The sequence below is a fragment of the Duodenibacillus massiliensis genome (genome assembly GCF_900128485.1).
In the GTDB taxonomy this organism is placed as follows: Bacteria; Pseudomonadota; Gammaproteobacteria; order Burkholderiales; family Burkholderiaceae_F; genus Duodenibacillus; species Duodenibacillus massiliensis.
In genome coordinates, this window is sequence record NZ_LT635861.1 from 402,932 (window position 1) to 459,420 (window position 56,489).

At 57.6% G+C, this 56,489-nt stretch carries 52 protein-coding genes and 6 pseudogenes (2 of these 58 running past the window's edge); 17 read left to right on the forward strand and 41 right to left on the reverse strand.

From position 1 onward, the window contains the following. The 4 genes and pseudogenes from secA to BQ7486_RS12530 form a co-directional block, all read left to right on the forward strand. On the forward strand, nt 1-559 hold the end of the coding sequence (gene secA, locus BQ7486_RS09300; protein WP_074010119.1) for a preprotein translocase subunit SecA. The gene continues 2,120 nt to the left of window position 1, outside the view; 559 of the gene's 2,679 nt are visible here — the last part of the coding sequence; its start codon lies beyond the left edge, outside the window; the stop codon is at nt 557-559. A gap of 130 nt (nt 560-689) precedes the next feature. Further along, entirely contained in the window at nt 690-1,919 is a 1,230-nt protein-coding gene (gene argJ, locus BQ7486_RS09305) for a bifunctional glutamate N-acetyltransferase/amino-acid acetyltransferase ArgJ (protein ID WP_074009810.1), read from the forward strand. 2 nt (nt 1,920-1,921) lie between these two features. Further along, a complete protein-coding gene (locus BQ7486_RS09310; protein WP_022373835.1) occupies nt 1,922-2,812 on the forward strand; it encodes an ATP-binding protein in 891 nt (296 codons plus the stop codon). Continuing rightward, nucleotides 2,809-3,216: pseudogene (locus BQ7486_RS12530) on the forward strand (NUDIX domain-containing protein); the annotation flags it as partial. The gene BQ7486_RS09310 and the pseudogene BQ7486_RS12530, both read left to right, overlap by 4 nt. Before the next feature lie 350 nt (nt 3,217-3,566). On the opposite strand, the gene BQ7486_RS09320 reads toward BQ7486_RS12530, so the two are convergent. The 22 genes and pseudogenes from BQ7486_RS09320 to BQ7486_RS12545 all read right to left on the reverse strand — a co-directional run. Beyond that, nucleotides 3,567-3,782, reverse strand: a complete 216-nt coding sequence (locus BQ7486_RS09320; protein WP_074009812.1) for a DNA gyrase inhibitor YacG — start codon at nt 3,780-3,782, stop codon at nt 3,567-3,569. A 77-nt stretch (nt 3,783-3,859) separates the two neighbouring features. Continuing rightward, complete coding sequence (gene coaE / locus BQ7486_RS09325) at nt 3,860-4,471, reverse strand: dephospho-CoA kinase (protein ID WP_074009813.1); 612 nt, start codon at nt 4,469-4,471, stop codon at nt 3,860-3,862. Nucleotides 4,472-4,600: 129 nt separating this feature from the next. Beyond that, a complete protein-coding gene (locus BQ7486_RS09330; protein ID WP_235836781.1) occupies nt 4,601-5,602 on the reverse strand; it encodes a tRNA dihydrouridine synthase in 1,002 nt (333 codons plus the stop codon). A gap of 13 nt (nt 5,603-5,615) precedes the next feature. Next, nucleotides 5,616-6,758 carry an MBL fold metallo-hydrolase gene (locus BQ7486_RS09335; protein ID WP_074009814.1) on the reverse strand — a complete coding sequence of 381 codons (1,143 nt, stop codon included), beginning with the start codon at nt 6,756-6,758 and terminating at the stop codon, nt 5,616-5,618. A 243-nt stretch (nt 6,759-7,001) separates the two neighbouring features. Beyond that, complete coding sequence (locus tag BQ7486_RS09340) at nt 7,002-7,376, reverse strand: H-NS histone family protein (protein WP_022373829.1); 375 nt, start codon at nt 7,374-7,376, stop codon at nt 7,002-7,004. A 104-nt stretch (nt 7,377-7,480) separates the two neighbouring features. Next, nucleotides 7,481-8,116 (reverse strand): endonuclease III, encoded by a 636-nt coding sequence (gene nth / locus BQ7486_RS09345; protein WP_074009815.1) that lies wholly within the window; start codon nt 8,114-8,116, stop codon nt 7,481-7,483. 5 nt (nt 8,117-8,121) lie between these two features. Continuing rightward, nucleotides 8,122-8,712 carry an RnfABCDGE type electron transport complex subunit B gene (locus BQ7486_RS09350; RefSeq protein WP_022373036.1) on the reverse strand — a complete coding sequence of 197 codons (591 nt, stop codon included), beginning with the start codon at nt 8,710-8,712 and terminating at the stop codon, nt 8,122-8,124. Continuing rightward, the gene (locus tag BQ7486_RS09355; protein ID WP_204207014.1) at nt 8,703-9,428 is read right to left on the reverse strand and encodes a ferredoxin--NADP reductase; all 726 of its coding nucleotides are present in this window, start codon (nt 9,426-9,428) and stop codon (nt 8,703-8,705) included. The genes BQ7486_RS09350 and BQ7486_RS09355 overlap by 10 nt, the downstream gene beginning before the upstream one ends. Nucleotides 9,429-9,493: 65 nt before the next feature. Further along, on the reverse strand, nt 9,494-9,817 hold the full coding sequence (gene fdxA / locus BQ7486_RS09360; RefSeq protein ID WP_074009817.1) for a ferredoxin FdxA: 324 nt from the start codon (nt 9,815-9,817) through the stop codon (nt 9,494-9,496). Nucleotides 9,818-10,058: 241 nt separating this feature from the next. Further along, complete coding sequence (locus tag BQ7486_RS09365; RefSeq protein ID WP_074009818.1) at nt 10,059-11,354, reverse strand: hypothetical protein; 1,296 nt, start codon at nt 11,352-11,354, stop codon at nt 10,059-10,061. Between the two features lie 80 nt (nt 11,355-11,434). Beyond that, nucleotides 11,435-12,808 (reverse strand): PFL family protein, encoded by a 1,374-nt coding sequence (locus BQ7486_RS09370; RefSeq protein WP_022373033.1) that lies wholly within the window; start codon nt 12,806-12,808, stop codon nt 11,435-11,437. Nucleotides 12,809-12,844: 36 nt separating this feature from the next. Continuing rightward, nucleotides 12,845-13,405 (reverse strand): glycine cleavage system transcriptional repressor, encoded by a 561-nt coding sequence (locus BQ7486_RS09375; protein WP_022373032.1) that lies wholly within the window; start codon nt 13,403-13,405, stop codon nt 12,845-12,847. Between the two features lie 131 nt (nt 13,406-13,536). After that, entirely contained in the window at nt 13,537-14,337 is an 801-nt protein-coding gene (locus BQ7486_RS09380; RefSeq protein ID WP_074009819.1) for a TatD family hydrolase, read from the reverse strand. 6 nt (nt 14,338-14,343) lie between these two features. Continuing rightward, the gene (locus tag BQ7486_RS09385; RefSeq protein WP_074009820.1) at nt 14,344-15,024 is read right to left on the reverse strand and encodes an ABC transporter ATP-binding protein; all 681 of its coding nucleotides are present in this window, start codon (nt 15,022-15,024) and stop codon (nt 14,344-14,346) included. Continuing rightward, the gene (locus BQ7486_RS09390; protein WP_074009821.1) at nt 15,017-16,273 is read right to left on the reverse strand and encodes a lipoprotein-releasing ABC transporter permease subunit; all 1,257 of its coding nucleotides are present in this window, start codon (nt 16,271-16,273) and stop codon (nt 15,017-15,019) included. The genes BQ7486_RS09385 and BQ7486_RS09390 overlap by 8 nt, the downstream gene beginning before the upstream one ends. Nucleotides 16,274-16,300: 27 nt before the next feature. Beyond that, on the reverse strand, nt 16,301-17,578 hold the full coding sequence (gene iscB, locus BQ7486_RS09395) for an RNA-guided endonuclease IscB (RefSeq protein ID WP_204207015.1): 1,278 nt from the start codon (nt 17,576-17,578) through the stop codon (nt 16,301-16,303). 282 nt (nt 17,579-17,860) lie between these two features. Continuing rightward, complete coding sequence (locus BQ7486_RS09400) at nt 17,861-18,361, reverse strand: aminoacyl-tRNA deacylase (RefSeq protein ID WP_022372422.1); 501 nt, start codon at nt 18,359-18,361, stop codon at nt 17,861-17,863. A 55-nt stretch (nt 18,362-18,416) separates the two neighbouring features. After that, a complete protein-coding gene (locus BQ7486_RS09405) occupies nt 18,417-18,983 on the reverse strand; it encodes a methylated-DNA--[protein]-cysteine S-methyltransferase (protein ID WP_074009823.1) in 567 nt (188 codons plus the stop codon). Nucleotides 18,984-20,302: 1,319 nt separating this feature from the next. Continuing rightward, a pseudogene (locus BQ7486_RS12535) lies at nt 20,303-20,728 on the reverse strand (IS256 family transposase); the annotation flags it as partial. 39 nt (nt 20,729-20,767) lie between these two features. Next, nucleotides 20,768-20,890 (reverse strand): annotated as a pseudogene (locus tag BQ7486_RS12540) (transposase family protein); the annotation flags it as partial. Nucleotides 20,891-20,898: 8 nt separating this feature from the next. Beyond that, complete coding sequence (locus BQ7486_RS09425; protein ID WP_143183133.1) at nt 20,899-21,186, reverse strand: transposase family protein; 288 nt, start codon at nt 21,184-21,186, stop codon at nt 20,899-20,901. A 283-nt stretch (nt 21,187-21,469) separates the two neighbouring features. Beyond that, nucleotides 21,470-21,847, reverse strand: a pseudogene (locus BQ7486_RS12545) (transposase); the annotation flags it as partial. A gap of 500 nt (nt 21,848-22,347) precedes the next feature. On the opposite strand from BQ7486_RS12545, the gene BQ7486_RS09440 reads away from it, so the two are divergent. Next, on the forward strand, nt 22,348-23,178 hold the full coding sequence (locus tag BQ7486_RS09440) for an alpha/beta hydrolase (RefSeq protein WP_143183134.1): 831 nt from the start codon (nt 22,348-22,350) through the stop codon (nt 23,176-23,178). 692 nt (nt 23,179-23,870) lie between these two features. Here BQ7486_RS09440 and ispH read toward each other — a convergent pair. Beyond that, nucleotides 23,871-24,836 (reverse strand): 4-hydroxy-3-methylbut-2-enyl diphosphate reductase, encoded by a 966-nt coding sequence (gene ispH / locus BQ7486_RS09445; protein ID WP_022372830.1) that lies wholly within the window; start codon nt 24,834-24,836, stop codon nt 23,871-23,873. 284 nt (nt 24,837-25,120) lie between these two features. On the opposite strand from ispH, the gene rpmB reads away from it, so the two are divergent. Both rpmB and rpmG read left to right on the forward strand, forming a co-directional pair. Next, nucleotides 25,121-25,354, forward strand: a complete 234-nt coding sequence (rpmB, locus tag BQ7486_RS09450) for a 50S ribosomal protein L28 (protein WP_022372829.1) — start codon at nt 25,121-25,123, stop codon at nt 25,352-25,354. 19 nt (nt 25,355-25,373) lie between these two features. Beyond that, nucleotides 25,374-25,541: a 50S ribosomal protein L33 gene (gene rpmG / locus BQ7486_RS09455; protein ID WP_022372828.1), complete on the forward strand. Its 168-nt coding sequence runs from the start codon at nt 25,374-25,376 to the stop codon at nt 25,539-25,541. Between the two features lie 126 nt (nt 25,542-25,667). On the opposite strand, the gene BQ7486_RS09460 is transcribed toward rpmG, so the two are convergent. The 11 genes from BQ7486_RS09460 to trpD form a co-directional block, all read right to left on the reverse strand. Continuing rightward, nucleotides 25,668-26,336 (reverse strand): protein kinase family protein, encoded by a 669-nt coding sequence (locus tag BQ7486_RS09460; protein WP_084765878.1) that lies wholly within the window; start codon nt 26,334-26,336, stop codon nt 25,668-25,670. Nucleotides 26,337-26,362: 26 nt separating this feature from the next. Continuing rightward, nucleotides 26,363-26,752: a hypothetical protein gene (locus tag BQ7486_RS09465; protein ID WP_022372826.1), complete on the reverse strand. Its 390-nt coding sequence runs from the start codon at nt 26,750-26,752 to the stop codon at nt 26,363-26,365. Nucleotides 26,753-26,866: 114 nt separating this feature from the next. Beyond that, entirely contained in the window at nt 26,867-27,301 is a 435-nt protein-coding gene (locus BQ7486_RS09470; protein WP_022372825.1) for a universal stress protein, read from the reverse strand. 173 nt (nt 27,302-27,474) lie between these two features. After that, nucleotides 27,475-30,618 (reverse strand): efflux RND transporter permease subunit, encoded by a 3,144-nt coding sequence (locus tag BQ7486_RS09475; RefSeq protein ID WP_074009830.1) that lies wholly within the window; start codon nt 30,616-30,618, stop codon nt 27,475-27,477. Nucleotides 30,619-30,633: 15 nt separating this feature from the next. Further along, entirely contained in the window at nt 30,634-31,821 is a 1,188-nt protein-coding gene (locus BQ7486_RS09480; RefSeq protein WP_074009831.1) for an efflux RND transporter periplasmic adaptor subunit, read from the reverse strand. A gap of 221 nt (nt 31,822-32,042) precedes the next feature. Further along, the gene (locus BQ7486_RS09485; protein ID WP_074009832.1) at nt 32,043-33,839 is read right to left on the reverse strand and encodes an aminopeptidase P family protein; all 1,797 of its coding nucleotides are present in this window, start codon (nt 33,837-33,839) and stop codon (nt 32,043-32,045) included. 50 nt (nt 33,840-33,889) lie between these two features. Further along, nucleotides 33,890-34,270, reverse strand: a complete 381-nt coding sequence (locus BQ7486_RS09490; RefSeq protein ID WP_143183135.1) for a hypothetical protein — start codon at nt 34,268-34,270, stop codon at nt 33,890-33,892. Between the two features lie 83 nt (nt 34,271-34,353). After that, nucleotides 34,354-36,153: a DEAD/DEAH box helicase gene (locus BQ7486_RS09495; protein ID WP_084765959.1), complete on the reverse strand. Its 1,800-nt coding sequence runs from the start codon at nt 36,151-36,153 to the stop codon at nt 34,354-34,356. Nucleotides 36,154-36,654: 501 nt separating this feature from the next. Continuing rightward, nucleotides 36,655-37,482 (reverse strand): tryptophan synthase subunit alpha, encoded by an 828-nt coding sequence (gene trpA / locus BQ7486_RS09500; protein WP_074009835.1) that lies wholly within the window; start codon nt 37,480-37,482, stop codon nt 36,655-36,657. 31 nt (nt 37,483-37,513) lie between these two features. Continuing rightward, nucleotides 37,514-38,764: a tryptophan synthase subunit beta gene (gene trpB, locus BQ7486_RS09505; RefSeq protein ID WP_022373246.1), complete on the reverse strand. Its 1,251-nt coding sequence runs from the start codon at nt 38,762-38,764 to the stop codon at nt 37,514-37,516. Next, nucleotides 38,754-39,827, reverse strand: a complete 1,074-nt coding sequence (gene trpD / locus BQ7486_RS09510; protein WP_074009836.1) for an anthranilate phosphoribosyltransferase — start codon at nt 39,825-39,827, stop codon at nt 38,754-38,756. The genes trpB and trpD overlap by 11 nt, the downstream gene beginning before the upstream one ends. Nucleotides 39,828-40,333: 506 nt before the next feature. On the opposite strand from trpD, the pseudogene BQ7486_RS12295 reads away from it, so the two are divergent. Both BQ7486_RS12295 and BQ7486_RS12300 read left to right on the forward strand, forming a co-directional pair. Continuing rightward, a pseudogene (locus tag BQ7486_RS12295) lies at nt 40,334-40,651 on the forward strand (FKBP-type peptidyl-prolyl cis-trans isomerase); the annotation flags it as partial. 75 nt (nt 40,652-40,726) lie between these two features. Then, nucleotides 40,727-40,993 (forward strand): annotated as a pseudogene (locus BQ7486_RS12300) (FKBP-type peptidyl-prolyl cis-trans isomerase); the annotation flags it as partial. Nucleotides 40,994-41,072: 79 nt separating this feature from the next. On the opposite strand, the gene BQ7486_RS09520 reads toward BQ7486_RS12300, so the two are convergent. The 6 genes from BQ7486_RS09520 to BQ7486_RS09545 all read right to left on the reverse strand — a co-directional run bounded on the left by BQ7486_RS09520 (nt 41,073) and on the right by BQ7486_RS09545 (nt 45,393). Continuing rightward, nucleotides 41,073-41,690 (reverse strand): Maf family protein, encoded by a 618-nt coding sequence (locus BQ7486_RS09520; protein WP_074009838.1) that lies wholly within the window; start codon nt 41,688-41,690, stop codon nt 41,073-41,075. A gap of 2 nt (nt 41,691-41,692) precedes the next feature. Continuing rightward, entirely contained in the window at nt 41,693-42,160 is a 468-nt protein-coding gene (rlmH, locus tag BQ7486_RS09525) for a 23S rRNA (pseudouridine(1915)-N(3))-methyltransferase RlmH (RefSeq protein ID WP_074009839.1), read from the reverse strand. Between the two features lie 6 nt (nt 42,161-42,166). Continuing rightward, a complete protein-coding gene (rsfS, locus tag BQ7486_RS09530) occupies nt 42,167-42,553 on the reverse strand; it encodes a ribosome silencing factor (RefSeq protein WP_074009840.1) in 387 nt (128 codons plus the stop codon). Next, nucleotides 42,553-43,212, reverse strand: coding sequence for a nicotinate (nicotinamide) nucleotide adenylyltransferase (gene nadD / locus BQ7486_RS09535; protein WP_074009841.1), 660 nt, complete (start codon nt 43,210-43,212; stop codon nt 42,553-42,555). Before nadD ends, rsfS begins: the two co-directional genes overlap by 1 nt. 53 nt (nt 43,213-43,265) lie before the next feature. Continuing rightward, on the reverse strand, nt 43,266-44,549 hold the full coding sequence (gene purD, locus BQ7486_RS09540; RefSeq protein WP_074009842.1) for a phosphoribosylamine--glycine ligase: 1,284 nt from the start codon (nt 44,547-44,549) through the stop codon (nt 43,266-43,268). 103 nt (nt 44,550-44,652) lie between these two features. After that, nucleotides 44,653-45,393, reverse strand: a complete 741-nt coding sequence (locus tag BQ7486_RS09545) for a YebC/PmpR family DNA-binding transcriptional regulator (protein ID WP_074009843.1) — start codon at nt 45,391-45,393, stop codon at nt 44,653-44,655. A gap of 630 nt (nt 45,394-46,023) precedes the next feature. Here BQ7486_RS09545 and lgt point away from each other — a divergent pair. After that, a complete protein-coding gene (gene lgt, locus BQ7486_RS09555; RefSeq protein WP_022373255.1) occupies nt 46,024-46,827 on the forward strand; it encodes a prolipoprotein diacylglyceryl transferase in 804 nt (267 codons plus the stop codon). Further along, nucleotides 46,827-47,639: a transglycosylase SLT domain-containing protein gene (locus tag BQ7486_RS09560; RefSeq protein WP_074009845.1), complete on the forward strand. Its 813-nt coding sequence runs from the start codon at nt 46,827-46,829 to the stop codon at nt 47,637-47,639. The genes lgt and BQ7486_RS09560 overlap by 1 nt, the downstream gene beginning before the upstream one ends. Here BQ7486_RS09560 and BQ7486_RS09565 read toward each other — a convergent pair. Continuing rightward, entirely contained in the window at nt 47,626-48,372 is a 747-nt protein-coding gene (locus BQ7486_RS09565) for a 16S rRNA (uracil(1498)-N(3))-methyltransferase (protein ID WP_074009846.1), read from the reverse strand. The genes BQ7486_RS09560 and BQ7486_RS09565 overlap by 14 nt on opposite strands. 203 nt (nt 48,373-48,575) lie before the next feature. Between BQ7486_RS09565 and tkt the strand changes: the two genes are divergently transcribed. From tkt to BQ7486_RS09595, 6 genes are all read left to right on the forward strand, one after another. After that, a complete protein-coding gene (gene tkt, locus BQ7486_RS09570; RefSeq protein WP_420865557.1) occupies nt 48,576-50,600 on the forward strand; it encodes a transketolase in 2,025 nt (674 codons plus the stop codon). A 34-nt stretch (nt 50,601-50,634) separates the two neighbouring features. Continuing rightward, nucleotides 50,635-51,651: a type I glyceraldehyde-3-phosphate dehydrogenase gene (gene gap / locus BQ7486_RS09575; protein WP_074009847.1), complete on the forward strand. Its 1,017-nt coding sequence runs from the start codon at nt 50,635-50,637 to the stop codon at nt 51,649-51,651. Nucleotides 51,652-51,765: 114 nt separating this feature from the next. After that, nucleotides 51,766-52,962 (forward strand): phosphoglycerate kinase, encoded by a 1,197-nt coding sequence (locus BQ7486_RS09580; protein WP_074009848.1) that lies wholly within the window; start codon nt 51,766-51,768, stop codon nt 52,960-52,962. A 520-nt stretch (nt 52,963-53,482) separates the two neighbouring features. Then, nucleotides 53,483-55,543 (forward strand): cytochrome c3 family protein, encoded by a 2,061-nt coding sequence (locus BQ7486_RS09585; RefSeq protein ID WP_074009849.1) that lies wholly within the window; start codon nt 53,483-53,485, stop codon nt 55,541-55,543. Nucleotides 55,544-55,626: 83 nt separating this feature from the next. Further along, on the forward strand, nt 55,627-56,049 hold the full coding sequence (locus tag BQ7486_RS09590; protein WP_074009850.1) for a rhodanese-like domain-containing protein: 423 nt from the start codon (nt 55,627-55,629) through the stop codon (nt 56,047-56,049). A gap of 96 nt (nt 56,050-56,145) precedes the next feature. Beyond that, nucleotides 56,146-56,489, forward strand: partial view of an FKBP-type peptidyl-prolyl cis-trans isomerase gene (locus BQ7486_RS09595; RefSeq protein ID WP_074009851.1) — the beginning only. The gene runs 412 nt beyond the window's last position; only the first 344 of its 756 coding nucleotides appear in the window; its start codon is at nt 56,146-56,148; its stop codon lies beyond the right edge, outside the window.

The window sequence follows — 56,489 nt, forward strand, 5'->3', positions numbered from 1 at the left end:
ACTCACCTCTCAGCTTAAAACCAACTGGGGCATTGACATCCCGATGCAGGAGATGCTGGAAAAAGACAACAGCGTCACCGATGAAGACCTTCTGAAGAAACTCCTTGAGACGGCCGATGCCATTGAAAAGGGTAAGGAAGAGCTGGTCGGCCACGAAGCCTGGGCCGGTTTTGCCCGCAACGTGCTTCTGCAGGTTCTGGACGCCACCTGGCGTCAGCACATCACGGCGCTCGATGCCCTGCGACAGGGGATTTACCTGCGCGGTTACGCCCAGAAGCAGCCCAAGCAGGAATACAAGCGCGAAGCCTTCTCGATGTTTGAGTCGCTTCTGGATAACGTGCGCGAGCAGCTCTGCCGCGTGCTCATGAACGTGCAGATTCAGATGCCTGAGGAAGCACAGGCTGCGACCGAACGCAGTGAAGAGATGGGTGCGCAGCGCGCGCAAGCCGCCACGGCCAAACACGAAGAAGCGATCGACTTCTCGCACGTGGGCCGCAACGATCCGTGCCCCTGCGGCTCGGGCAAGAAGTACAAGGACTGCCACGGGCGGCTTAAGTAATCCAAAAACTTCGGCTGCGGTAGTCTGCGGCGCCGAAAAACACCGTGCATCGGGTTATGATGACCCTTTGCGCAACGGTGTTTTCGGCGCCGTTATTTTTGCCAGTTAAAAAAGAATCGGAGAGACAGTCATGGCAGTTAATTTAAAGAGCCCGGACCCCCGGATGATTTTCCCTGTGGAAGGGGTGGAACTCGGTACCGCCCGCGCCGGCATCCGTAAGCCCGGCCGCCGGGATCTGCTGCTTGTGCGTCTTGCTGAAGGTTCGACCGTCGCAGGAGTCTTTACCCGGAACCGTTTTGCGGCAGCCCCGGTGCAGGTTTGCCGCGCGCATCTGGCGAAAACCAATGCCGTGCGCGCCATTGTCGTCAATACCGGCATCGCCAACGCCGGTACCGGTGAGACGGGCCTTATGAACGCTGAAAAGACCTGTGAGAAGGCCGCGGAACTTGTGGGCTGCGGCACAGACGCAGTGCTTCCCTTCAGCACGGGCGTCATCATGGAGCAGCTTCCCGTGGAGCGCCTCATCAAGGGGTTACCCGAGGCGTATGCGGATCTTGCACCGGACAACTGGCTTGAGGCCGCGGAAGCCATCATGACCACGGATACCGTCTGCAAGGCTTTTTCCACCAAAGCGTTCCTCGAATTTGCCCGCATCACGGTAACCGGCATCAGTAAAGGCGCAGGCATGATTGAGCCGCGTATGGCCACAATGCTCGGCTTCATTGCCACCGACGCCGCAATCAGCGCGGAGGTTCTTCCCCTGATCGTCAAGCGCGTCGCCGACAAGAGCTACAACCGCATCACGGTGGACGGCGACACTTCCACCAACGACAGCTTTGTGGTGATTGCCACCGGCAAAGCCAAGATGGAACCGATCACGAGTGCCGATGATCCCCGGATTGACGCCGTTACCGAAGCGCTCTGCGTGGTGGCGCGGCATCTTGCTCAGTCCATGATCCGTGACGGTGAAGGGGCCACGAAATTTATTACGGTGCAGGTGCAGGGTGCTAAAAGCGAAGCCGAAGCCCTCCAGGTCTGCTACGCCGTGGCGCATTCGCCGCTGGTGAAGACCGCGTTTTTTGCCTCGGACCCCAACCTCGGACGTATTCTTGCTGCTGTGGGCAACAGCCGTGTCGAGGACCTTGACAGCTCCAAAGTGACGCTTTGGCTCGATGACGTGCTCGTTGCCGAGCATGGGGGCCGTGCTGCAGGCTACCGTGAAGAAGACGGTGTGCGCGTGATGGCGCAGCCTGAAATCACGGTGCGCATTGATTTGGGCAGAGGCGTGGCTTCGGAAACCGTCTGGACCACGGACCTCTCCCACGAGTACGTGACGATCAACGCCGATTACCGCAGTTAAGCATGACGCCAGAAAACGAAAAACTCTTCGGCGAGGTGCTCACGCGCCTTAAGGCGGTGCTCCCTGCGGCTGAAGATGAAACCGACTGGACACGACCGGCTTTCCGCTGGGTGCGCCGCACGTGCCTGGGCACCACGGTGGGGCGGCTTGAACCCGTGGAGAAATTCGCCCGCGTCGAGCTCGATGATCTGCTTTATATCGAGGGACAGAAGGCGGAACTTTTGGCCAACACCGAGCAGTTTGTAAAGGGGCTTCCCGCCAACAACGTGCTACTTACAGGCGCACGCGGTACGGGGAAAAGTTCGCTGATCCGCGGGTGCCTGACGCGTTTTTACGATGAGGGGCTGCGGCTCATTGAAATCGATAAGGATGATCTCAGAGATCTTGCCGATATCGTGCGGATCACGGCGCGCCGCCCCGAGCGCTTTATTCTCTTTTGCGATGATCTCTCCTTTGAACTCGGTGAGGGAGGCTACAAGGCGCTTAAAGCCGCATTGGACGGCTCGGTTGCCGCGGGCGGCGACAATCTCATCGTTTACGCCACGAGTAATCGCCGGCATCTGCTGCCCGAACCCGTGTCAGACAACGCACAGGCGGTTTTAGACGATGAAGGGGAGCTGCATCCCGGGGAAGTGCTTGAAGAAAAGCTCTCGCTTGCCGAGCGCTTCGGCCTGTGGCTCAGTTTCTATCCCTTCAGCCAGGACAAGTACCTTGCTGCCGTTTTTGCCGCTCTGCGCCGTTTCGGCGTTGAAGAGGCGGTCGTCACAAGCGAAGCTGTGCGTCTTGAAGCCCTGCAGTTTGCCCTGCAGCGCGGCGGCCGAAGCGGCCGCGTGGCGCTGCAGTACGCCCGTAACCGTGCGGGCAGTGAAAAACTCAAAGCCATGAGGAAGTGAAAGTGCCCGATCGTCCTGTCACCGAAGTTGCTGTTGCCGTTGTGATTGATCCTCAGAGCGGGAAGTTTTTGCTCGGATCACGTCCGGAAGGGAAACCCTACGCGGGTTACTGGGAATTTCCGGGCGGAAAACTCGAAAAGGGGGAGTCCGTGCACGAGGCGCTCGTGCGTGAACTCCGGGAGGAGCTGGATCTGACGATTACGGATTCGGTCCCCTGGTTTGTCATGGAGCACGACTATCCCCACGCCTATGTGAGGCTTCACTTCCGGCGTTCCTGGGCCTTCAGCGGAACGCCCAAGGCGCTGGAAAATCAGACGTTTTGCTGGTGTACGGCAGAGGACACCGGGACACTTGCCGCAATGAAGCTGCTGCCGATGGACGCGCTTGTGATCAGCCGGATTGCGCTGCCCGCGGTGCTGGCGGTGCCGGAAAGCTCCGCGGGGCTTACAAAGGCCGCGGACTTTGTCCGGCATACCAAGGGCGCAGCCTTTTTGGCTGAGGACGACACGGCCCTTCAATTTGCCGCTGAAAAGGGGCTTCCCGTGGTTGATCTGCGTGAGACGGGCTGCTGGGCGGCAACCGCCGCCGAAGCCGATGAAGCGGCCGCCGACGGCGTTACCTATGCTCTCTGCGTCAATCCCGGCACGGACCTTGTGAGCCACCACCGCAACCGGCTGCCACTTTACGTGGAAGGGTCGCCCGAAACCCTGACGGAGTCCCTCAGGGCCGGTGCTCACGGCGTGTACTGCCGGTTTTAATCTTTGTCTTTTTTCTCTTCGGCGGCCTGACGCATCACTTCGGCCGCAAGGGCTTCGGGGTCAGCGGTTCCCGGAGCCCCTTCAATGCGGTATTCACCCGCGGCCCACTTGCCGAGGTCAATTAATTTGCAGCGCTCGCTGCAAAAAGGCCTCCAGGGGCTTTTAACGTCATACTCGTGCATCTTTTTGCACGTGGGACATTTCACAAGCATCGGTTTTTTTTTCCGGATAAAAACGGGCCGGCCTTTTTCCTAAAAAGACCGGCTCAGGACATGGGAAACCCGACAGTTTAGGCTTTTTTGGCACGGGCCATCGCGAGGTACTTGGCGTCAAGCTCGGCAACGGCCTCGGTGAGGTCGTCGATCGTGCCCACGTTGCTGATTACGTCATCGGCAGCGGCAAGGCGTTCCTTGCGGCTTGCCTGCGACTCAATGATGGCGCGTGCTTCTTCTTCGCTCATATGGCGGTTAAAGCGCAGGCGGCTGATCTGTTCGTCTTCGGGGACGTCGACCACCACGACGCGGGCGACGGCGTCCTTCCAGCGGCCGCTTTCCACCAAAAGCGGAATGCTCAGAATCACATAGTCTGCGCCGCTGACCTTTTTCAGTTCCTCGAAGATTTCCTTTTTGATCATCGGGTGCAGAATCGCTTCAAGCTTTTCTTTTTTCTTCGGGTCGCTGAAGACGATCTCGCGCATGAGTTCACGCTTAAGGCCGTTGGTGCCGATCACGTCCGCGCCGAATTCAAGCGCAATTTCCGGAAGGGCTTTACCCTGAGCGGCAGTGAGGACATGCGAAATTTCATCGGCGTCAATGACAGGGACGCCGAGCGCACGAAAGGCATCCGTGGCTGTGGTTTTGCCGCTGGCGATACCGCCGGTCAATCCGATAATAAGCGTCATACGTTTGCCTCTTTTGCAGTAGTGAAACGGAGACGAACCCGTGCGGGTCCTTTTCTTTTATTCTATCCGCAAATATGAGTATTTCTGCTTATTTTCGAAGAAGTTTTTCCGCAACGTTGCTTTCGGGTATCAGCCAAGCGCTTTGCGCCAGCCGTAAACGGGTTCCGGCCGTATCTGGAGTTCGTTTTTCATGGCGTCAAGGGCGGCAAAGAAATCGTCCGGCGTCCTGGCTTTAAAGAGGCGCTTGATGTGCTTTTCCGGGTTTTCAAAGAGAAACTGCTGGAAAAACCAATATTCCTTTAACCGCATCACGGCGTTTTTGAGGCTTGAGAACGCCGCCGTGTAGTCCTTCAAGAGGGCATCGGTAAAGGCAAAGATCTCATCGTGCGTTGCCGCTTCGCCGCCGCGGGCTTTTCTGAAAAGCGCGGGATCGGCCATCAGGGAGCGCCCGACCATGAGTTCGACGGAACGGGGAAAGGCGGCAAGACGGGCTTTGAGGTCGGCGACCGTCACGATGTCGCCGTTTACGCCCAGGGGCATCGCAAGAAGGGGCAGAGCGTCCTGTAAGACGTTAAGCCTCACATCGCCCTTATACAGATCGGTTTTAAGCCGCGCATGCACAATCAGCCGTTTAATCGGGTGATGCGAATAAATCCGTGCAAGATCGGCAAACTCATACTCTTCGCTCCAGCCGAGTCGTGTTTTGACCGTGACGGGAATATCGTCTCCGAGCGTGTCAAAAACCGTACCGAAGAATGTGTCAAGTTCCGCAGGAGTTCGCAGAAATCCCGAACCCTTCCCTTTGGCAACGACGGTACCGGCGGGACAGCCCAGGTTGAGGTTCACTTCATCGTAGCCCATGTCAAGCAGCGCCCTCACGGCCCAGACAAAGTCCTCCGGGCGGCGCGTCAGAAGCTGAGGGACGCAATGAATTCCCCTGTTGACTGAAGGCGCAAGGTCCTTTAACTGCCGCTCGGTAAAGCGCGGCTCCTGTGTGGGTGTGACAAAGGGAATGTAGTAGGCATCCGCGCCGCCGAAAAAAGATTGGTGGACGGTGCGGAACACATAACCGGTGAGGCCTTCCATCGGAGCAACGGTAAGGCGCACGCCGTTAAAAGAATCGGAACTCACGGGGAGACGGAAATCAAGGTTTTTCGGGCCACCAGATTTTACCTGCCGCCGCGGGATCAGCAAGCGCAATGCGTGAGCCGATCAGAGGCGTGGTGATCGGAATCCGCACAGAGCGGGCATTGTCAAGCGCTGCAGTGAGGGGTTCGGTCCATACGTGCCGGCTTAAGGCGTATTTGGCGTTATGGCAGGGCATGACAACGGCGGGCGCGATATCCGTGAGAGCCAGTTTCCAATCCGCGGGCATCAGATGGATGTCAGACCACTCCTTGTTGTACTGGCCGTCTTCGAGTACGGCAAAGTCAATGCGCCCGAACATGTCTCTGACGGCCTTAAAGTGCGGGCCGTAACCGCCATCGCCGGAGAGGTAGAGCTTGTAGCCCGCGATATCGAACATGAAGCCCGCCCAAAGCGTCGTGTTCATCGTCATCGTGCGGCCGGAGAAGTGCTGCGAGGGCAGGCAGGTGAGTTCAAGGTTGGGTGCAAGACGCACGGACTCATACCAGACGGTTTCCGTGATCCGCTCGGGATCGTAGCCCCAGGCTTCAAAGTGCGCCCCCACCCCCAGCGGACAGACCACACGCTTAACGCGTGATCTGATCGCCGCAATCGTCGGGTAGTCGAGGTGGTCGTAATGGTCGTGCGTGATGAGAAGGACGTCCAAGGGCGGAATGTCTTCGGCCCGGTAGACGTCTGCTCCCTTAAAGGGCTCAAAAAAGCCGGGAATCGGGCAGGCGGCCGCAAGGGCCGGATCCACGGCAATCGAAAGCCCTTCGGCTCTGAGGTAAAACGCCGAGTGTCCGAGCCAGAGCATTTCGCCGTTACGGACGCTGCTGAGGTCGGTTTTCTGGTGCGCAACCGGCGCCGAAGGCTTGACGCCCTCGGGTTTTTCGGCAAAGGCCTTGGTGATCTTTTTCCAGCGGGATTCAGCGACAGCCGGACCTCGGGTGCCGCCGGGGAGGTTGTGAAACGCACCGTCCCGGTAGTTTTTCTCCGCCATCATGCGCGCAAGGCGCTCGCCCTGAAAGCTGCCGCCGAGCTCAAGCGAGACATGATGCACACCTGTTGCTGCCGCAACAGCCGTGCCCGAGCCGGCAATGGCAGCGGCAAAGGGGAGTTTCAGCAGGCGGCGTCGGGTGAAGTCAACAAGTCCGGACATGGTGCGGAAAATTTCTCACGAAAAATCGGTCAGACAAACTCAGCTTAACGATAACGCAGCGTTTTGAAGCAGTGCGTTTCAAATTCTGGTAAAGCGTAACAGAGGTTTCTCAAAAAACAGACCGGATGAGCAACGATTGCGGATATCTGCCTTAATACGGGCAGTTTTGGATAATCTGTAAAACAAAACCGCCCGCAGTATGGTTATCGCGGGCGGCTTTTGAACTCAATATTGAGAGACGGCTCAGAGCTGTTCAGCGGGCGTCTTTTCAATGAGCATGGATTCAAGCGGCGTGCCCGCATCCACGAGTTCACGCATCTTCACGGGCATCTTGCCGCGGCCCGTCCAGGTACAGGCGCCGTCAGGGGTCACATACTTCGGCTTAATGGTGCGCTTGGGCTTGTCGGCAACAGCGGTCTTTGTCTTGCGGCCGCGCGTACCCTTGAGAATCTTCGGGGTATAGGTGCCTTCGAAATCGAGGTCAGAGGGCTTAAAGCCGAACATGGCGATAAGACAGTTAATGGTATCGATGGCGTCCTTACGGAACGATTCCTTCTTGGCACGGACCTGATCTTCCTGCAGCTGCAGCTTGCGCAGTTCCTGAATATCAACGGACATTTGAATAACCCTGTGTTTGTTTGGTGAATATCCGCATTGTAATTAATACGGACGCAGATAATCACGGAGAAACACTTTTTTAATTTCTTTTTTGCGAAACGAAATTACTCTTTCGTTTTTTCCGGATATTCACACAAATCAAAAATCGGACAGGCGCCGCACTCGGGTTTTCTTGCCTTGCAGCAGTAGCGGCCGTGCAGCAAAAGCCAGTGGTGCGCATTGGTGAGAAACTCTTTTGGCGTGGTTTTCAGCAGTTTTTCCATCACGTCCTGCGGCGTTTTTCCCGGAGCAATACCGGTACGGTTTGCGACGCGGAAAATATGCGTGTCAACGGCAATCGTGGGTTTACCGAAAGCGACATTTAAAACTACATTGGCGGTTTTAGTGCCGACACCGGGCAGTTTCGTGAGCGCATCAAAATTGGCAGGGACTTCGCCGTTAAAGTCTTTTTCCAGAATCGTGCAGGTGTCAATAATGTGTTTTGCTTTGGCGCGCCACAGACCGATCGTGCGGATATAGGGCTCAAGGCCTTCGACGCCCAAGGCGGCAATCGCATGCGCAGTATTGGCCGCCGGAAAGAGTTTGGCGGTGGCGATATTGACACTCTTGTCGGTTGCCTGCGCTGAAAGCATCACGGCAATCAGTAATTCAAAGGGCGTCGTGTAATTGAGTTCGCTTTTGGGGTCGGGCCGCTCGGCGGAGAGAATTTCAAATATCCGGCGGCGTTTTTCTTTATTCATTTTTTTTATTTTTGCTGAAGCAGTGCGGCGCGTTTTAAAACATCTGCCATCAGGGATTTTTTATTGACGGCAAGGCGCTCAGCTGTTTCCGTGAGTTTTTTCAGTTTTCGCTCGGCCCTGGCTTTTTTGGCTTCATAACGGCCTTTGGCGGCCCGGGCGTCGTCTTTGCTCCAGACTTTGCCGCACTCAACGAGTGTTATGCAGTCCATGGGGCAGGCCGTGAGGCAAAGCGCACAGCCCGTGCATTCGCTTTCAATGACGGCGTAGAGGTGCTTGGGAGCGCCCGCAATACAGTCAACGGGGCAGATTTTGGCGCAGAGCCGGCACCCGATGCAGCGACCGGCATCGATGCGCGCAAACGCAAAGGGGGCTTCGTGCCCGTATTCGGGATTGAGTTTTGTTTCAGCGCGGTGTAATGCGGCAGCCAGGATTTTGACGCCGGCATCGCCGCCCGGAGGGCAACGGTCGGGGGCCGTGCCCGTAAGCATCGCCTCGGCGTATTCGCGGCAACCAGCAAATCCGCACTGTCGGCACTGCGTCTGCGGCAGAAGACTTTCGAGCTCTGCCGCAGAGGGTTGGTTATGACTTAAAGCCAAAAGTTTTCCGCGAGAAGCTGGCCGGGTTTGCCGCCTCTCGGGCTCACAATGCCGCGGGCCTTCATGGCTTCGCGCACACTCTTGACCATGCCCGGATTGCCGCAGAGCATGACGCGGGAGTGTTCTTTTTCGATGGTGATGCCGGCAAGCTTTTCAAGCGAGCCGTCAGCCAAAGCGTCGGGAATACGTTCGTTTACCGCCGCCCCTTTTTCGCGCGTCACGCAGGCAACAACGGTAAGTTTGGGACTGCGCTTAACCAAGCGCGAAACGTAGCCCGTTTCATTCCAGGTGCGCACGCCGTGTACGAGAATCAGGCGTTCAAAGCGCGATGTGATCGATTCATCGGAGAGAACGGCGAGAAACGGCGAAACACCGGTACCGGAAGCAAACATCCAGAGGTCTTTGCCGCCCGCTTCCAGGCGGTCCGCAAGAAGCATGCCGCCCACTTCCGTGTCGATTAAAACGGAGTCGCCGGTTTTAATCTGATTGAGTTTCGGCGAGAGAATACCGCCCGTGACGTTCGCAATATAAAAGTCCACGGTTTCGCTTGCCGGAGCCGAGCCGATCGAATAAGCGCGGAAAACCTCATCGCCTTCGATTTTCAGGCCCACCCGGGCAAATTCACCGGTCTTCCAGGTAAAGCCTTCGGGTTTCACCAGACGCAGTTGGATGACGTTGTCGGCAACATGCTCTGCCGATGCAACACGGGTAGTCATTACAGCCATTTCTAAAGCCTCTGCCAAAGAAAAAGTGCCGGGATGCGCGTAAGGGGCAACGCCGGTTAACGCTTCAGATACTGAAGCTTGTTTTTCACTCCGCGCCACTGATCGGCATCGTCCGGATAGGGCTTCTTGTGCGTGATGGAAGGCCACTGGCGGGCGAGTTCACGGTTGAGCTCAATGAATTCCTGCTGATCTGCGGGAACATCCTCTTCGGCATAGATCGCGGCTTCCGGACATTCCGGAACGCACACGGCGCAGTCGATGCATTCGTCGGGATCGATCACCAGAAAGTTGGGACCTTCCCGGAAGCAGTCAACCGGGCAGACATCAACGCAGTCGGTGCGTTTGCAGCCGATGCAGGCTTCACAGACAACGTGGGCCATGGTGCTGAGTTACTCCTCAATAGTGAGACAGAAAAAGAACGTAACCGCTTATTTTATCAGCGCCGAGCGCCTCTGAATTCGCACGGGCGGCCTCGTCTTTTCGGATGCTGTCTTGGATTGCCTGGCATCTTACGCGCTGAAAAACCTTATGTTCTGCGGGCTTATGCTCAGTCTGATGGTGGAAATAGACGCACTCTAAAAATCGAAAAACAGCCCGAAGGCCGTCTTGTTTTTTCCTTGGTTAAGCAAGGTTCAGATAGAGCGCCGCGGCACGCAGGGCTTCCGCGGGATCGCGGTAGAGCCTTGCAAGATCGGCCGCAGATGAGACCGCACTGCCGGCATTTTTGCGCCGGCTGTTGTCGTTGCGGGTGACGGCTGCGGCAAGCTTTTCAACCGCTTCACCGTTTAATACCGCTGCGGCGTTTGTACCCCGTACAACTTCGGAGAGGAAAAAGACCGAAGCGGTTGTATCGGGAGCCGGTGTCCGGCTGACAAGTGCCTTGAGGCGCAAAAGTGTCGTTGCCGTCGGGGGCAGCGACGTTAAAAAGAAGACGGCGTTATTGGAATCGGCTTCCGGCACGAGCCGAATGAGACTGCCTTCTGAGAGCCCCGGCCAGGCTTTTTGCAGCGTTTTGGTGAAAAGCCTTCCGGGCACGAGATCGGCACTGTAGTGCTCCTCTCCGGCAGCAATTGTCTGCGCGATCCGGGCGTTTTGCGGCGTTTTTTCAAACGCGCGGGAAAGCGTCTTTTGCTTGGCGCCATCCGTGACGGAAACAACCCAGTCGGCGCCTTCGGTGAGGGCCGCAGAGGCTTCCTTTTTGCTGCAGCAGACGTGCGGTGCAAGAAGCGTACCGGTCAGAGACACGCCCGAGGCGAAAAGTCCGCCCAAAGAAAGCGTTGTCTCAAGTATCGCCTCACGGGCGTGCCAGGTGAGGGGGGCGGCTGTGCTGCCGTCAGCCGGGCGGATGCAGTCCATCAGGCCTTTAAGCAATGTCTGCTGAAAGGCCGCCGGCTTAAAGAGCATCAGGACTTCGCGGATGGTTTCAGCCGTTGCGGCCGATTCGCTTGTTGTCTGCGTGAGTTTGCTGAGAAACGCCGACTGCTCGGACAAAAACCGGGCGGCGTCTTCGCAGCCGGGTTTGCCGGCCATGGCGGTAAGCCACAGTGCGGCCAAAACGGGACGCAGGTCAAGCAGGCTGTTTTCAGTTGTCCGTGCGGGCGCACTGACGGCGGGTTTTACCGCCGCCATGGGCTCAGAAAAGAGGTCGTACATGTCAATGCCGACCGAATCCTCAGGGGTATTGTCAACCCGGGCCAGGTCCTTGATGCGGCCGCTGATTTCAGCCTGTGCGGCATGGGCCTTCCAGGAAGAGGCAAACGTAAAGACCCCCTGCCGGATTTCCCCCACGTCCAGGCGCTTGACGGTGCCGTCGGTCTGTTTTTCATCAAAAAAGACGTACAGCACATCCGGGTCCGCTGTGGACTGACTGTACGAGCCCTGCGGAATCTCGGGAAATCTGGCGAAATCGATCTGCATGAAACAAAAACTCTGTCGTTGGAAAAACCGGCAGGCGCATTATCCCGCGCCGCCGGTTTTGGTGCATGCCTTTTGCGGTTTTAGTTTTTAAGGCTGTGAATCGGTGCGGGGATGCGGCCGCCCAAGTTTGCAAAAGTTGAGCTGTCGCCGCCCGGGACGCGGATGATGCTTGCTTCACCCAAGAGTCCCCCGAAGACCGCCACGTCGCCAACTTTCTTGCCGGGGACCGGAATCACGCGCACGGCCGTCGTTTTGTTGTTGATCATGCCGATTGCGGCTTCGTCGGCAATCATGGCGGCGATGGTGTCGGCCGGCGTGTCGCCCGGAATGGCGATCATGTCCAGGCCCACGGAGCACACGCACGTCATCGCTTCGAGTTTTTCCATCGTGAGGGCGCCTGAGCGGGCAGCGGCTTCAATCGCGCTGTCTTCGCTTACCGGAATAAAGGCGCCGGAGAGGCCGCCCACGTTGCCGGAAGCAAAGACGCCGCCCTTTTTCACGGCGTCATTGAGCATTGCAAGAATCGCGGTTGAACCCGGAGCTCCGATCGAAGACAGCCCCAGCGTCTGAAAGATTTCGCCCACGCTGTCGCCCACGGCCGGCGTGGGTGCAAGCGAGAGATCCGCCACACCGAACGGCAGATTCATTTCGCGGGCCACGTTGCGGCCGATCAATTCACCCACACGCGTTACCTTGTAGGCGGTGTGCTTGATGACTTCAGCGATTTCAGAAAGCGTCAGACGCCGGCCGGTTTCTTCAATGGCGCGCTGCAGGGCTTTGTTGACAACGCCGGGGCCTGAGACCCCGACGTCAATCACCACATCGGGTTCACCGACGCCGAGATAGGCGCCCGCCATGAAGGGGACGTCCTGCGGAATGTTGCAGAACACGACGAGCTTGGCGGCGCCGAGGCCGTCGCGCTCTGCAGTGGCTTCGGCAACGGCCTTCACGGTTTTACCCATGAGAGCCACGGCATCCATGTTGATGCCGGCCTTGGTGCTGCCCACGTTAATCGACGAGCAGATGCGCTCGGTTGTGGCAAGCGCCTCAGGAAGCGCTTCAATGAGGTTTTTCTCGCCCGGGGTCATGCCCTTTTCAACGAGAGCGCCGAAACCGCCGAGAAAGTTGACGCCAACGTCGGCCGCGGCATCGTCTAAAACCTTACAGGCACGGACCATCTGATCGCGGGTGAAGCCCGCGCCCACGGTCCCGATGGGGCTCACGGCAATGCGCTTGTTGACAACGGGGATGCCGTAGCGGTCGCCGATCATGTCGCAGGTTTCCACAAGGCGCCGGGCGTACTTGCGGATCTTGCTTCTGACTTTGACTTCAAAGACGTCAAAGTCGTGGCTGGCGCAGTCAAAAAGGTTGATGCCGAGCGTGACGGTGCGTACATCAAGGTGTTCGCTCCGCAGCATATTGATGGTGGATAAAACCTCGCGTTCACTAAGCATGGTGTTCTTTTTCCGGTAAAAGGCTCGTTAATGGGGTCAGATGGCTTCAATGCGGTGCACGGCTTCAAAGATCGCACGGTGCTGCATCGTGAGGTTGAGATTCATCGCTTTGGCTCTTTCAAGCATCACGCGGTGAAGGCTGCGGGTGTCAATGTCATCGGGAATGCTCACTTCAAAAACCTGCATGGAGGAGCCGTCCCCTAACGGGAAAGCGCGCAGTGCCTCAATATTGATGCCCTGCTCGCCGAAGATGTGCGCAAAAGTCCCCACGATGTCGTTGCGGTCCTTGCCGTAAACGCTGATCACAAAAGGCTGTGAGGCAGGGGCCTCGTGCTCGGGTTTTTCCATGTCGCGCGTGATGATGGAAAGCTTCATCTTCTTCTTTGCGGTCTCTTTTTCGAGGGCCTCTTGCAGAGCATTGTTGGAAAGGTCCGCGGGTTTGTCCACGACGTAGATGCCGGCAAACTGATTGTGCAGCGCCGTCTGCGTCATGTGTTCAATGTTGCAGTTAAGCCGCGTCATCACTGATGAAACGCAGGCCACAACCCCGGGCTGATCCAGGCCGATGACGGCAACGATCACGTTGTTTGTCTGCATGTGTAATGCCTCCGAAGACAGGTTTCCGCAGGAAATACGGAAATTTTGAGAATGTATCTCTCCATCATAGCCCAAGCCCGCTGACGCGCCCTCTGTTAAGCGCCTTAGAGCCGGAAAATATTTCGGATGCTTCAGGCTGCCATGCGGGAAAAGACGGCCAGGGCACTCTCCCGGGCAAGACGGGCCAGATTTTCCGGGCTCACGCCGCGGATACGGGCGGCTTCTTCGCAGTAAAGGGCAATGTCGGCGGGATGCGTGCGGCTGTCCGCGTCGGCGCGCCGCCCGGGCGAGGGCATGTCGGGTGCGTCGGTTTCGAGCACAAAGTCCGTGTCGCCGATTTCAGCAAAAATGCGGCGGATGCGCTTGGAACCGGTGTACATGAGTGCGCCGCCGAAACCGAGCTTAAAGCCGAGATCAATGAGGCGCTTAGCCTGCTCAGATGACCCGTTAAACGCGTGAATGACGCCGCGTCTGACACCGCTTTTGCGGATTGCGGCGCTCACGGCATCCACGGCGTGGCGGGCATGTATGGAAACAGGCAGATCAAACTCGGCGGCAAGCTTAAGCTGAGCGGCAAAAATGGGGAGCTGCTCAGCCACTGTCGGTGTCTCGATATAGCCGTCCAGTCCGATTTCGCCCACGGCGGCAAGACGGGGGTCGTCCGCGTGCGCACTCAGAAAGTCTTTAAGGGCCGTGAGTGCCGCTTCAGTTTCCTCTTCTTCAGGGAGAAAAAGGGGATGAATTCCCGCGGCGTAGTGCAGGCCGTAGGTGTGCGCGGCGGAGCGCGCCGCCTCAAAGCCCGCAGGAAACCCGGCGCACACAAGAATGTCGGTGACACCGGCGGTGCGGGCTTCATGAACGAGCTCGGCCCGGTCTTTATCAAAGGCCGGACAGTCGAGGTGACTGTGCGTGTCAATAAGGCCTGCGGGCATCGGCGGTCATTCCTCCCGGATCGTGCCGTCTACAAGGCGCAGGACGCGGTCGCAGCGTGCTGCAATCGTGTTGTCGTGCGTGACGATTACGGCCGCAGCCCCGCAGTCGCGGGCGCTTTCGGCAAGAATGTCAAAAACGGCGACGGCGGTTTCGGCGTCAAGGTTCCCGGTCGGCTCATCGGCGAGGATGCAGACGGGATCAGCAGCCAGGGCGCGGGCCACCGCCGTTCGCTGACGCTCGCCCCCCGAGAGTTCCGACGGAAGGTGCTCGAGCCTTTCGCCCAAGCCCACTTTTTCCAAAAGTGCTTTGGCCTTGGCAAACGCCTTTTCCCGCGGCACGCGGGCAATCAGAAGCGGCATCGCCGCATTTTCCAGGGCCGTAAATTCCGGCAGCAGATGGTGAAACTGATAGATAAAGCCGAGCTTTCGGTTTCTGAGGGTGTCAAGCGCAGCGCCGTTTAGTCCGGCCAGTTCCTCGCCGTCTAAGCGGATGGAGCCCGCGTCAAACCCGTCAAGGCCGCCCGCAGCATGAAGCAGCGTACTTTTCCCGGAACCCGAGGCTCCGATTACCGCGATGGTTTCGCCGCGCTCCACGGAAAAGGTGACGTCTTTGAGAACCGGCACCACGCGGCCGTTTTCGGCGTAGCTTTTACGGACATGCTCTAAAACCAGGACGGGACTATTCATAGCGCAGGGCCTCGGCCGGATGGGTGCGTGACGCGCGCCACGAGGGGTAAAGCGTCGCCGCAAGACTCAGAATAAAGCTCAGCACGGCAATGGGCACGATGTCTGAGGCTCTCGGATCAGAGGGCATCTGACTGATGAAGTAGATTTCCCTGGGCAGAAACTGCGTGCCCAAAAGCGATTCAATCGCCGGAACGATCACATCAAGGTTCATGGCTATCGCAAGGCCGGAAGCTACGCCCGCAGCGACACCCACGGCCGCAACCATGGCACCCTCGATGATGAAGATCATCATGATCGAGCGCTTTGAGGCGCCGAGCGTGCGCAGCACCGCAATGTCGGTCTGCTTTTCCGTCACGGTCATCACAAGGGCGGAGACAAGACCGAAAGCGCCCACAAGCACAATAAGGAAAAGAATCACGGCCATCATGCGCTTTTCAACCTGCACGGCGGCAAACCAGGTGCGGTTTTGCTGCGTCCAGTCTGTGGCGTACTGGCCGCGGGGGAGTTTGGCCGACACAGCGCGGGCAATTGCCGGGGCGTTCTGCATGTCGTCCGTGCGGATGCGAAGGCCTGCAGGGCCCCCGGTACGGTACAAAACGGCGGCGTCATCGATATGCATGAGGCTCATTGTGCTGTCGTACTCATAGTGCCCGGAGGAAAAAAGGGCACTGACCTTCATCTGCTTCATGCGCGGCACAAAGCCCGCAGGCGAAACATTGCCCTTGGGGACGATGAGCGTGACGGTATCTCCGACCGTCACGCCGAGAAGACGCGCGAGGTCTTTGCCGAGAACGATGTTAAAGCTGCCTTTGGTAAGCGTGGCAAGCCCTTCTTTTCCGACGGTCTGCGCGAGTTCACTCACCTTGGGTTCTTCCGCGGGATCAATGCCGCGCACAAGTGACGCTCTGACCGTGCGGCCGCCTGAGAAAAGCCCCTGGCCGGAAACAAAGGGTGCGGCGGCGGCAACCCCGTCAACTTCGGTAAGTTCCGCCGCTTCCGCCTTCCAGTCGGGTAGGGCCCCGGTGAGGCTAACCACCTCCACGTGCGAGAGCACCGAGAGCATGCGGTCACGGACTTCCTTCTGAAAGCCGTTCATGACGGAAAGCACAATGATGAGTGCCATCACGCCCACGGCGATGGAAGCGGTCGACATCCCGGAGATAAAACTCATAAAGCCGTCTTTGCGGCGCCCTCTGCGGCCCGCGCGCATGTAGCGCAGGCCGATCATGAGCTCAAACGGCAGGCTCATAGAAATGCCGCGAGGAAACCCGCGTCTTCAGACGCGGGAGGAATCGCGGCCCTCCTTTCTCAGTTCAGTTAAAAACATCTTTCGCTTCTCAAGAAGCGAAAGTTTCTTGTAGGAAATGCCGGCAGAAATCTTTGTACCGTTCAGACGGCGCACATCGAATGCACCCGAGGAGCGTCTGCCAAAAATAAAGCCGACTTCCCCTTTGCACAGCACCTTGTCAAAGAGCCTGAAGCCGTGCACTAGGTATGGAGCCTGATGGCGCTTGCGCACACCGCCTTTGAGAATCGTCAGCTTGTGGATCTGGCGATTGTGGCGGCGCGTCTGTTTCTGAAACAGGTATTCGCCCCGACGTTTTGCGTCGAGGACGCCAGCAATGCAGAAAGCGTCCGCGCAATGCGTCTTCGGCAAGCCCGCGACGATGCGCTTGTGTTTGGTCAGATACCCGTAGGTATTCGTGACAGGCAATTCGGGATGGCGCTCGCGCAGGCGGTTGAGCACCGTCCAACGCATGATGCCCATGAAAGTCTCTGCCCTGAAAGAAGCGCCGCGCCGGGGACTGAACTGCTTCAACTTGCCTGCGTGATACGCCTTGTGGCACGCCTCACAGAGCGTGATGAGGTTGCCCAGCGCGTCGCCTCCCGTTTTCCGACTCTCAATGTGATGCACGTTGAGAATCAGATCTTTCGATCTGCCTTTGCAGGCTTGGCAAACGTGACCGTCGCGGAAAAGAACGTACTCGCGCACGTTCCAGAATCCGAGCTGGTCGCCCTGCTGATAGTCCGTGCCTTCGACTTCGGGATTCTTGATCTTCTGAATGTCGAAGGATGCGGTTTCAATCACGATTTTGGTGATCGGAAGCACTCGGCAAACCGCTTCAATGCGCGATATGTGCGCCTGAATGCGGTTCTCCACGGACGGCGCAAGCCAACCCTTGTGCTTTGATCGAACGCGATTATCAAAACGCGGCGCACGGCAGCGGGTCTTGCGGTTGCGTCGGGCGCGGCGAAGTGCCAAGCGATTCGAGAGCAAGCCCGTCACGTCCTGCCGCAGTTCGACCTCGGAAGCCAACAACTCTTCCTTGGCGGTCGTTGCGCTCAGGCCGACGTGCTTGTAGCCCGCATCCACACCCAAGGTGATCGGCTGCTTGGTTTCGCCCGTCGGCACCGTCAGTTGAATCACAAAGGGCGTTCGGCGCACAGGCACGGCCTTCCCGGCCCGAAGGAGCTTACGCGCCTTGGGCGGGGAGCACGGCATGAGCGGTTGCCCGCGCATATTCAACACAAAAACTTTCAAAGTGTTCTCCATTGACGGATACCTCACGGGCTCCGTCTGCTCGACCTTGCGGTCGGTGGTGATCCTTCGCCAATGTTGGAAAGGGTTTGTTGTCTGAAGCACCGCTCCTACCTCTCAGAGCTTTTAACCGCAGACCGCAGAGCGCGGGACTAGGATCGACATCCCGCGGTGCCTGTTTGCGTCCCGTCTTGCGACGGAACGGATTCCCAACCAACGGAGTCCGTCCGAAAACGGACTGAGGCTAGTCAACCAAGACTTGTTGCCAAGCCTCTGACTTCAGTCAGGGGTAGTTGACTATTTATGTCCCTCTTCGATGGCCACATGCACGGGCACGGCCTTTAAGGCGTCAACCAAAACGCGCCCTGCTATTTTCACAAGAAAACCGCGCCGACCGCCGTTGATGTAAATCTCGGGCATGTCAACGATGGTGGATTCCACATACACGGGCATCACCTTGCGCGTACCGAAGGGACTAGTGCCTCCGACCATATAGCCGGAATTGCGCTGCGCCTGCTCGGGTTTGCAGGGCGCAATGCTTTTGCGGCCCGTCTGACGCGCGAGGTTTTTGGTGGAGACTTCACAGTCACCGTGCATCAGAATCACGAGGGGCTTGGCGTGCTCATCCTCCATGATGAGGGTTTTCACAACCTGGTGGTGGTCAACGCCCAGCTGGCGGCTGGCTTCCGCGGTGCCGCCGTGCTCCACATAGTTGTAGCTCATTTCAACAAAATCCACATTGTGTTTTTTGAGCCACTCGGTGGCGGGCGATGCGCTTTCGTGTTTGGATTTACTCATGATCAGTGTGCTGCGGCAGTGTTCTCTCCTGCCGCAGAAAAACGGTTTTCCGCGATTATGCCGCGAAGGCGAGTTCGTGCAGTCTGAGCCAGGCGGCGATTTGTGAGAATTCTTGTTGTCCGAGCCAGGTTTTGGGGGCAAAAGTTGCGGGGTCGGTCACATCAAACCGTTTGATGTCGCCGGCAGCGGCCGCACGGTGGCAGGGAATCAAAAGCGGAAAGGGGTTTGAGGCCAATATCCGGCTCACCGCGGCCACGGCGCCCGGTCTGCCGCATTTGGCGGCAATTTCGGCATAGGAAAGAACGGTGCCCGGGGCGGTTTCACACAGCGTACGCAGCACCGAGCGGGAAAATTCCGGGAGGTTTGTGAGTCTGGGGAGCTCAAAAAGCCGGGCGACATCGTGCGCCGCGGCCGGTGCGGGTGCCGTGAGATAGCCCTCCAGCACGGCAAAAGCCCGGGCGATGACCTCGGGCGCTGCGTCCGGTGTTTCGCAGGGCGTGAAGTCAGGCTCAATCTGCCAGAGCGTGCCGAAGCATTCGGTGAGGATAAGGCTGCCCCAGGGGGCGGGCATGCGCCAGAGACTCCTTTCCGGGTCTTCGCCGTAAAGCGCAGTAAAAGACATGTGTGTTCCTTAATCCTTAGTTCCCGCCCAAAAGTTGTTACTACACATTTGGGCGGTTTTTAATTGGGTATTCCTTTGCAGGCTTGATCCCGAGAAGCTTGTAGATGTCGTTGTGTTCTTTGACCATCTCGGCTGGAATAACAGTCTGATCAAAGACTTTGGCCTTCTGAGTTCGCATGCGCGCGAGAATGCGGTCGAGGCTAAACAACCCGCGCTTGAAAGCGCGGGGTTTCCTGACACGGTGCAGGCTTTCCCGTAACAGGCAAGGTTTTTGAGGCCTTGTCTGCCCGGGCGTCCCCTGCACCACAGGAACATTTAAAACGCAACCGCTCTACGGGGACGGGCTTCATCAGCTCGATCCGTCGGTTCCGGCGAAGGACTGCTTCGTCTTGCCGATTCGCTGGTTTGTACTGCACTATCGATCCGGCGTTCCCTGAGACTTGTTTGTGCCTCGCAAGCGCTGATTGCTCAGCCTTCAGATCGTAGCTGTCAGTGGCGGGATCCGCAAAATACAGGTTCATGGCGGCCGCAAGGTCGCGGTCCATGTACCAGCCCGTATCTCCCAACTGATGACTTCTCTCCCAAAGAGCTTTCTTCCGGTACGTTCCCGTTTCGGGATCGTGCTGACTCAGGCGCAGTTTCCGGGGACTGACTTTCACCACACAACAGCCGGCGCTTTCAGCCTTACTTGTCATCCGGGTTATCAATCCTGCAATACCGCTTTTGCCCAAACTCTTGCCGTATCCGGATCTCTGAAATGCTTTGTATGAGTTCTTCTCCACAATGACGGTGCCGGCCCGGCCGAACACCTGGTTAATCACTTCGCCGTGCAGGCAACGGCGGGTTTGCGCCTGGCGGCGGTACAGATCCGCAAGTTTTGCCCTTGTTGCCTTATAGGTCTTGGATTCCTTCCAGACAATCTTTTTTCCGGCGGCTTTAACGGTGCCGTCCGCGTTGTAGCACTCCCGATTCGTGTCTCTGCGGGAGCGGTCCATGGCACGTAAAAGACGCGCAATCTCCTTTTCCTGAGAGACAGTGCCCGCGCTCACCAAAATCTNTGTTGACTGCCTGATCTTGTTCTGCAGCATTTGCAAGACGACTGTTGCGATAAATGTGGGTGTGTGTAGATTTTTGTGTCTAGCGCGGGTTTACGGTTGAACTTGTTGGCTCGCTAACAGGGGTATTTAACCCCAGGTACTTCGGGGCTGTCAAGCTCCATTTTTTCTATCAGAGGTAATGCGATGATTCAGGGTACGACGGCGGCTATGCAGCGGCGCGCCGCTACCGGAAAAATCGCAGTTTCGTCTCATTAAGTTGTAAATGCGCTGAAGTGCCAAGTAAATCAGCTTCTTGGCGGATTCTTCATGCGGAAACATGATTCGAGTTTTGATTACCTTCCGAACGCCACGGTTGAGAGCCTCAATACTGTTGGTCGTATACAACTACTTCCGAATCGACCGGGGAAAGTTGAAGAAGGGTATCACCTGTGCCCAGGCAGAGCGCCAACTCTGCGCTACATACGGGTAACGTTTGCCCATAGGGCTATTTTCAAAGGCCACCAAGGCCGCCAACGCTTCTTCGGGGGTATTGGCCTGGTAAATGGGCTTTAAGCCGGCCATTACAGCCTTTCGATCCTTGTGGCTGACGAAGGCTGTAGAGGCACGGATGAGATGGACAATGCAGGTTTGATGTTGCGCCTGGGGAAATACGGCTTCAATGGCTTGCGTCATNCGCGCCGAGCTGTCAGGTTCTAGAAAGTCTTTGGTCCTTTCAACGCAGCGACCTACGGTTTTCCAGTCGATGCGCATGAACTTACATACGATGCTGCGGGGCAGACTGCGGGCCAGCCAGGCCACCGTCAGATCAAAGTCTTTGGTGAAGCGCGAGCCATGGAAGGCCCACGGCACGGCGGCGGTTACGACGCCGTGTTTGGGGCAGCAATACGGTAGCTCTCAGCCTGCAGATAGACACGAATGCCGTTTAAATCACCAGCGCGCCAAAGGCGAACCTGATCGTTTCGAGCAGAGTCGTACCTGGGGCTCTTCCTGTTGCAGTGCGGGCACCGGCAACGGTATCCCCGGGTGGCGTGAACCTGGACCACTGCAGATTTTGTACCGTCAGTTTCGTGAAAGAATTCAATGTCCTCGATGACGGTGCCTTTGACATTGAGAAGATGCTTGAATAAAGTGGTGTCCCGAGCCATTCCGGTCCTTATTTTGTGAGTGTCGACAGCCACAACTTTAAAGACTGTGAATGGCTTTTTTGTTAATGAAATCTGAAGAAAGGCCGGCAGTCGTGCTGCTCGCCCTGCCTATTCGGCGGCCGTTACGGAGAGAGCCCCCGGTACTCGCTACGCTGCATACCTGCGCGCGGCCTGCGGCCGTGCTCGGTATTTCGCTACGCGATTACCGGGGTCTCTCTCCGTATTTGTTAACAGGCTCTCGTTGACCAAAATCGGGGGACGAACTACCCACACATATGCCCGAAGAATCCATCGAGTCATTGAAATGCCGTGAGTGCTTGGGTACCAGGCGGGGAACATAAGTCCCCTTGCGATCGCGGGGAACCTGGATTTCTAAATCGCCTTTATTGCCGTGAAGCGTTTTCTTGCTGTACCCATTGCGTTTGTTTTCAACGCTCTCAGCCGACGATTCCTCTTCGTTGAGATTTTCGTCTTACTGTGTCAAATGGTGCTTCAGTTCCCCTTACAGGACGGCGTTGATGAAGCGTTGGGCTACGATCTTCATCGCTTCGTTGAAATGAGCCTGCGTTAAGGCCGTTAAGCCGCCGGCTTCCATCAGTTGCTCTGCGGCATCGTTCAGAATGGCCTGTGGCTTGTCGGTAAATTTTACGGTGTCGTTTATTTTGGGTGTGCGGTGTGCCACGGTGATTCCTTTCGCGCCCTACGGGAGCGCTATTATCGCTTGGACACAAAAAACCTTACATCCCCCCCCCATTGCTGGTGCTCAAGTTGGCCCGGCACTATCTCTTTGGTGTTGTGAAGGAAAGCGCGAAAAAAACTGTACGCGTTTCCATTGCCCGGCTCAGGGCCAATGTCATCCTGGTGACTTCTAAATGGAGCTTAACACTGAATTCCGTCCGACTGACGCTGCCCTCAGTATTGCCGGGAGCCAGAGAGTTGGAAGCGCTTTTCAAGGTATCGATACTCTGACGCCTGAGCGTCCCCGGCTCACAGAGCGTGCCATCGGGGGTTGGGGGCATTGCACCCAAAATCGAGCCCCGCGTGAATTTTTGCCATGATGCCCCCAGAATTATCTCGATTTTTGATCTTGCACCAGCCTGCCTTTCTGAAAAATCAAGCTGGTGCAAAATTCAGGTTAAAGAACGCAAGAGGCTGAACATTATGAATATGAATGACAAAAGAATCCTCGCGGCCGCCGCCGTCTTAGCAATGGGCGGCATCTCGCAGGCTGCGGAGCCCGTCTGCACGATGACGCTCACGGCCGGTCCGCATGCCGGGGAGAACGGAAGGCCCGTCACAGTCTTTTACGTGACCGACGGCGCAAGGCTGGGCCCTGCGGTTTCCGGTATCTGCAACCTGCTTTCGGGCACGAAGGGCGCCGCATCGACCTGTGCCGTTGCGGCCGTCGACGTGCCCGATCGCACCGCCTTCCTGACGCCCACGCGCTCGAGCATCGGCCGCAATGGTCGAGACACCGGAAAGCCCGCTCAGGGCGGGCGCGCCTCGGAACTCGTGGAATGCCTTGAGAAGACCGTGAAGCCCGAAGTTACCAAACGCTTTGAAGGAGAAGCCTTGAGGCACGTCCTCATGGGCCACTCGTTCGGCGGACTCTTTGCGCTCCACACCATGGCGGAGCGCCCCGAGCTGTTTGATGCCTGGGTGGCGGCCGATCCGTCCCTCTGGTGGGACGGCGGCGTGCTCGTGAGAAGCCTGGAGGCAAAGCCCGGCTCGGGACGCCCCGGCGCATTCGTTTATGCGGGCTTCGGCACGGCTTTGAGAAAGGCGAGCGGCACGACGGCAAGCCACAACCTTGCGTCCGAAAAGCGCTTTGAAGAGGCTTTAAGGTCCTTTTCGGGAACCGAAAGCGCGGTTCTCGTCGACGACTATCCGCGCGAAACACACGGGACGATTGCCGTGCCTGTCTTCCATGAGGCGATGAAGCATCTGATTTTGAGGCCGAAGAACGACGCAGGGACGAAACCGGCAAAGTGACGCTTGTCTCTCTGTAAATAAAAAAACGCCGCAGGGATTATCGTTCCCGTGCGGCGTTTCTATTTGTGCGCTCGGCATGAGCGCGTTCTAATGGGTGAAAGTCCCGAGTGCAGGGGGTAGCACCAAGCACATAGCGAAAGAGCAAGGGTGTCCGCCGCGAAGCGGGATCTGAAGGAAGCTGGAGGCAAACCACTGACCTGACGTACAGAAACTGCATAAGGCATTCGAAGATGGGTAAGTCTGCAAAACAAGATGAAGCCCGAAGCTACACGGAATCCGAGGTGTAGATGCAGCAGGTACATGGTGGGAAAGAACGCGTTCTTTCCCGAGGAGGGCTCACGGACTTCAATGCAACAGCATTGTCGGAGTAAAGCTTGCCGTGAGTAGTCAGCAACGGTCATAGTAAGCAGGGCAGTACCTGACGAAGGACCATATTTATAGGAGTACGGTGCCGTAGACACAAAGTCGCATGGCGCAGAAAACATAAGAAACCTGTCTGAGTTTTGGTACCCACGGAATGGGAAGAGAAACTCAGGAGGGCGCAACGGCCGTGATGGACATGGAAAACACCGCACATACCCCGCCTGCTTTCACGGGGATCACACTTGAAGCGATACTGAGCACTGAAAACCTTACATCCCCATTAAAAACCGCCCAAATGTGTAGTAACAACATTTAGGCGGGAACTAAGGTTAATTCTTTTGTGAGCGCGCTTCATCAAGGTCGCTCTGCCACAGGCCCTTGGGCATGGGAAAGGCGACGTTTTCGTCCGCGGCCGCCGCAAGCGTTGTGACGCTTTGGGCACCGAACTCTTTCTGAATCATTTCCACAACCCCCTGAACCAGGGCTTCGGGCGCGGAGGCTCCGGCGGTGATGCCGACTTTTTCAACGCCGGTAAGCCAGGCGCGGTCAATGTGTTCGGCACTGTCAACGAGGTAGGCCTTCACGCCGCACCGTTCACTCACCTCACGCAGGCGTGTGGAGTTCGAACTCGTGGTCGATCCGATCACAAGCACAAGGTCCACGCGGGCGGCAAGCGCCTTTACCGCATCCTGACGGTTTTGCGTGGCGTAGCAGACATCGGCTTTTTTGGGTTCTGCGATGCCGGGGAACTTTTGCTTGAGCGCATCAATCACATCGCGGGCGTCATCCACAGAAATCGTGGTCTGCGTGACATAAGAAAGGGTGGAGGGGTCAAGTGTTGCCGGAAGGTTTTTCACTTCCGCCGGGCTTTGCACGAGCGTGATGCCGTCCTTGACCTGCCCCATCGTGCCCTCGACTTCCGGGTGCCCGGCGTGACCGATCATGATGATGCGGCGGTTTTGCTGCCTCATGCGGATCACTTCGCGGTGAACCTTCGTGACAAGGGGGCAGGTGGCGTCAAAAATCCGGAAGCCCCGTTTTTCCGCTTCCTGCTGCACCGCAACCGGTACGCCGTGCGCGGAAAAAATAAGGGTGGCGCCGTCAGGCACATCACTTAAATCTTCCACAAAGACCGCACCCTGTTCCCGGAGCCGCTCCACCACGGTTTTGTTGTGAACGATCTCGTGACGCACGTAAATGGGAGGGCCGTAGACGGCAAGCGCACGTTCGACAATCGCAATCGCGCGGGTGACGCCCGCACAAAAACCGCGGGGCTGGGCAAGAATGATCTGCATGGCAGTGGTTGCTCTGTAAATTTGAGTGTTGGCGAAAGTGTAGAAGAAAAACGCCGGCGGCTCACAAACGCACAGGCGCGCGACAGTGTAGAATGCGCCCTTCGCGGTGAGGGCGCACTATGCAAATGGAGCGCCCGCGGCGGGCTTCTCTTCTGCCTGAGAAATCAGAGGTTTGGCAGAGGAGGATTTTTGTCGTATAATCATCGTCTTTCAGTTTTCGCGCTCACGCCCGGATATCGGCGAGGCGTGAAGCGTTTTTAATCAACTTTTTACGGGAGTTAGCGATGGCACGAGTGTGTCAAGTCACCGGCAAGGCGCCGATGGTCGGCCATCAAGTCTCGCACGCGAACAACAAGACCAAGCGTCGTTTCATGCCGAACCTGCAGTATCGTCGTTTCTGGGTCGAAAGTGAAAACCGTTGGGTCCGCCTGCGTTTGACGACGGCTGGTCTTCGCACTGTCGACAAGATCGGTATTGATGCGGTTCTCGCGGATCTGCGCGCCCGCGGCGAAATCTAACCTGACAGGAGATTGAACCATGGCAAAGGGTGCACGCGAAAAAATTAAGATGGAATCGTCCGCAGGGACGGGTTACTTCGTCACTACGACGAAGAACAAGAAGACCTCCACGGGTAAGCTCGAACGCAACATGTTCGATCCGGTTGCCCGCAAGCACGTCCTCTTCAAGGAAACGAAGCTTCGTTAATCCTTGCTGTATCCCAGCGCTGTGCGAGCGCTGACGATCCCGAAAACCGGCTGCTGAGTGATGCCTCAGCAGTCGGTTTTTTCGTTGTCGGGAAAAAACGGCGGCCCAAAGGCCGTATCAGTCGGATTATTTTCTGCGGGGAAGACCGAAGTAGCCCTTAAACGGCCAGAGACGCCGCCAGCGGTTGATGCGGGTGAGTTCGGCTTCGCGTTTTTCACCCATCGCATCGGGCTGAAAAATCTTCCACTTTTTGTAGGCTCCGCTCATGTCAAGTGCTTCGAGCGATTTTTTGAGCCATACGGGCATGCCGGCAGTGGCAAGCGCTGACTGAAAGTCAATGACGGCAGGGGTTTTATCAGGCCGCATCAGCACGTTGCCGTTACTGCGGATGTCCAGATGCACGATTCCGGCGCGGTGCATGCTTTTGATGAGTTCTTCCAGGCAGATCAGAAAGGCCGGGGTGACTTCCTCACGGGGAAGTTCGGCAAGGGTTTTGCCAGGAATAAAGGTAAGCGCCACGGCGTTTTCATCGAGTCTGAAGGCTTCTGCAGAAAAGCCGTCGATGTCGGCCACATAATGCGCGGCCTTGAGTTCGCGTGCCAAAAGAAAGCGCCCGAAGGGACGCACGAAGAAGGGGCGCGTTGAAAAGTCTTTGACCGTCCAGGTACGCCCGGCGAGGGTAACCCGCGTGACGACGGCGTTAAAAAGCCGTCCGTCACGCAGCAGAACTTTTTCGGCTTTTTCAAAGTCAGCCCGGGTAAAGGGCTGACCGGGAAAAGCGTCGTTTATCGTCACAGCCGAAAAGTCTCATAAGGAAAATATCAGGGCATCTGAATGCCGCCCGTGCCGGCGGCCGGCGGGACGCCGAAGCCGGGGGTGCCGGGGGTGACGATCTTGCTTGCCGCCTCACGGCGAAGCTGCTGCATCTTTTCAATCGTCTCCTGCACACCCTTTTTGGCGGCTTCCCCGTAAAGCTTCACGGCTTCTTCAAGGTTTGCAGCCTTGATTTCAAAAGAAATCGGCAGCGGTCCCATCTGCGTCATGATCTGCACTTCACCGGTGAAAATGCAGGCGCGGGCCGTGTCCTTCTCTCCCTGAGCCGTCACCGGCGTCAACACATGAATGACGCCCATCTTGCGGTCCGTGATCATTTCCTCACGGTAAAGATTGGCTGCGTCCATTTCGACTTTCAGATCATCACCGAATGCCATTTTTGTGAATTCCTGTCGTTAAAAAATGCGGGTAAACAAAACGCCGCGCGAAAAGAGAGTTCCTTCCGCCGGCGCTTTTTTAAGTGCGTATGCGATTGTCGCAGAAAACCGCGGTTAACGGTAGACCATCACAGGGACTTTCGAATGCGTGAGCACCTTCTGGGTTTCACTACCGAGAAGGACTGCGGCAATGCCCTTGCGGCCGTGGCTGGCCATAAACACGCAGTCGCAGCCCTTTTCGGAACACGCGTCCATAATGGCTTCCGCCGGCGAAAAAGACTTCACCGAAAGCGTCTGCACTTTGATGCCTTTTTCTTCAAGAATGGCGCGGGCTTCGGCAAGGCGCTCTTCAGCGACCGTGCGCACGCGTTCATCGTAGTCATCGATCGATTCCGGGCGGTATTCGCTCAGAGACGTGTAGCTGTAGGGTTCGATCACGGTGATGAGCACCACTTCAGAGTGCATGGCCTCTGCAAAGGAAGCCGCACCGCGGACCGCATCAAGAGAAAGTTCCGAGCCGTCGGTCGGCACCAGGAGACGCTTGTACATAAAAACTGTTCCCTGTTTTTTGTAATTTCAAGACGCAATGATTCTATGCCAAAAATGCGGTGCGCGAAACAAGTACGGAAACACTCTATGCCCGCGTCTTAGTCTGCGCCTTGGCGGTTTACAAAAAAGGCGGCACGGGTTTGTCCGTGCCGCCGGGATCATGGTCCGTGGCCTCAGAAAAGCGGTTTCTTCGGCTCGTTTTCCATGTGCGAGACCGTTTCAGGAGCCTTCTTACGCTTGACAAACCAGGTGAAAAAGACCGGCACGAAGATAGTCGCGATAAAGGTCGCGGCAATCATGCCGCCGAAAACACCCGTCCCCATGGAGTGACGGGCCCCGGCACCTGCGCCCGTGGCAAATACAAGCGGGACGATACCCATCACAAACGCGAGCGACGTCATCAGAATCGGCCGCAGTCTCAAGCCCGCCGCTTCAATTGCGGCATCAAAGGGGCTTAACCCCTCGTGCATTTTCTGTGCGGCAAATTCCACGATCAAAATGGCGTTTTTTGCTGAAAGTCCGATCAACACCAGCAGCCCGATCTGAAAGTAGATGTCGTTGGAAAAACCGCGGATCCACAGCGAAACGAGGGCCCCGAGCACGGCAAAGGGAACCGCAAGCACCACGGCAATCGGCAGCGACCAGCGCTCGTAGAGAGCCGCCAGAATCAGAAACACGATGATCATGCCGAAGATAAACGCGGTCGTGGAAGACGCGCCGATCCGTTTTTCCTGCCAGGCCTGGCCCGTCCACTCAACGGCGTAGCCCTCGGGAAGGTATTCCTGCGCGGTTTCTTCAACGATCCGGATGGCTTCGCCGGAACTCACCCCCTGAACGGCCGAGCCCACAAACTGCGCTGCGAGATACCCGTTCATACGCGCAAGGCTCTCGGGGCCCGAGGTGCGCTTAACCGTGAGAACGGCAGACAGGGGCACCATTTCACCGGTGGTGTCGGAGCGCACCCAAACCTTGCCGAGATCTTCGGGGGTGAGGCGGTAGCGGTCTTCGCCCTGCATGATCACGCGGTAGATGCGGCCGTTACGGGTGTAATTGTTGATGTAGGAACCGGCAAAAAACGCCGTGAGCGTCGAATAGACGTTGTCTGAGGTAATCCCGAGCTGCGAGGCCTTCACGTCATCAAGATCGACCTGAATAAGGGGCGACTCTGCGCGCACGAAGTGCCTGAGGCCGGTGAGTTCCGGGCGTTCCGCAAGACGCGCGAGGAAATCCTCGGTGACGCGCTGCAGCATCAGAGCGTCGTCGCTTCCGCGGGACTGGATGTAGCCTGAAAAGCCGCTTGAGGAACCCAAGCCCCGGATCGGCGCGGGAAGCGAGGCCACCGTCACCGATTCTTTGCTTGTGGCACCGATTATTCTGAGTTTGGCGAGTACTTCGTCGGCCGATATCGTACGGTCGTTCCAGTTTTTGAGCTTAATGATGAAGGTGGCTGCGTTAGGGCGGATGTCGCCGCCCTGCGTGTCAAAGCCGGTCATCACAAGCACTGTGTCAAGGCCGGGGAGCTCTGCCTGAATCTTTTGCCGCATGGCGTCACTTTCGGCACGTGTGCGGGCAAAGGATGCACCTTCCGGAAGCGTCATCGTCATGCGCAGAATCCCTTGGTCTTCGCTCGGGACAAAGCTCGTGGGCGTGCGTTCGATCATCTGCCAGCAGGCAACGGTCACCGCTATTAAAACGACGGCCGCGATGCTTCGCCAGTGAAGAGCCCACTTCACGCACTGCAGGTAGCCGAAAGTGAGCTTGGAGAGGCCCTTATTAAAAGCCGTGAAAAAGCGTCCCTTTTTCGGTTCTTCTTTTTTGAGAATGACGGCGCAAAGCGCGGGGGTAAGGGTGAGCGCCACAAAGCCTGAAATCGCGACCGACACCGCAACCGTCACGGCAAACTGCTTGTAGAGTTCCCCCGCCATGCCGCCCAAAAAGGCGACCGGCACAAAGACCGCGCACAGTACGAGCACAATGGCAACAAGAGCAGAGGCCACTTCCCGCATGGCTTTCTGTGCGGCTTCAAAGGGGCCGAGTCCTTCCTGCGTCATCAGGCGCTCAACGTTTTCCAGCACCACAATGGCGTCATCGACCACAATGCCGATGGAAAGCGTCATGGCAAAAAGCGTGAGCGTATTCAGAGAAAACCCGAAAAGCCAGAGACCTGCCATGGTGCCGATCAGAGACACCGGAACCGCAAGCATGGGAATAAGGGTGGCACGCCAGTTCTGCAGGAAGAGAAAGACCACAAGCAGCACGAGAATACCGGCTTCAATGAGGGTCTTAAAGACTTCGGTGAGCGAAGCCTGCACAAAGACCGTCGTGTCATCGGTGATCTGGTGCTCGACTTTACCGGCCGGATACTGTTTTTCCAGACGCGCAAGTTCCGCCTTCACTTCCTTGGCCGCTGCCATGGCGTTGGCGCCGGACTGCAGGTAAACGCCCACGGTGATGGAGGGCTTACCCTGAAAGACGTTTAAGAATTCGTAGCTTCTTTTGCCGACCTCGGTCACCGCCACATCGCGCAGACGCACGATATGGCCGTTTTCGTCCGCCCTTAAGACAATGCCCCCGAACTGCTCAGGCGTTAAAAGCTGACCGTGGGTGCGGGTGGTGTAAAAGAGTTTCTGGTCGGCGGGCGTGGGCGCCGTACCGATGCGGCCTGCGCCGCGTTCCTGGTTTTTGTCGGTGACGGCTTTGTCAATATCCTCCGGCGTCACCTTCATCTTGGCCATTCTTAAGGGGTCCATCCAGATACGCATGGCGCTTTGGGTGTTGCCGAAGACGGAGACGTCACCGATCCCGGGCAGACGCTTAAGGTAATCCACCACGTTTAAAAGCGCGTAGTCAGCCAATTGCGTCGGGGTCATGGAACCGTCGGGCGAGGTAAAGACCACCGTCATCAGCGACTCGTTGGAGCGCTTTCTGACGTTTACGCCGTTTTGTCGGACGGCGTCCGGAAGACTGCGTTCGGCACTTCGCACGCGGTTGTTGATTTCGAGCATCGCGTCATTGGGGTCGGTGCCCACGTCAAAGACGCACTGAATGCGCACGTCGCCGTTGGCGCGGATCGAGGTCGTGTAGTAGATGAGGCCTTCGATGCCGGAGAGCTGATTTTCGATGGGTGCCGCAACCGTTCGGGCGAGGGCCTGGGCGTTGGCGCCTTCGTAGGAAGTTGAAACCATCACCGAGGGCGGCGTGATGTTGGGGTACTGCGACACGGGCAGCACCTGCAGGGACACGAGCCCGGCAAGCACGATGAGGATGGATAAAACCGCGGCAAAAATCGGGCGGCGGATGCAGAACTGACTCAGCATTGCGTCACTCCTTCATCAGAGCTTATCGATGTCGGAATGGTTGATCCGGATGCCGTAAGGAATCTTCGCTTCGGTCCTTACGGGTTGGGTGACGGTCGCTTTGACGGGACTGCCTTCCTTGATGCGCTGCAGGTTGTCAAGAATCACTTCGTCTCCGGCTTTGAGTCCCGTGAGGACAATCCAGTCGGTTTCCTTCCAGGTGCCCACCGTGACGTCACGGGAAAGGGCTTTGCCGTTGACGTTCACGTAGACGCGGTAGGTGCCGTCGGGGCGCTGCAGCACGGCCTGCTGCGGAATCCGAAAAACGTTTTTGAGTTTCTCGCGCTCAAGCTGCACATGTACGTACTGACCGGGCAGTACATCGGTTTTGGAAAGAATCCTCGCGCGCAGCGTGCGGGTTGCCGTCTCAGGATTGATTTCGCGGCTCACGTAGTCAAGTTTTCCTTCGATTTCTTTTCCGTAGGGATCAAAAAGACGCACGGGGTTATTAAGCGTAATGCGGCTTTGCTCGATGTCGCGCTCTGAAAGCGTAAAGGTGACCCTGAGTCTTTCGGGCTGCGAAAGGGTCGCAAGCTGCGTGGTGCCCGACGTGACAAGCGCGCCGAGGTTGACGAGCGAGCGGCCTGCCGTGCCGTCTGAAGGTGCCGTCACCGTGGTGTAGGCAAGATTAATCTCGGCGTCTTTCTGCGCGGCTTTGGCCTGTCTCAACGACGCACGGGCAATGTCCGCGGCGCTTGCCGCATCATCGTACTCTTTGCGGCTTACGGCCTTGGCGGCCCAAAGCTGTGCGTACCGCCGGGCTTCACGGTCAGCCTGCTTAAGTTCAGAGCTGCGCTGCCGGACGGTGGCTTTGGCTGACTCCAGGGCTGCGATGTAGGGATCCTGGTCAATCACAAAAAGGACCTGTCCTTTTTTGACGGATTCACCTTCCCTATAGCTGATTTTTTCAAGAGTCCCGGTGACCTGCGCCTGAATACTGATTTCCTCGGCGCCTTCCGCGCGCCCGAGCGACTCAAGCCAGAGCGATTCTTCCGAGGGCTGCGCTGAGAGCACGGTCACCTCAAGCGGCGCCACCGTTTTGACGGCCGGTTTTTTATCCGTGCAACCGGCAAGTAAAAGAAGACCGGCACCAACGGCAACAAGGGTTGAACGCAGGGGCAGAGACACAGTTAACGGCATGGTGTTGTCGGATTTAAGGCGCACGGCATCCTTTGGGTAAGGTTCTCGTGCCCGAAAGGTGTTTCAAAAATTCGCAATAACGAAAGAGTTTAAGGCGTAGGGCGGTTTCCTGCCTTTAACCCGCGGAAAGCTTTACGTTTCTTAACGCGCGTTTGACGGGTGAATCCGGTTCCGAAAATGAGAAAGTCTGAAGCCGGTTAACGAAAAACGCCCGTTGCCGGGCGTCTTGGGTTTCTGAAGCTTTTTCAAATGATGTCGGTTGCCCGCATGAGCCACTTGTGGGCTCTCGCAGAGACGCGGTTTTCCAGAACCTCACGCACACGGCGGTGATAGTCATTCACCCACCAGATCTCGTAGGGCGTCATCATCGCCGTTTTCACGAGCCGGTAGTCAATGGGGCAAAGCGTCAGGGTTTCAAAGTGAAGAAAGGCCTGCATTTCATCGGCTTCGGGGTCGGCGGCCACAGGAGTCACCAGGTTTTCCGTGCGGATCCCCCAGAGTCCCGGACGGTAAAGTCCCGGTTCGTTGGAAAGCACCAGGCCCGGCACCACGCGGGCTTCCGGTGACTGCGGTGCCCGGGGGCTGATGTGAACGGGCCCCTCGTGAACGGAAAGCACAAAACCCACGCCGTGACCGGTGCCGTGACCGTAATCCGCGCCGATTTCCCAGATCGGGGCCCGCGCGAGCGTGTCGAGCTGGCTGCCGTAGGCGCCCAGCGGAAAGCGGGCCGTTGCCAGCGCAATATGGCCTCTTAAGACCGCGGTAAAGTCGCGCTTCATCGCGTCGGTGGGCCTGCCCCAGATGACGGTACGGGTGACGTCGGTGGTGCCGCCTTCAAACTGTCCGCCGCTGTCGACTAAAAGCAGCGACTCTCCGGTGAGTTTTGCCGCAGAGCCTGCCTTCGGGGTGTAGTGCGGCTGCGCGGCGTTGGCGCCGTAAGCGGCAATCGTCGTAAAGCTCTCATCGAAAAAGCCCGGGATCTTCGCACGCGCTTCGTGCAGAAAGTCGCTTACATCTGTTTCCGTGATGTCCTTGTGCGTTTCATCGCACTCGGCCACCCACGCAAAGAGTTCGCACAGCGCCACGCCGTCGGCGGTCATTGTTTCTCTGAGCGAAGTGAGTTCCGCTTGCGTCTTGCGGCTTTTCATGACCGTGGTGGGCTGCATGCGGTCAAGCACAACGACGTCGTCAGCGGTTGTCAGCAGCGCCGCGGCTCTGGCGTTGGTGCGCTTTAAATCGCAGAGAACGGTGCCCCTGAGCGCCTTTAATGCCGCGTCGGCCGTTTCGTAGGGCTTTACGGTGATGCCCGCGGCTTTGATCAGCTCGGCGCTTTCCTTTGTCACCTTGCAGGTATCAATAAAGAGTTCGGCTCTGTCAGCCGTCAAAAGGAAATAGGCGATGAAAACCGGGGTGTGAAGGACGTCACTGCCTCTGAGATTGGTGATCCAGGCGATATCGTCAAGCGTGGAAAGAAAGAGCGCATCGGCCTTACGCTCAGAAAGCTCCGTGCGCACGTCCGCGATTTTTTCGGCAGCCGGTTTCTGAGCTGTTGTAAACGGCCGAACGGGAGCTTCAGAACGCCCGGGGCGCTCCGTCCAGAGCTTATCGATAAGATTGCCCGTATCAACGACGCCGATGCCGCGGTGAGAGACCGTGTTTTCAAGAAGCCTGAGGCGTTCCGCCGATACCGTGCTGCAGTCAAGTCCGACAGAGGCATTCTCCGGCAGGTTTTCTGCCAGCCACACGCGCACGTCCGGCACATCAGCCGCACCGCTTTTCATCACGGTGATGCCGGTCGCTTCGGTTTCTTTGGCGGCCTGCTCCCAGTAGCGGCTGTCGGTCCACAGAAGCGCTTTTTCTGCGGTGACAACCAGCGTTCCGGCTGAGCCCGTAAAGCCGGTGAGCCAGCGGCGGAAAGCCCAGTTTTCCGGAAGGTACTCGCTCATGTGCGGGTCCCCCGTGGGGACAAGCAGCGCTTCAAGCCGTGCTTTTTTCAGTACTTTACGCACGGCACTGATGCGTTTTTCAATCGTTGTGGTCATAGAAATTTGTCTTTTGTCTTAAACAGGATGCCGCGCGCACGCACCGTGCATCAGAAAATCTTGCGGATCGTGATCGTGAGCGGCATTGCCTTTACGCCGTCAGTGCCGGCGCTGTCTTCGCCCACATCCACGGCCTCAATGCGCCAGCCGGCGTCGTACATCTCAATGACATTGGCTTTGACTGCAAGCTGCGGGCAGTCAAAGCGAATTGCTTCAAAGGTATTGTGCACCGAAAGCGGCGCCTCGGAGACGCAGCTCGCGCGTAATTTTTCGGGCGCTTCGTAGAGTTTGGAGAGATCGGGACGCACGCCTGCGGCGGCATCGGCGGCGTCTTCCGCGGGCGTTTGCGGTGTTGAGCAGCCGGCGGCGGTTAAAAGTGCCGCAAGGGCCGCGGCACCGGCCGCTTTTTTGAGACTCGAAAATACGGGCATGAACATCATCCTTATGGCTACGCCGGGAGAAGCGCCCCGGACAGGGCGGCTTCTTCCGGTTTTGTCCCGATTGTATCGGGCGCTTAACGGCGGCGGAACTTGAGAACCATCCCCGGGGGAAGGTTCGAGCTCACCGACTCGTAGCGCGAATCATTGCGGCGGGCTGAGGACGCGTTGCCGCGGCGGCGACGGTCATCGTCTTCGCGCATGACGGTGGAAACGATGTCGGGCTTGCGGTAACGGCTCTTGCCGTTGGCGCCTTCCGGTTTGCGGCCCCTGACGTTTCCTTCGCCGTAACGGTTGTCATTTTTGCGGGTGACGCGCCCTGTGCTGCGGACATCCTCTTCGGGCATGCGCTGCGGCAGTGAAAGCGTCTGACGGCGCTGCTCAAAAGGATCGCTCTCCCGGCGGGCGGAGCTGCCCCGGCGGCCGGGCTGCCGGTCTTTGCGGTTGCCGAAATTGTCGTCGTCGCGCTCAGTGCGATCACGCCGGTCATTGCGGGGGCCGCGGCGGTTTGCGTCGGCAGTTCCGGCGCGGGCGTTGCGGGTTGCCTGAGCTTCTTGCCCCTGGTTTTCTTTCACGGCCTGCGCCTTGCGGACCACTTTCTTTACAAAGCGCTCTTCCGGATTTTCCGTCGTTTCGGCATGAGAGGCTTTCTTTAAAAGCGCTTCCGAGGCCCGGGCCTTTTTGCGCGGTGCCTCGCCGTTACGTTCCCGGGTCCTGCGGCGGGATTCGCGCAGACGGGCGAGTTCCTCGGCACGGGCCTTGTCGCGCTCGGCGTTATCCCGGGCGATGTCTTCGGGGACCTCCCCGTCGTAACCTTCTGCCTTTGTAAGATCAATGCGGCGCTTTAAGAGCTTTTCAATGGCTCTTAACAGATCGCGCTCTTCGGGTGCCACAAGGCTTACGGCATGGCCTTCCATGCCGGCGCGCCCCGTGCGGCCGATGCGGTGTACGTAGTCTTCGGCCACTTCGGGAAGTTCAAAATTCACGACGTGGGGAAGCCCCTCGATATCGAGCCCCCGCGCGGCGATGTCGGTCGCAACGAGCACGCGGATCGTGTGGTTTTTAAAGCCCGCAAGCGCTTTGGTGCGCGCCGACTGGCTCTTGTTGCCGTGAATGGCCGCTGCCGTGATGCCATCTTTTTCAAGCTGCTGGGCAAGACGGTTGGCGGTGTGCTTCATGCGGGTGAAGACGAGCACCTGATCCCAGGCGTTGTCGACGATGAGGTCTCTCAAAAGCTCGCGCTTACGCTTTTTGGCAATGGCAAGTGCCTCCTGATGAATGAGGGTGCTCTCCTTGTTGCGCGCGATTTCCACTGTGAGGGGATCGGTGAGGAAGGTGTCGGCAAGCGCCTTGATCTCATCGCTGAAGGTGGCGGAAAACAGAAGCGTCTGGCGCTTAACGGGCAGAAACTTCAGAATCTTGCGGATGTCGTGGATAAAGCCCATGTCAAGCATGCGGTCGGCTTCATCAAGCACAAGAAACCCGACGTTTTCAAGCGTCACGTTTTTCTGCCCGAGGTGGTCGAGAAGTCTCCCCGGCGTGGCGACCAGAAAATCGACGCCCTTGGCAAGCGCCGCCGTCTGCGGCTTAATGTTCACACCCCCGAAAACGAGTGCTGTCTTCAAATCCGTACGGGCCGCATAGGCACGGATGTTTTCGTCAATCTGAGCGGCAAGCTCGCGGGTCGGGGCAAGCACCAGGGCTCTTACGGACTTAGGTGTCCGTTTTTCCGGGCGCGCGAGCATCTGCGCCAGAATCGGCAGCGCAAAGGCGGCGGTCTTGCCGGTGCCGGTCTGAGCGGCCGCGAGCATGTCGCGGCCCTTTAAGAGTTCCGGAATCGACTGAGTCTGAATCGGAGTCGGTGTTTCGTAGCCCATGTCGGCTACGGCAGCAGTCAGTGCTTCGGGCAGACCCAAAGCGGCAAATGTATTCGTCACTTAGAAAACCTGAAAAAGACAGAACTGCGTGACTGCACGGGGCGTTGGCGCAACCGGTCTGAAAACAACTCAGAGGCCGTGCGTTTGAAGTACGCCGTCCGACCGGCAGACGCAGGCTGAGGCAAGAAAAGCCGTCAGACTCCCGCTTGTTTGTTAGTCGGCGGCAGACTTCAAGGGCTGCCGCAAAGATGCGCGGGACTGCATGAAAGAAAGCGGCAGGAACAGAATGTGCCTTTCGGTCGGAAGAAAGTGCACCGACGCCGCAGTGAATTCGGGCGCATTCTATAGGAAAGAGGACTGCGGGGAAGTCCTAAAACGCCGAATTTTTGAAACCGATACAAAGTGAGCTCGGTAGAGGATCCCGGCACAAGGAAGGTAACGGCGAATGCCGGCTGTGTTGAGACAGCCGGCAGAGGCGGGCACGCGGCAGCTCGGGAGGTTTTACCGGAGCGCTCCGACGGTTGCGGCCTTCATGGTACGCACGTAGTCGGTGAGCGCAGCAAGCATCGCTTCGGTTCTATCGAGATGTTCGTTAATGATGCGGACAATCGCCGAACCCACGATGACGCCTGCGACACCCGCGGCCATCGCACGGGTGACGTCAGACGGTTTGGAAATGCCAAAGCCCAAAAGCAGCGGTGCCGCGTGATTTTCTTTCAGCACACGAACGACCTCTTCAACGGGGGTGCCAGCAGCATGGTCGGTGCCTGTGATCCCGACGCGCGAGAGAAGATACGTGTAGCCGTCGCTTGCCTCAGCGGCTTCCTCTAAAAAGGCGGCGTCGGCCTTCGGGGGCACGAGGTTGACGAGTTTTACGCCGTGGCGCGCCGCTTCTTGGGCAAACACCGGGTCGGCCTTGCGCATCACAAGCGGAAGGTCCGGAATCAGTACTGCGTCAACGCCCGCCTTGACGGCACGCTCAAAAAAGGCCGCCACGCCCGGCGCAAAAACGAGGTTTGCGTAAAGCATGACGCTCACCGGTGTTGTTTTGTTTTCGGCGCGGAAGGCTTCAATCACTTTCAGGCACTTTTCCGTGGTGGCGCCGTTGCGGATCGCGCGGTCGGCGCTTGCGACAATCACCGGGCCGTCGGCACTCGGATCCGAAAAGGGAATGCCGAGCTCAAGCGCATCTGCGCCTGCGGCCACCAGTGTTTTCAGAATCCGAAGGCTCGTTGCTTCATCGGGATCGCAGAGATTGACAAAGGGGACAAAAGCGCCGTTTCTTTCCTGAGAAAGACGGGCAAAGGTATCGGCAAAACGGTCAGTCATATTTTTGTATCCTTTTTGTATCTCTGAAGTATTACTTTGCCGCCGCAATACGGGTTCTCAGTGCTTCAAGCATCCCCGGAACGATGCGGCCCTCCTTCATGAAGCCCGCTTTTTCAAGGTAGGCGGAGACCTGGAAGATATCCTTGTCGCCGCGCCCGGAGAGGTTTACGAGAAGCGTCTGTTCTTTTTCGGGGTTTTCGCGCACAAGCTTTAAGGCGTAGGCCAGGGCGTGTGAGCTTTCCAGAGCCGGAATAATGCCTTCTTCCATTGAAAGCGTCATGAAGGCTTCAAGCGCCTCAAGGTCGGTTGCGGCCACATAACTGACACGCCCGATATCCTTGAGGTAGGCGTGTTCCGGGCCCACCGACGGGAAGTCCAGGCCCGCGGAAATCGAGTAGGACTCGTTGATCTGGCCTTCATCGGTTTGCATGTTGAAGGTGCGGGCGCCGAAAAAGATCCCGACCTTGCCGTTTTCAAGCTTCATGCCGTTTTCCGGGGTGTCGGCGCCGAGTCCTGCGGGTTCCACGCCGTAAAGCTTCACATCCTTTTCGCCGATAAAGTCGGTGAACATGCCGATCGCGTTGCTGCCGCCGCCGATACAGGCAAGAACGGCATCCGGGAGCTTGTGCTCAAAGGCAAGAATCTGCTTTTTGGCTTCCTCTCCGATGATTTTCTGAAACTCACGCACGATTGTGGGGAAGGGGTGGGGACCGGCGGCGGTGCCGAGCATGTAGTGCGTCGTTTCAAAACTTTCGGACCAGTCTCTGAGAGCTTCATTGCAGGCTTCTTTAAGCGTCCCTCTGCCGTGGCGCACGGGGACGACTTCCGCGCCCATGAGTTCCATACGGAAAACATTGGGCTTTTGGCGCTCCACGTCCTTGGCTCCCATGTAGACGCGGCATTTCAGCCCCAAAAGGGCGCACACGAGCGCTGTTGCCACACCGTGCTGGCCGGCACCGGTTTCAGCGATGATGCGGGTTTTGCCCATGCGTTTGGCCAAAAGCGCCTGTCCCAATACCTGATTGGTTTTGTGCGCGCCTCCGTGCACGAGGTCTTCGCGCTTTAGGTAAATCTTTGCCTTGGTGCCGCGGGTGAGATTGCGGCAGAGTGTGAGGGGTGTGGGGCGCCCCGCGTAATTGACGAGGAGGTCTGTGAGCTCCTTCTGAAACGCGGGATCCTTCTGTGCGTCGACAAAAGCCGCTTCCAGCTGGTTTAAAGCGGGGATCAGAAGTTCGGCCACGTACTGGCCGCCGTAATTGCCGAAATAGGGGTTAAGCAGCATGATGAGTCTCTTTGGCGGTAAAACGGTTGTTGGTGGCGGGAGCGGCTTTGTGCCGGGCAAAAGCGCGGTGCTCGGCAATGACTTCAAGGCCCTTGCCGGAATCGAGAACGGCGTACGCAAGTTCCATTGCTTCGGGAAGGGTTTCGGCCTTGCCGCCCGCAATCAGAAGCAGCGCAAGGTTGGCGGCCACGACGGCGCGGTGGGCGGGTTTGCCCTTGCCGCCCAGAATATCGAGGACGCTCTGCGCGTTTTCTTCGGGGCTGCCGCCCTTAATGTCGTCCAGGCTGTAGGGCGTTTCAACACCGAAGTCTGCCGGCGTAAAGGTGCCGCGGCGGATCGTGCCGTCAGCGCAGAGTTCCGCGTACTCGGTTTCGCCGTGTACGGCCGCTTCATCGGCTCCGGCGCCGTGCACCACAAAGGCGCGGCGCATACCCTGCAGTTTCAGAACGTTTGCAACGGTCTCAAGAAGTGCCGGACTGTAGACGCCGATCACGGCGTAGTCGGGATGCGCGGGGTTCGTGAGCGGCCCGAGAATATTGAAAATTGTCCGAGTTTTGAGTTCCGCCCTCACGGGGCCGGCAAAGCGCATCGCCGGGTGATAGAGCTTGGCGTAGCAGAAGGCAAAGCCCGTGTCCTTCAAAAGCTTTGCGCTTTCTTCAGGCGTTGCCTTGATGTCAAAGCCAAGGGACGTGAGAACGTCTGAAGCCCCGGAACGCGAGGAAACGCCGCTGTTGCCGTGCTTGGCGATAAAAAGACCCGCGGCCGCGGCGGCAATGGCTGCCGTCGTGGAAATGTTGATGCTCTGAGTGCCGTCCCCGCCGGTACCGACGATTTCGCCGATCGTGAGGCCCTCGGGACGCGGGAAGGGAAGCGCGGCACCCCGCATCGCTGCCGCGGCACCCGCGATTTCTTCGGATTTTTCGCCCCGCATTTTGAGCGCGGTGAGAATGCCTGCGAGCGCAACGGGGGCAACCTTGCCTTCAAAAATTGCTTCAAAGAGCGTGCGGCCTTCGCCTTCGGTGAGAGTTTTGCCTTCGTAAATGCTTTTGATGATGGAGTCCATGATGGTGTCCTTGGCTGTAAATGATGAAACGTGCGTTTGTCAATCAGTCACAGGGACGCCATCGAAAGAAAGGCCGGGCTGTCTTTCGCGGGAGGATTCTGGTGTTTGTCATCGTTTCTGCCTTTAAAAAAACCTTTCGCTTTCGGCAGTTTTCGTGACGTACTGATGAAAAACCCGCCGGACCTAAGTTCTCAGCGGGTTTCGTTGTCTGCTTTTTTATGCGTACGACATTGCGGCCCCGCCCTATGGGAGGTGCCAGCGCCAATATGCAGAAAAAAGACGGTTTGTCATGGAAGCAGACCTTTTTTAGTGGTTCCGTAAAAAAGCACGGGGCTTCTTTTTTTCAGTGACGTGTATCGTAACCGAGGAGAAAAAGTCCTGTCAATAAGGTGCTTTGCCTAACACAAAGAGCTCAGAAGGAGGCCGCCCGAGCGGGCGCAGAAAGCACCGAGCCGCTAAAATGCCCGCTCTTATGCCGCAAAAGCGGCCGCATAACAGGAAAAAATATGTCAGAACTCAAAATTGTCGATACGGTTGCCGGAGTAGGTGAGGCCGTCAAGGCCGGAGATCAGGTGCGCGTGCACTACACGGGGCGCCTTACCGACGGCACGGTGTTTGATTCAAGCCACAACCGCAATGAACCGTTTGAGTTCAAAGTCGGTGCCGGTCAGGTGATCCGTGGCTGGGACGAAGGCCTCATCGGCATGAAAAAGGGCGGCAAGCGCACGCTCACCGTTCCTCCTGAGATGGGCTATGGCGAACGCGGCATCGGCCCGATTCCTCCGAACGCCACGCTCGTTTTTGACATTGAACTGCTCGAGATCGTGGAAGTGCCGCCCGAAGGGGAACTTGAAATCGAAGAAGTCGCCGAAGGTTCGGGCGCAGCGGCAGAATTCGGCAAGACCGTGCGCGTGCACTACATCGGCAAACTCACCGACGGCACGATTTTTGATGAAAGCTACAGCCGCGGTGAGCCTATTGAATTTCCGCTCGGCGCCGGCATGGTGATTCAGGGCTGGGAGCAGGGCCTTGTGGGCCTGAAGGCGGGCGGCAAGCGTAAGCTCACCATTCCCTATAACCTCGCTTACGGCGCGCAGGGCTATCCCGGTGTGATTCCTCCCTACGCCACGCTCATTTTTGACGTCGAACTCGTAGAAGTGAAGTAACGGCGGGAATTTTCCCAAAAACAAAAAAGGCACGGCAACCGCTTTGGGTCCGTGCCTTTGTTTTTAGGCTTTGCCCGCGTCAGAAAGCGGTGAGTCCCAGAGGCCGCAGAAGCGCTCCGGTTTCAAAAACCGGGAGCCCCATGATGCCGCTGTAGCTGCCGGTGATCTCGCGGATAAAAAGGCCCGCAAGTCCCTGAATGCCGTAGCCGCCTGCCTTGTCGTAAGGCTCCTCGGTGGCGATGTAGGCTTCAATGATTTCATCCGTGAGCGGCGCAAAGTTCACTTTGGAAACGCTTACCGCGGAGCGGATCAGCCCGGAGGGCATTGCCAGACAAACGGCGGTCCGCACTTCATGCGTGCGGCCCGAGAGAATGCGCATAAATTCACGGGCTTCATCGCGGCCGTCTGGTTTTCCGAGAATCGTGTCGCCCGCAATCACCACGGTGTCGGCGGAAAGCACGGGGGCGGGCGCTTTGCCGGCGTTTTTGATGACGGCAAGACAGGCTTCGGCCTTTTCCTTTGCCGTTCTCACCACGTAGTCGGCGGGGCGCTCGTCGGGGAGCTGCTCTTCGTCACCCGCACAGTACGTGAGAACCTCAGCCTTCCCCACAGGAAGAATTTCGAAGTCTTTAACCCCCATCGTCGTAAGAATTTCGCGGCGGCGGGGGCTTTTGCTCGCAAGATAAAGACTGGGCATGGTTATGCGCGGTGATAGGGGTGGTTGTTCAGAATGGACCAGACGCGGTAGATCTGCTCAACGAGCATCACACGCGCAAAGGCGTGCGGCAGCGTCATGGAAGAAAGCCTTAACATCATGCGGGCGCTTTTTTTGAGTTCGGCATCAAGTCCGTCGGCGCCGCCGATTAAAAAGGTCACGCCGCAGCCTTCGTTTTTCCAGCCTTCAAACTTTTTGGCAAAGTCCATGGTGGTGAAGTCACGGCCGTGCTCATCCATGGCAACGACAATGTCGCCCGAAGGTATTGCTTTTCTGATGCGTTCAGCCTCAAGTTCCATAAGGCGTTTGGCGGGCTGTCCGGCGCGGGGCTCGGCTTTGACTTCCTTAACCGACACCGAAAAGTCTTTGGGAAAACGGCCGAGATAGTCTTTGACGGCGGCATCGGCCCACTCAGGCTGCCTTAAGCCCACGGCAACAACAGTGATGTGCATGGCGGTTTAGGCGGGTTCGGCGGGACGCTTCATGGGAGTGGGGCCCCAGAGTTCCGCAAGGTTGTAATAGTCCCGGACCGCAGGCTGCATGCAGTGCACAATGACGCTGCCGCAGTCCACGAGCACCCATTCGCCCGTTTCCAGACCCTCGATCCCGTGAACGGGAAGGCCCGCCGTTTTCACGGCGCGCGCAGCCGAAATTGCAAGCGCCCGGGTCTGACGGTTACTCGTGCCCGAGACCACGATGACGCGCTCAAAGGCGCTTGTTTTGTCAGTGGTGTCGTAGACGCGGATGTCCTGACCCTTGACGTCGTCAAGCGCATCGACAATGAGTTGAACTAAAGCGTTGTTATCCATGAGAAGAGAGTAAAGGCCGCCCTCACCGGGCGGCATCAGTAGATTTTCTTTTGCGCAATCGTAACGGCAACAGGGGCGGGAAGCCAATGCTGCAGGCGCTTTAAGGCTTCGGTGCGGGGAAAACGGGCAAAGGTCGCGCGGATAGCGGAGGAGTTGGCCAGATGCGGCACCATCGAAAAGCGGGTGATTTTTCCGCAGGCGTAATTGCGGATAAGTTCCGGGGCAACCTCTTTATGTTCGGCCCAGCGTAAGACTTCCGCAACAGCCTCCGCGTTTTCGCCGCCTCTGCGGCACACGGCAACAGAGCAGTAGTCAGTGAAGTCGCGCCAGTGCTTCCAGGTATGAAAGTTCGCCCACTGATCGCACCCGATGATCAGCACGAGGGGCTCAGAGGGGCCGAGCTCATCTCTGAGCACCTTGAGCGTGTCGATCGTGTAGGTGGCGCCGTCCCTTAAAACCTCGGTGAGGTTGACGCGCATATGGGCTTCGTGCGCCAGGGCGTCTTCGGCCATCCGTACCCTCAGATCCACGGGCGTGAGCACATTTTTCTGCCAGGGCGCTGAGGCCACAAGCAGCTCAATGCGCTGCAGCCTTAATGTGCGCAGTGCCTCACGGGCCAGTGCCAGATGCCCGTTGTGGATCGGATCAAAGGTACCGCCCAAAAGGCCGATACCGCGCGGATAGGTGACTGACATAACCGGTGTATGCCGCGGGAGTATTTCGGTTAAACACTCCCGCGTGGGTTTTCTTACTTGCCGAGCGCCCGGAAGCCGATGTCACTGCGCATCTGCATGCCGTCAAAGCGCACTTCCCGCGCAGCTTCGTAGGCGGCGTCATGCGCTTTATGAAGCGTGTCGCCCAAGCCCACGGCGCACAGAACGCGGCCGCCCGCGACGACAAGTTCACCCTTGGCGTTTTTCGCCGTACCGGCATGAAAGAGGTGATGATCGGCGTCGTTACAGGGAAGGTCCGTGATCACGGCGCCTTTTTCCGGATGTTCCGGATAGCCGCGGGCGGCAATCACCACCCCCAGGGCACTGCGGTTGTCCCAGGTGAGTTCGGCTTCGTTTAACTTCCCGTCGCAGGCGGCCTTGAGAACCTTGGCAAAGTCCCCGGTGATGCGGCTCATGATAGGCTGCGTTTCGGGGTCACCCATGCGGCAGTTAAATTCCAGGGTCTTCACGGTGGGCGTACCGTCAGCAGCCTTACTGATCATGAGACCGGCATAAAGAAACCCTGTAAAGGGAATGCCGTCGGCGGCCATGCCGCGGATTGTGGGTTCGATGATTTCCCGCATCACCTTGGCGTGAATTTCAGGGGTGACGACGGGAGCCGGGCTGTAGGCGCCCATGCCGCCCGTGTTGGGGCCTTGGTCTGCGTCCAAAAGGCGCTTGTGGTCCTGGCTTGTGGCAAGCGGCAGAACGTGCACGCCGTCACTCATCACGATGAAGCTGGCTTCTTCACCGGCCAAGTAGTCTTCAATCACGACGCGCGCGCCCGCGGCACCAAACTTGTGGCCTTCGAGCATGTCGTCAACGGCAGCGTGCGCGGTTTCTTCGTCCATCGCGACCACAACGCCCTTGCCGGCCGCCAGGCCGTCGGCCTTGATCACAATCGGAGCGCCCTTGCGGCGGATGTAGTCGTGGGCCGCGGCCGGGTCGGAAAACGTTTCGTAGTCGGCCGTGGGAATGCCGTGGCGCTTCATGAAGGCCTTGGCAAAGTCCTTGCTGCTTTCAAGCTGTGCGGCTTCCTTGGTGGGGCCGAAAACGGCAAGACCTTCGGCGCGGAAAACGTTCACGAGGCCCTTGGCGAGCGGCGCTTCCGGGCCCACGACCGTGAGGTCAATCCCTTCTTTTTTGGCAAAGGCCGCAAGTTCCGCGATGTCGGTCACCGCCACATTGGTGATGCCTTTTTCAGCGGCCGTGCCGGGATTGCCGGGCGCGGCAAAAACGGCATCCACACTGTCAGCCAGAGAAAGACGCCAGGCGAGGGCGTGTTCGCGGCCGCCGCTGCCGACAACGAGAACTTTCATGGGTTATCTCCGATAGGGAAAAAAGAAACTCAATAAGTGATGATACAAAAAAGGCGGCGCTCCGTAGTTTTGAGGCGTCGCCTTTTTCAGCAAAACAAACCGGTTATTCGGCCGGTTCGTCTTCAAAAACGGCGCTCGTGTAGACGTGGCTCACGTCGTCGAGATCTTCGAGTGCGTCAATGAGGCGGCGCATCTTCTCGGCGTCTTCGCCCTTTAATTCCACTTCGTTTAAGGGCTTCATCGTGACGTCGGAGGCAACCGGGGTGAGTCCGGCCGTTTCAAAGGCTTTGGCAACCGCATCAAAAGCCGCGGGGTCGCAGACCACTTCAATCGAGCCGTCTTCGGCGGTCATCACGTCGTCGGCACCGGCTTCCAGAGCCGTTTCCATAACCTTGTCTTCGTCCGTGCCCGGGGCAAAGAGGAATTCGCCGCAGTGCTTGAACTGGAAGGAAACGGAGCCTTCGGTGCCGAGGTTTCCGCCGTGCTTGGAAAGGATGTGACGGACGTCAGCCACCGTACGGGTGCGGTTGTCGGTCGTGCAGTCGATGATAAGGCTCGCGCCGCCGATGCCGTAGCCTTCGTAGCGGACTTCTTCGTAGCTCACGCCTTCAAGCTGACCCGTGCCCTTCAGAATGGCATTGTTGATCGTGTCCTTGGGCACATTGCCTTCACGGGCCTTTAAGACCGCAAGGCGCAGGCGGGAATTCATGTCGGGGTCTCCGCCGCCGCCCACACGGGCTGCAACAATGATTTCACGGACCAGTTTGGTCCAGAGATTGGAGCGCTTGGCGTCCTGACGGCCTTTACGATGCTGAATATTGGCCCATTTGGAATGACCGGACATGAGTTCGACCCTTTTGTAATTAACCTGAAACGCCTGCCGTAAGCCCGGCTCTTTGTAGTGGTCCGTGAGGACTTTGTTGTCTGAAACAGAAGCTTCGGCAGAAAGAAAACGGGATTTTAGCGCGGGAGCGGGAAGTGGAAAAGTGTTTTTTTGCGGGGGAGGTTCTCGGTTAAGCGCCTGATGACAGTGAGAAAAGGTCGTCCGGGTCTTTTTCCTGAAAGGCTCTTTTTCTCAGCCGGTGCAGGAAATTGTGCACAAAGTTCGAAAAAGGTCTGAAAATCGGACATAGTCGTTTCCGGCCGGTCGTGTCCGGCGGAATCGGCAACATCAAAGGAGAAGAAAAAATGCAGAGACGTATGTTTGCGCAGTGCCTCGCTGTACCTTAAGCGAAAACTATGTGCATGGTTTGGCTGCGTTTGGGCCAAGATTAAAAAAATTTCGAAAGCCCGCATTCCTCCCGGGGCTCAAGTCCCGGGCTTCCTGCGGGAAATTCTGTGAATCAGGAAGCGCTGTCTGCGGCCGTTGTGTCTGTGGGCGGCGCTTTTTTAGACCGGCCGCAAAAGCCTCATATCAGGCTGATGCTGTATTGTTGCGCCCGCATCTGATATTTCACCGCTTTTTGCCGACACCATGCTTATTCATCCGCAGTTTGATCCCGTGGCCGTTCAGTTGGGTCCCGTGGCCGTGCACTGGTACGGCATCATGTATTTGGTGGGATTTGCGCTTTTTCTCATTCTCGGGCGCAGAAGGGCAGAGGACGCCTGGCGCGGCATGACAAAGGCTGACCTTGAGGATCTTCTCTTTTACGGGGTGCTCGGCGTGGTGCTGGGCGGGCGCCTGGGGTTTTGCCTCTTTTATCAGCCGGCCTGGTTTACTTCGCATCCCCTGGACGTCTTTAAGGTCTGGCAGGGCGGCATGAGCGCGCACGGCGGCATGATCGGCTGCATCATCGCGATGCTTGTGTTTGCCCGCACGCGCGGCAAAAGTTTCTGGACCGTGTCGGACTTTACGGCGCCCCTGGTGCCGCTCGGACTTTTTGCGGGCCGTATCGGTAACTTTATTAACGGAGAACTCTGGGGGAGAGCGGCTTTGCCGGATCTGCCCTGGGCCATGCTCTTTCCGCAGACCGGGGACAATATCCCGCGCCATCCTTCGCAGCTTTACGAAGCGGGGCTTGAGGGGCTCTGTCTTTTTGCGCTGCTTTGGTGGGCGTCGGCCAAAAACCGCGGCCGCGGGTTTGTTTCGGCGCTTTTTTGCATCGGCTACGGTGTTGCCCGCTTTTTTGTCGAGTACTTCCGGGAACCGGACAGCTATCTCGGTTTGGGGTTACTCGGACTTTCGCGCGGCCAGTGGCTGTCACTGCCGCTCATTTTGACCGGCATCGCCGTTTTGATTTGGGTTTGGCGTCCCTCGCACCGTGAGCGGGCTGTCTGATGCAGTTTTCGGACTTAAGACAAATCGAAGAAAAGGCGCTGCCCCTTTTTGAGCGGCTCGGCAAAAAGGCCGTGCTTGCAGCCGCTGCGGCGCTCCTTTTGCTCTCCGTCGGGCTTTTTCTCCTGATGAGAGGCATTGAACTTCTTTTGATGCCGGCACCTGTCACGACCCAAAAAACAGAAGTTTCGGCGGCAGAGCGCCTTGTTGAGCCGCCATCGCGGTTTCTCACGACAGAGGAGCGCATCAACATTATCAGCATCCGCTTGACCGAGAGCATTGCCGGGCTGTGGCATAAGTCCAAACTCGAAGCCCGCACGATTGTGGACGAAGCCGTGCGGCTTGGTAAACAGTTTGACCTTGATCCGGTGCTCATCCTTTCGGTTATTTCGGTCGAATCCGGCTTTAACGAGCGCGCGGTGAGTAAAGCCGGTGCCGTAGGCCTCATGCAGGTGCACGTTCCCGCGCACGGCAAAAAGTTTGAGGACTACGGCGGAAAAGAGGCCCTGTTTGACGTGCGGGCCAATATGACCGTGGGAGCGGAAATTTTGGCAAACTACCTCACAAAGCAGGGCACCGTGAAAAAAGCGCTCAAGTACTACGTCGGAGCGGCAAACCTTCGCGGCGACGGCAGCTATTCGCGTCGCGTCTTTGTGGCACAGAGCCGGTTGCTTCTGGCCGCACAGGGAGAGGTTGAGCGGGCGAAGGTTCTGACGCTCAGAAAGCAAGCCGGCCCGAGCTACCGGATTCTTGCCGGAAAACCGGGTACCTGGAGTGATTTCCTCGCACTTGTCCGAAAGGTTAAGACGCGCTGATGCGGTAGTCCCCGAAAAGGGTATTGACGGCGCAGGCGGCAGCCAAGGCCGCGGTTTCCGTACGTAAGACGCGGGGGCCCAGAACAGCGCACTGCCAGCCCGCTTCCTGAGCCGCTTTGATTTCTTCCGGCGAAAAGCCGCCTTCAGGGCCCACGGCAAAGGCAAAGCTGCGGCAGTCCTTCTTGACCGTCAGTGCGTCTGATTCCCCGGGATGCATAAACCAGCGGCAGCCCGCCTTAACGTCCGTGAGCGCCGTATTAAGCGAGGGAAGGGCCTCAATCACGGGCACCACGTTGCGGCCGCACTGCTCACAGGCAGCGACTGCAATGTCATTCCAGCGGGTAAGGCGTTTTTCAAGGCGCTCGCCCGCGAGTTTGGTGACGCTTCGCGCCGCAGGCACAAGGATGATGCGCGAAATGCCGGCTTCAACGGCCTTTTCGACAATAAAGTCGATTTTTTCGTTGCTTACCATCGCCTGGATAAGCGTCATGTGTGCGGGGCTTTCTGTCTGCGGTCTTTCAATGCTATGAACCGTAATCCAGGCATCCTTGCCTTCAAAGGCAATGGGACCGGCGGCAACTTCTCCCGAACCGTCAAAAAGCGCCACGGTGTCACCGGCAACCGCGCGGATGACGCGTCCTGCGTGGTGGCGCGCTTTTTCGCTTAAAAGCGCACGCTCTCCGACGGCAAAAGGTTTTTCCTGAGGTGAATAAAAACGAGCGACAACGGCCATAAAACGACGTCCGGAAAAAGTCACGGGCCGCACGTAAAAAGTCCCTGCCCGGAAGCGGGCGCGCGGCCATCCTTTGTTACAATACCAAAGATAGGCAGGTGCCGCGCAGACTGAGACTTTCTGCTTAGAAGCGGAAGGCTTCTTGCGCGCGGAATCTGTTGAGGATGCAGTTTTCTCAAATTTTCCAGAATTATCCGACCTTTATGTCCGATTCCGTCTCCGCGCAGATGATGGCCAACGCCGTCCGTGCTCTCTCCATTGATGCTGTTCAAAAGGCCAAAAGCGGCCACCCCGGCATGCCCATGGGTATGGCCGATATCGCTGTAGCTCTCTGGACGCGGCATCTGCGTCACAACCCGGCCGACCCGCACTGGATCGGCCGCGATCGTTTCATCCTTTCCAACGGCCACGGCTCGATGCTGCAGTATTCGCTGCTGCATCTCACCGGTTACGACCTCTCGATGGATGACATCAAAAACTTCCGTCAGATGGGAAGTAAAACGCCGGGCCACCCCGAAGTGGGCGTGACCCCGGGCGTTGAAACGACGACGGGCCCCCTCGGACAGGGTATCGCCAACGCCGTGGGTATGGCGCTTGCGGAAAAAATGCTTGCCGCGGAATTTAACCGTGAAGGGTTCCCGGTGATTGACAACCGCACCTATGTGTTTTTGGGTGACGGCTGCATGATGGAAGGCATCAGCCACGAAGTCTGTTCTCTGGCGGGTGTCTGGGGGCTTAACAAACTCATCGCCATTTACGACGACAACGGTATTTCCATTGACGGCAATGTGAAGGGGTGGTTCGCCGACGACACCCGTAAGCGCTTTGAAGCCTACGGCTGGAACGTGATCGGCCCGGTGGACGGCCACGACATCGATGCCATGGATAAGGCGATTGCCGAAGCCAAGGCTGAAGAACACCGTCCCACGCTGATTATCGCCAAGACCGTGATCGGCTTCGGGTCCCCGAACCGCGCCGGTACCGCAAAGGCCCACGGTGAAGCCCTGGGTGACGAAGAAATTGCGGCCACCAAGGCCAAACTCGGCTGGAAGTACGGTCCCTTTGAAGTGCCTGAGGCGGTTTACGCCGCAATGGACGCGCGTCCGGCGGGTAAGGCGATGGAAGACGCCTGGAACAAGATGTTTGCCGATTACGCCAAGGCATATCCGGAACTGGCCTCTGAACTTAAGCGACGTCTGGCGGGCGACCTTCCTGCCGGGTTTGATGACGTTGTTTTTGAAGCGCTTTGCAATGCTCAGGCCGCCGCGGAAAGCGTTGCCACCCGTAAGGCAAGCCAGAAGGCACTCAACGCCCTGGCGCCGTCGCTGCCGGAACTCCTCGGCGGCTCCGCCGACCTCACGGGCTCGAACCTCACCAACTGGACGGGGGTGGAGCGCCTCACGCACGACAACATGCTCGGCCGCCACATCAGCTACGGTGTGCGCGAGTTCGGCATGGCCGGTATTCAGAACGGCATTGCTCTTTACGGCGGCTTTATCCCGTTCAGCGCAACGTTCCTGACGTTCTCGGACTACGCCAGAAACGCTCTGAGAATGGCGTCTCTCATGAAGCTGCGTTCGATCTTTGTCTTTACGCACGACTCGATCGGCCTCGGTGAAGACGGTCCCACGCATCAGTCGATCGAACACGTGGCGAGCTTAAGACTCATCCCCGGCTTTGACGTGTGGCGTCCGGCCGATACCGTTGAATCGATTGTGGCCTGGGACGCGGCGCTTGAACGCCGTGACGGCCCGAGCGCGCTCATTTTCTCGCGCCAGACCGTGGCCTTCTGCGAAGAGCGTGACGAGGTGGACGCGGACGCGATTGCCCGCGGCGCCTATGTGGCGGCTGAAGCTCCGGCAGGCGCGGGTAAGGCCGAAGTCATCATTGCAGCGACGGGCTCTGAACTTCCGTTTGCCGTCGAAGCGCGCAAGCTTCTCACGGCTCAGAACATTCAGGTGCGCGTGGTGTCGGTGCCCTGCGCCGACGTCTTTGACCGTCAGGACGCGGCCTACCGCGAAAGCATTTTCCCGGCCGGCACTCCGCTTCTTGCAATCGAAGCCGGTGTGACGGGCCTTTGGTACAAGTACATGCACGGTAACGGCGACGTGATCGGCATCGACACGTTCGGCGAGTCGGCTCCGGCAAAGGTGCTTTGGCCGCACTTCGGCTTTACGGTTGAAAACGCCGTTAAGAAGGCCCGTGCGCTCGCCGGCCGCAAGGAATAACCCATTTCACCCCAACACTTAAGGACTAAGACAAATGACGATTCGTGTAGCGATCAACGGTTTCGGACGTATCGGCCGCAATGTGCTGCGTGCTCACTACGAGGACGGAAAGAGCCGTGACCTTGAGATTGTGGCGGTGAATACCCCGGGTGACGATGAAATCAATGCGCACCTGTTGCGCTACGACACGGTGCACGGGCGCTTTGCCGCGGAAGTAAAGACCGAAGGCCCGGACTGGATGACCGTCAACGGCGACCGTATCCGTATGTTCTCTACCCGTGATCCGAAGGAAATTCCGTGGGGCGAACTTGACGTGGACGTGGTGCTTGAATGCACGGGGGCCTTTACGCACAAAGACAAGGCCATGATGCACATCGAACAGGGCGCCAAGAAAGTGCTCATCTCCGCACCGGGTAAGGAAGTGGACGCCACGGTTGTGTACGGTGTGAACGACAGCATCCTCACCTCTGCCATGCAGGTTGTCTCCAACGCAAGCTGCACTACCAACTGCCTTGCGCCCCTGGCAAAGGCGTTAAACGACACGGTGGGAATCGAGCGCGGTCTGATGACCACGATTCACTCCTACACGAACGATCAGAACGTCACCGACGTCTACCACAAGGACATGCGCCGTGCCCGCGCGGCCGCCATGTCGATGATTCCCACCAAGACCGGGGCTGCGAAGGCCGTGGGTCTTGTGCTGCCGGAATTAAACGGCCTTTTGGACGGCTACGCGGTGCGCGTGCCCACGATCAATGTGAGTTTTGTAGACCTCACCTTTATCGCCAAGACCGAAACGAGCGTGGAAGCCGTCAATCAGATCATGCGTGATGCCGCGGTGAACCCGAAATTTAAGGGTGTTTTGGGCTTTAACGAGCTTCCCCTTGTCTCCACCGACTTTAATCACGACCCGCATTCTTCCGTCTTTGATTCGACGCTTACGAAGGTCTCGGGCGGACGCCTCGTGAAGGTCTCGAGCTGGTACGACAACGAATGGGCTTTCTCCTGCCGTATGCTCGATAACGCCGTTGCCATGATGGCAGCCAAGTAACCGCCGCAGTCACACTATGAAGAATCCGCATTGACCGAGACAACCGGCAGTGCGGATTCTCTTTGTCAACGCATTTCAATATCCGTTTTTTAGCTTATTTCGGGAGCATCCTCCATGCATGTGAAGACTTTGGAAAACCTCGCCAAGGCCGGCGCCTTAAACGGCAAACGTGTTCTGATCCGCAGTGACCTTAATGTGCCGAGAGACGATGAAGGCCGTATTACCAACGAAGCGCGCCTTGTGGCGAGCGTCCCGGCAATCCGCCTTGCGCTTGACGCCGGCGCCGCCGTGCTCGTCATGAGCCACCTCGGGCGTCCCACCGAAGGGGAACTCAAGCCCGAAGACAGCTTGGCCGGCGTGGCTGTGCGTATGAGTGAGCTCGTGGGGCAGCCCATCCGCCTTGTGAAAAACTATCTTGACGGCGTTGGTGTGAAGCCGGGCGAAGTGGTGATGCTTGAAAACTGCCGCTCTAACAAGGGTGAAAAGAAAAACGATCCGGAACTCGCGAAAAAGTATGCGGCGCTCTGTGATGTGTTTGTGAACGACGCCTTCGGTACCGCGCACCGCGCCCAGGCCTCCACAGCGGGCGTTGCTGAACTCGCGGCCGTTGCCTGCGCCGGTCCCCTGATGGCCGCTGAAATCGATGCGCTCACAAAAGCCGTGGCTGACGCCAAGCACCCGCTGGCGGCCGTTGTTGGGGGCTCCAAGGTTTCCACGAAACTCACCATTCTCAATAACCTCGCGCAGAAGGTGGATCGCCTCATTGTGGGCGGGGGTATTGCCAATACGTTCCTTCTTGCGGCCGGAAAACCCATCGGCAAGTCCTTGGCTGAACCCGAGCTCGTCGATGAATGCAAAAAGGTGCTCTCAACGCTCGCGGAAAAAGGCGCGGTGCTGCCGCTTCCCACGGACGTCGTGGTGGCAAAGGCTTTCAGCGAGGATGCGCCGAGAAGAACCTGCCGCGTCGAAGACGTTGCTGAAGATGAAATGATCCTGGACGTCGGTCCTGAGTCGGCTCAGGCGATTGCCAAGCTCATCGCTGATGCCGGTACCGTGGTCTGGAACGGCCCTGTGGGGGTCTTTGAAATGGAACCTTTTGCCCACGGCACGGAGGAACTTGCCAAAGCCGTCGCGGCGGCTACCGCCAAGGGCGCTTTTTCAATTGCCGGGGGCGGTGATACGGTCGCTGCCGTTGAAAAGTACAAGATGGCCGATAAGCTTTCTTACATTTCCACCGGCGGCGGCGCCTTCCTCGAATTTCTGGAAGGCAAGGTCCTTCCGGCCGTGGCCGTTCTTGAAAAGCGGGCGTAAGTTCTGAATATTTTGAGCCCTGCATAAACAAAAAAGCCGTCCGGTGCACAATCGGGCGGCTTTTTTACACGCGTTTTTCCAGACAACAGAAAAAGGCGGAGCATTTAAAAAACATAAAAGGTGTTGTAAAAATTATCCTGAGCTAACATTTAGTTACATATTTAAGAAACGGTACTTTCCGCACCCAAAAGGGGCGGCCTGAAAGGGTTGTTGAGAATGTTTCTCATTCATCTGTCTTACACCAGGCTTAATTCTTTCGGATAATGAAAAACATATGAAAGGGTATCGGGTTAATACGTATATATAGAGTCGAGAGACTTTAATTTTTTGACAAAAGTCAAATGCGAATGGGTGAAAAGCAGTGGTTGTATTAAGGCAACATTAAGACAAAGAGTTTTTCCGGGGATTTCAGCTTCACGTAATCTTTGCTGTGGGAGTGCGGCCCGTAAGGGTATTCGTGCGACCAATTTTTGGCACGTACACCACAAGTGAACTGTCGAAAACCTCAAGGAGAAACATAATGCAAACAACAACCGTCAGAACAGCGCTCAGCGCTCTGTTTTGCACAGCTGCTTTAGCTGCTGTCGGTACAGTGCAGGCTGCACCGGCCCCGGGCGACGGCAATCCGCATGTCAATGCGACCACTCAGAAGATCTGGGACAACCCTGATCTCACCGAGCCCACCAAGGGTGTGCGTACGCTGCAGGACTACATCGTCCAGGAAAAAGAACTTTTTGACTACCTCTTTAAGCATCACCCCCTCTTTAAGTACGCTGAAGAGGGCCGTGTGATCGGTATGTACAAGGTCTCCACCCGCGGTTCCGAATACCTCGGTGAAGGCAACGCCAAGAAGTACTCGGCTCTGCAGCCCGGCGCCCGTCCGTCGGCCTCGCAGTACCGTCTGCCTCAGACCTCGATTCTTGACTTCCCCAATAAGTTCGTGGGTCCTGAAAAGTGCGGCTCCTGCCACGCGGTTCAGTACGAAAAGTGGAAGAGAAGCCGTCATGCTCAGACGATCCGCTTCCCGGGCGAACACCCCGAAGTCAACAACGACCTCAAAAAGAAGCTCTACGGTTCTGACGCTTCGATTCTTGCCGACGGCATCACGCCTGACGTGATCTACGCCACGGTCGGTACGCCGCGCACGAAGTACGGCTACATCGACGCCTGGCTTGCCCGCGGCTCCTACCACGTCCGCGGCGGGCTGCTCCGTGACGGCACGGGTACGATCGTTGCCGGCGGCAACCAGTTCTCCCGCGGCTGGGCTTCCTGGTTAAGCCCCGAACGCGCCAAGGAAATCAAGAAGGTGATTCCTGACTTCCCGACCACGATGAAGGAAATGGGCGGCTCGGCCTCTCACCAGTGGGGTATGACCTCCTACGGTGCTTCTTTCGAGAAGCAGTTCCTCTTCCAGCCGGCAACCTCCTACTGCGAAGTCTGCCACTCCTTCAAGTTCGACTTTAAGAACAAGGAAGAGTTCTTCAAGGCTCTCGGCAATCCGAAGGAACTTCAGAAGCACACGATTTCCAAGGGTATTGCCTGCGAAGAATGCCACGGTGCGGGCGGCCACCTTGTGGGCGCTGCCAGTAACGGCTTTGAAACGAACTGCGAACGCTGCCACCAGCGCTCCAACTTCATTGAAGAAGACGTTGTCACCACCAAGGAAGGCGTGAAGAAGATCGAAACGGGCTTTAACATCAAGACAAAGAGCTCCTGCCCCTCCTGCGGTACGGAAGGCTCTCAGCTCATGATGTCCAAGCACTACGAAAAGGGCATGCGCTGCGTGACCTGCCACGATCCGCATGAAATCACGTCCAACGACTGGAAGTCCTACTACACCAAGCCTGCCATCCGCAAGACCTGCCAGGACTGCCACAAGGATCAGGCTGACGTGGTTGCGATGACCGACACCCACAAGAAGATCGACTGCATCGGCTGCCATATGCCGTTTACGATGAGCTGCGAAAACTTCACGGCCATCCAGCGTCCTGACTTCGCGGGCTTTGACGCCGTGCGTCGTTCTCACGTCTGGAACATTAAGGTTGATCCGACCGCCAAGATGATGAACCCGGCTGCCGGTCAGTCCCGTGCTTCGAACTCCAAGGGCTGGAGAATGGCTAAGGACGAAGAAGGCCACGGCTACCTCGACCTGATGTGGAGCTGCGCGCGTACCGCCAACGCTGAAGTTCAGGTTGTCGAAGGCAAGGGCTGCCACTCCGTGTTCATGTCTGAACTCGAGAAGGGCCTGCAGTACTCCGACCAGAAGGTCATCTACGGTGAAGTCATGAAGTGGCAGAACCCGGTTAAGGACGGCTACAAGGTTGTGACGCAGTCCCTCGACCGTGTGAACAAGCTTCTTGAAATCACGAAGCTCACCCCCGAAGCCAAGACCGAAGTGCTCATGCTCATCGACAAGGCTGAAGAAATCGCCCGGCAGATCAAGAAGGACGGTTCCTGGGGTGTTCACGCTCCTCACTACCTCGCCAAGCGCGTGGAAACGGCCAAGGCCTATGTCAACCAGGCTCAGGCAATCCTCGACAAGGGTGAGTTTGTGAAGACGAAGACGACTGCTTCGAAGTAACTTGCGAAGAAATCCCTGAGGTTGCTGCCGCCGGGACACCCCCGGCGGCAGCTTAGGGCGAAACTGAAAAGAATCACAACATCATGAAGAAAACGTTTGTCTGTCTCGGATTTGCCGCAGGAATGCTCCTTGCCGGAGCAGCGCTTGCCGGCGGTGACGGTCCCATGGTTGAGGCCCCTGTTTATAAGGAAGACCTCATCCAGATCTCGATCCCCGAGGCGGAAGTTCTCAAAAGCAAAGGCTGGAAGTTCTACGACGTCAACACGCTGGAAATCTGGGCCGACGGGTTTATCCCGGGGGCAACGTTTTTCAACGTGCAGGACTGGAAGAAACTGCTGCCCGCCGACAAGAACACCCCGATGGTTTTTTACTGCGCCAACCGCCTGTGCGAAAGCAGCGAGAACGCAGCCCGTCAGGTGATCAGACTCGGCTACACGCAGGTCCGCCAAATGCCCGACGGCATCTACGGGTGGAAACTTTCGGGCCGCGCCACGGAACGTCCGTAAGACACGCGTGATTTTTCTTGATAACCGGAACAAAAAGACTGTCCGAAACGAATGTCTCGTGAGGACGGCACCGTAACCACAGGAACACTCTGAATTATGCTGACCCTTAAGAAAACCCTGCCTGCACTCGCCGTGATTCTCGCGTTTGCGGCTCACTCCGTTACGGCGGCTGAGCTCAAAACGAGTGAAGAGCGTGAGTCTTACAGTATGGGGGCTTCTGTCGCCAACTACATCGCCGCGCAGATCATGAAGCAGGAAGCGCTCGGTGTAAAGACTGATAAAAAGCTCGTTCTGCAGGGCTTTAACGATGCGCTGCAGAATAAGTCGAAGCTTTCAGTCGACGACATCATCAAGGAACTCAACAAGCGCCAGGATGTTTTAAACAAGCTTGAAGAGAAGGCCGTTGAAAAGGCGCGCGCGAAAAACGCGGCTGACGGCAA

Bases quoted from the DNA above. Each gene is read 5' to 3' on its own strand.
- argJ (WP_074009810.1), top strand. From the start codon at position 690: ATGGCAGTTAATTTAAAGAGCCCGGACCCCCGGATGATTTTCCCTGTG.
- BQ7486_RS09310 (WP_022373835.1), top strand. From the start codon at position 1,922: ATGACGCCAGAAAACGAAAAACTCTTCGGCGAGGTGCTCACGCGCCTT.
- BQ7486_RS09320 (WP_074009812.1), bottom strand. From the start codon at position 3,782: ATGCTTGTGAAATGTCCCACGTGCAAAAAGATGCACGAGTATGACGTT.
- coaE (WP_074009813.1), bottom strand. From the start codon at position 4,471: ATGACGCTTATTATCGGATTGACCGGCGGTATCGCCAGCGGCAAAACC.
- BQ7486_RS09335 (WP_074009814.1), bottom strand. From the start codon at position 6,758: ATGTCCGGACTTGTTGACTTCACCCGACGCCGCCTGCTGAAACTCCCC.
- BQ7486_RS09340 (WP_022373829.1), bottom strand. From the start codon at position 7,376: ATGTCCGTTGATATTCAGGAACTGCGCAAGCTGCAGCTGCAGGAAGAT.
- nth (WP_074009815.1), bottom strand. From the start codon at position 8,116: ATGAATAAAGAAAAACGCCGCCGGATATTTGAAATTCTCTCCGCCGAG.
- BQ7486_RS09355 (WP_204207014.1), bottom strand. From the start codon at position 9,428: ATGACTACCCGTGTTGCATCGGCAGAGCATGTTGCCGACAACGTCATC.
- fdxA (WP_074009817.1), bottom strand. From the start codon at position 9,817: ATGGCCCACGTTGTCTGTGAAGCCTGCATCGGCTGCAAACGCACCGAC.
- BQ7486_RS09365 (WP_074009818.1), bottom strand. From the start codon at position 11,354: ATGCAGATCGATTTCGCCAGATTTCCCGAGATTCCGCAGGGCTCGTAC.
- BQ7486_RS09370 (WP_022373033.1), bottom strand. From the start codon at position 12,808: ATGCTTAGTGAACGCGAGGTTTTATCCACCATCAATATGCTGCGGAGC.
- BQ7486_RS09375 (WP_022373032.1), bottom strand. From the start codon at position 13,405: ATGCAGACAAACAACGTGATCGTTGCCGTCATCGGCCTGGATCAGCCC.
- BQ7486_RS09380 (WP_074009819.1), bottom strand. From the start codon at position 14,337: ATGCCCGCAGGCCTTATTGACACGCACAGTCACCTCGACTGTCCGGCC.
- BQ7486_RS09385 (WP_074009820.1), bottom strand. From the start codon at position 15,024: ATGAATAGTCCCGTCCTGGTTTTAGAGCATGTCCGTAAAAGCTACGCC.
- BQ7486_RS09390 (WP_074009821.1), bottom strand. From the start codon at position 16,273: ATGAGCCTGCCGTTTGAGCTCATGATCGGCCTGCGCTACATGCGCGCG.
- iscB (WP_204207015.1), bottom strand. From the start codon at position 17,578: ATGGAGAACACTTTGAAAGTTTTTGTGTTGAATATGCGCGGGCAACCG.
- BQ7486_RS09400 (WP_022372422.1), bottom strand. From the start codon at position 18,361: ATGAGTAAATCCAAACACGAAAGCGCATCGCCCGCCACCGAGTGGCTC.
- BQ7486_RS09405 (WP_074009823.1), bottom strand. From the start codon at position 18,983: ATGTCTTTTACTGCGCTTTACGGCGAAGACCCGGAAAGGAGTCTCTGG.
- BQ7486_RS09425 (WP_143183133.1), bottom strand. From the start codon at position 21,186: ATGGCTCGGGACACCACTTTATTCAAGCATCTTCTCAATGTCAAAGGC.
- BQ7486_RS09440 (WP_143183134.1), top strand. From the start codon at position 22,348: ATGAATATGAATGACAAAAGAATCCTCGCGGCCGCCGCCGTCTTAGCA.
- ispH (WP_022372830.1), bottom strand. From the start codon at position 24,836: ATGCAGATCATTCTTGCCCAGCCCCGCGGTTTTTGTGCGGGCGTCACC.
- rpmB (WP_022372829.1), top strand. From the start codon at position 25,121: ATGGCACGAGTGTGTCAAGTCACCGGCAAGGCGCCGATGGTCGGCCAT.
- rpmG (WP_022372828.1), top strand. From the start codon at position 25,374: ATGGCAAAGGGTGCACGCGAAAAAATTAAGATGGAATCGTCCGCAGGG.
- BQ7486_RS09465 (WP_022372826.1), bottom strand. From the start codon at position 26,752: ATGGCATTCGGTGATGATCTGAAAGTCGAAATGGACGCAGCCAATCTT.
- BQ7486_RS09470 (WP_022372825.1), bottom strand. From the start codon at position 27,301: ATGTACAAGCGTCTCCTGGTGCCGACCGACGGCTCGGAACTTTCTCTT.
- BQ7486_RS09475 (WP_074009830.1), bottom strand. From the start codon at position 30,618: ATGCTGAGTCAGTTCTGCATCCGCCGCCCGATTTTTGCCGCGGTTTTA.
- BQ7486_RS09485 (WP_074009832.1), bottom strand. From the start codon at position 33,839: ATGACCACAACGATTGAAAAACGCATCAGTGCCGTGCGTAAAGTACTG.
- BQ7486_RS09490 (WP_143183135.1), bottom strand. From the start codon at position 34,270: ATGCCCGTATTTTCGAGTCTCAAAAAAGCGGCCGGTGCCGCGGCCCTT.
- BQ7486_RS09495 (WP_084765959.1), bottom strand. From the start codon at position 36,153: ATGGGCTACGAAACACCGACTCCGATTCAGACTCAGTCGATTCCGGAA.
- trpA (WP_074009835.1), bottom strand. From the start codon at position 37,482: ATGACTGACCGTTTTGCCGATACCTTTGCCCGTCTTTCTCAGGAAAGA.
- trpB (WP_022373246.1), bottom strand. From the start codon at position 38,764: ATGCTGCTTAACCCCTATTTCGGCAATTACGGCGGCCAGTACGTGGCC.
- trpD (WP_074009836.1), bottom strand. From the start codon at position 39,827: ATGGACTCCATCATCAAAAGCATTTACGAAGGCAAAACTCTCACCGAA.
- BQ7486_RS09520 (WP_074009838.1), bottom strand. From the start codon at position 41,690: ATGCCCAGTCTTTATCTTGCGAGCAAAAGCCCCCGCCGCCGCGAAATT.
- rlmH (WP_074009839.1), bottom strand. From the start codon at position 42,160: ATGCACATCACTGTTGTTGCCGTGGGCTTAAGGCAGCCTGAGTGGGCC.
- rsfS (WP_074009840.1), bottom strand. From the start codon at position 42,553: ATGCCGCCCGGTGAGGGCGGCCTTTACTCTCTTCTCATGGATAACAAC.
- nadD (WP_074009841.1), bottom strand. From the start codon at position 43,212: ATGTCAGTCACCTATCCGCGCGGTATCGGCCTTTTGGGCGGTACCTTT.
- purD (WP_074009842.1), bottom strand. From the start codon at position 44,549: ATGAAAGTTCTCGTTGTCGGCAGCGGCGGCCGCGAACACGCCCTCGCC.
- BQ7486_RS09545 (WP_074009843.1), bottom strand. From the start codon at position 45,393: ATGTCCGGTCATTCCAAATGGGCCAATATTCAGCATCGTAAAGGCCGT.
- lgt (WP_022373255.1), top strand. From the start codon at position 46,024: ATGCTTATTCATCCGCAGTTTGATCCCGTGGCCGTTCAGTTGGGTCCC.
- BQ7486_RS09560 (WP_074009845.1), top strand. From the start codon at position 46,827: ATGCAGTTTTCGGACTTAAGACAAATCGAAGAAAAGGCGCTGCCCCTT.
- BQ7486_RS09565 (WP_074009846.1), bottom strand. From the start codon at position 48,372: ATGGCCGTTGTCGCTCGTTTTTATTCACCTCAGGAAAAACCTTTTGCC.
- tkt (WP_420865557.1), top strand. From the start codon at position 48,576: ATGTCCGATTCCGTCTCCGCGCAGATGATGGCCAACGCCGTCCGTGCT.
- gap (WP_074009847.1), top strand. From the start codon at position 50,635: ATGACGATTCGTGTAGCGATCAACGGTTTCGGACGTATCGGCCGCAAT.
- BQ7486_RS09580 (WP_074009848.1), top strand. From the start codon at position 51,766: ATGCATGTGAAGACTTTGGAAAACCTCGCCAAGGCCGGCGCCTTAAAC.
- BQ7486_RS09585 (WP_074009849.1), top strand. From the start codon at position 53,483: ATGCAAACAACAACCGTCAGAACAGCGCTCAGCGCTCTGTTTTGCACA.
- BQ7486_RS09590 (WP_074009850.1), top strand. From the start codon at position 55,627: ATGAAGAAAACGTTTGTCTGTCTCGGATTTGCCGCAGGAATGCTCCTT.